The organism is Sulfitobacter sp. D7, assembly GCF_003611275.1.
Lineage (GTDB): Bacteria > Pseudomonadota > Alphaproteobacteria > Rhodobacterales > Rhodobacteraceae > Sulfitobacter > Sulfitobacter profundi.
The window spans coordinates 1,634,133-1,691,131 of the sequence record NZ_CP020694.1 but is presented as its reverse complement, the minus strand read 5'-3'; the positions used below and the strand labels follow the sequence as shown (position 1 = coordinate 1,691,131).

Genomic DNA, 56,999 nt, shown 5'->3' with positions numbered 1-56,999 from the left:
CGGCGCGTCGGATCCAGCCGCCCTTGCCGCCAGCCCGGCTGCGCGCGTATTTGCGGCTGGCGGGGCGACGGTCGGCGAGACGGAAGTAGTAGTTGCGCCGCGCGATACCGTAGGCGTCGACCAGATGATCGGGTGCGGCCTGCCATGCGGCTTGGGCGGCTCGGATCGTCTGCGGCCCGATGGCCCCGTCAACACCGATCTCCTCCCCCATCTCGCGCAGCAAGCTTTGCAGGATCTTCACCGCATTGCTGCCCGCATTGACATACATGTCAAAAACGCTCGGCTGCAACGGCGCGGGCAATTCCGCGATGCGCGGGGCGTTGAAGTAATGTCTGACAAAGATATCCACCGCCTGCGCGCGACTTAGGCGGCGCACGTCGGCCACATCGACCGCCCCATCCCCCGTCAGGTCCAGTCCCAATCGGCGCATGGTATGGATCGTCACCCCGAATTTCGTCGCCCCGCCGGGGTCATCGGGGTCATTCACAAAGCCGCCCTCCCGGGCGACGATGGCGCTGGCGATCTCTCGGACGGTCTGCATCGCGGGCTCTCCTGTCTTGGGTGCAAACAGGCTCGGCCGGATGGGTTAACGGGGCCTCAGCCCCGCGTGCGTTGCGCGCAGATCACCCTTCGGGCTCGCGGTAGACGCCCTGCTCTTTCAGCGCATCCGTTACTTCCTTGGGCATGTAAGTCTCGTCATGTTTGGCAAGGATTTCAGAGGCTTCGAAAGTCCCATCGATATAACGTCCGGTGCCGACCATGCCTTGGTTCTCTTCGAACAGATCAGGCAACACCCCGGTAAAGACGACCGGCACGGAGGCCCCACCATCGGTCACGGCAAAGCGAATCTGTTCGCCCTGGCCGCGTTTGAGTGACCCTTCTTCGACCAGACCGCCAATGCGGAACACCTCTGCCGGGCCGGGCGGCTCGGCGATGACTTGGCTCGGCGCGCGGAAATAGTTGATCCCGTCGCGCAGCGCATAGCCGATCAGAGTAGTCGACAGCACCAAGGCCACCGCCGCAACGGCAATGATCTGGATCCGGCGCTGTTTCTTGAGGCTCTTCATGGGAACAGCGGGGCCATCATCAGCCCCTCGGTTTCCGGCAAGCCGAGCATCAGGTTCGCGTTTTGCAACGCCTGACCGCTGGAGCCTTTGGTCAGATTATCGAGCGCCGCGACCACGGTCGCCCGCCCGGTCTGACGGTCGGCGACCACGCCGATATGGCAGAAGTTCGAGCCGCGCACATGCCGGGTGCTGGGCGCTTCGCCGAAGGGCAGCACCTCGATAAAGGGCTCATCTGCATAGGCGTTCTGCAGCGTCTCATAAATCGTCTGCGCGTCGCCTTTGACATAGCAGGTGGCCAAGATGCCGCGGTTTGCGGGCACCAAATGCGGGGTGAATTGCACCTGCACGGGCCGCCCGGCAATGGCCGAGAATTCCTGATCGAATTCACCCAGATGCCGGTGCGTGCTGCCAAGCGCATAGGCGTGATAGCCCTCGCTCAACTCCGCATGAAGCAGGTTTTCCTTGAGCGAGCGCCCCGCGCCCGAGACCGCGCATTTCAGGTCGAGAATGATGTCATCCAGATCAATCACACCCGCGGCGATCAGCGGGCGCAGGGCAAACTGCCCCGTCGCCGCGTTGCAGCCCGTGCCTGCCACCAACCGCGCGGCTGAAATCTCTTTGCGGTAGAATTCGGTGAGGCCGTAAACCGCCTCTTTCTGCTGCTCTAGGGCGGCGTGTTCATTGCCGTACCACTTGGCGTAATCCTCTGGGTCGCGCAGGCGGAAATCGGCAGAGAGGTCGACGATCTTCAGGTCTTTGGGCAGCGCCGCGATCACCTCTTGGCTGGTCTTATGCGGCAACGCGCAAAAGCACAGATCAATCTGCGAAAAGTCGATTTCTTCAATCGTGACCAATGTGGGCAGATCAAGATGGCGCAGATGCGGAAACACCTCGGCCATAGATTGCCCCGCCTTGGAGTTCGCCCCCAAAGCTTTGATTTTCATTGAGGAATGGCCAGCGATCAGCCGGATGAGTTCTGCCCCGGTATAGCCGGAGGCGCCAAGAATGGCGATGTTCTGGGTCATGGTCTGTCCCCTTGTTCGGAACGAAATATAATTGGAGTTCAGGCGGCGGTGAATGTGATCTGTCGTCGCAGGAACTGCGTCGCACGGTCGCTCACCCGGGCGGGATCGCCGGTGGTGAGAAACGCCGCCTCGCCACTGCCCATCATATTGGGATGCCGCTCAAGATAATCCGCCAATGAATCCGCCACCAACTCGGCTTGGCTAAACACTTTGACTTGCCCGCCCAAGGCCGCCTGAAACGCCTCCTGCATCAGCGGGTAATGGGTGCAGCCCAAGATCGCCGCGTCGGGGTCGGGCATTTTACGTTTCAACGCATCGACATGGCTGCGCACCAGCGCTTCGGCGAGGATCATATCGCCCTCTTCGATGGCATCGACCACCCCACCGCAGGCCTGCGCTTCGACATCCACCCCGATGGCGCGGAAGGACAGTTCACGCTGAAAGGCGCGGCTTGCCACCGTCGCGGGCGTGGCGAAAAGCGCCACATGGTTCACCGCCACTTCGCGCGGCGGGGAGTTATCGCCCCATTGGCGTTCGGTCATCGCCTCGATCAGCGGCACAAAGACGCCCAACACCCGTTTCTCGCGCGGGATCCAGCCCTCTTGCATCCGGCGCAGCGCAGCGGCCGAGGCGGTGTTACAGGCAAGGATCACCAGATCGCAGCCCGCATCGAACAGCCGCTGCACGGCGGCGCAGGTCAGCGCATAGATATCATCGGCATTGCGCACGCCGTAGGGCGCATGGGCGCTGTCAGCGAGATAGACAAAATCCACCTCCGGCAGCCGTTCTTGCACCTTGTTCCAGACGGTCAGCCCGCCCAGCCCCGAATCGAAAATACCAACTGCCATGGTCTGTTGTCACCTGTCGGCTCTATGCCGTTCCTCAAACTCGTAGCCAAGACCCTGATACTGGCCCGGCTTTGGTGACAACTCATAAGTGGCTTTGCGCAGGAAATCCATCATCGCTTTTGCGTCCCCCGCCAGCGGGTCAAGCATGGTGCGCGGAATCGGGTCGCCGATGGCCACGCGCACGGGGCTATCGACACGGGCGCGAAACTCTTTGATCAGCAGCCCCATTCGCAGATTGGCATGCAGGTGGCTGGCGATTTGGAACAGCCGGCTGGTGTGGCCGTCGAAATAGATCGGCACCACCGTGGCGTCAGACTTGGCGATCATCCGCGCGGTGAAACTGCGCCATCCGGGATCCATCGGTTGCGAAAAGGGCCGCGCGGCGGTGCTGACCGTGCCGCCCGGGAAGATGCCAATCGCACCGCCTTGGTCTAGATAGGTCAACGCGGTCCGGCGCGTGGCGAGGTTCAGCGCCAGCGCGGCGCGATCTTCGGCAAAGCTGATCGGCAAAAGATGGTGTGCCAGATCCGGCGCTTGGCTGAACACCGCATTGGCCATGATCCGAAAGTCACCGCGCGTCCGGCTGAGGATATGGCCTAGCATCAGCCCGTCCAGAATGCCGTAGGGATGATTGGCGATCAGAATGACAGGGCCACGCTTTGGAATATCGGCCAAAGACCCGCGCATCACATCCAATGTCAAACCACAGCGCCGCACCATGGCATCAAAGAACCCCAGCCCCGCGGCCAGATCGTCTTCGTAGCCCTCGGCCCGTTTCAGTAAGGACACCCGCCCGGTGGTGTTTTCCATCAATCGGATGAGCGCCCTCCCGCCCCGAGTTCGGGCGGAATGGGCATAGCTTATGTCACGGGCGTAGGTCACATCTGGGCCTCAGGATCGCACTGATGCTCTCCCTAGCCCAGAAATGTAACAGCCGTATTACTCCGCGGCCTTGGCCGTGGAGGTGCCGCCCGCGCGGATCACCGCCAGCAGTTCCTCGCGGCGCTTCTCGGCCTTGGCTTCATTGGCCTGTTTCACCGGACCGAAACCGCGGATTTGCAAGGGCAGTTCGGCCAGTGCCACGATGGCGCCGCGGGTCTGATCGGTCAGTTTGGGCAGCACTTCGGCCATGTCGGCCTCATACTGTTTGATCAACGCACGTTCCATCTTGCGCTCGGCGGTATAGCCAAAGGGGTCGAAAGGCGTGCCGCGCAGACCCTTGAACTTCGCCATAACCCGCAGCGGCCCTTCGAGCCATTGGCCGAATTCGCGCTTCTGGGGCCGACCGTTGGGCCCCATCTTGGACAAGAGCGGCGGCGCCATGTGGAAGGTCATGTTGAAATCGCCGTCGAACTGCGCCCGCGCCTTGTCACGGCTGGTGATCAACAGGCGGGCGACCTCGTATTCGTCCTTGTAGCTCAGGAGCTTATGATAGCCCATCGCCATCGCCGCCTTGACGTCACGGTCCTCAATACCGTCGAGCATCTTCGTGTAGCGCTTGGCCAGTCCCTTACCCTGATACTCGGTCAGGTGGTTCTCACGGAAGGCGATCTTCTCCCCCAGCGATTTGGGCAATTCCACCACGTTATCAGGCTGACTTACCGCTTTGGCGTCTTCGGGATAGAGCACGGCCCAGCGGCCAATCTCAAACGCGCGCTTGTTGCGCTCTACCGCCGCGCCGTTCATCTCAATCGCCTGCATCAGGCTTTCGAACGAGAGGGGCAGAAGGCCGCGCTGCCATGCGGCGCCGAAGATCATCATGTTGGAAAAGATCGAATCTCCCAAACTCGCCTTGGCCAGATCCGAGGCATCAAACATCGCGACATCATCCTTCAGACGCGCTTCGAGCGCGAGGCTCAGCCGGTCATAGGGCATCTGAAACTCGGTATCGCGGGTGAAATCGCCGGTGATGATCTGGTGCGAGTTCACCACCGCACCGGTGCGCCCGGCGCGGGTCAGACCCAGTGTCTTATGGCCCGCCGAGACCACCAGATCGCCGCCAATGAGCGCATGCGCCTCGCCGGTGGCCACACGGATTGCGCTGATGTCTTCGGGACGCTCGGCCAGACGGCAGTGGATATGCACCGCACCGCCCTTCTGGGCGAGGCCCGCCATCTCCATCATGCCAGCCCCCTTGCCATCAAGTTGAGCCGCCTGCGCCAGCAGCGCGCCGATGGTGACGACCCCGGTGCCGCCCACGCCGGTGATGACGACGTTATGGGTGCCGTCGATCTTGGGCAGGTTTGGCTGCGGCAGGTCGGGGATGGTCAGTTCGGTGGTCGGATCCTTGCGGATCTTGGCGCCTTCCAACGTCACGAAGGAGGGGCAGAAACCGTCAAGACAAGAGAAGTCTTTGTTGCACTGCGACTGGTCAATGGCGCGTTTGCGGCCCAGCTCGGTCTCGTTCGGGACCACGGCCACGCAGTTCGACTGCACACCGCAATCGCCGCAGCCTTCGCAAACGTCCTCGTTGATGAAGACACGCTTGTCGGGGTCCGGGAACAGCCCGCGCTTGCGGCGGCGGCGCTTCTCGGCGGCGCAGGTCTGGATATAGACGATGGCCGACACGCCCTTGTGCTTGCGGTAGGCCTTTTGCACATTCGGCATCTCGGCGCGCTCGTGTATTTCGACGCCCTTGAAGCGGCTGAGGTCCACGTCTTCCTTCTGGTCATAGACCACGGCGAGGTTCTTCACGCCCATGGCCTTCAACTCTTCGACGATGCGGTAGGCGTCAAGGTCGCCTTCGTTGTGCTGACCGCCGGTCATTGCAACCGCGTCGTTATAGAGGATCTTATAGGTGATGTTCGTTCCCGCCGCGATGGCGGCCCGAATGGCCAGCACACCGGAGTGGTTGTAGGTGCCGTCGCCAAGGTTCTGGAACACATGCTCTGTATTGGAGAACGGCGCTTCGCCGATCCAGTTCGCGCCCTCGCCGCCCATATGGGTGAAGCCCGTGGTCTCACGGTCCATCCATTGCACCATATAGTGACAGCCGATCCCCGCATAGGCGCGGGAGCCCTCTGGCACTTTGGTCGAGGAGTTATGCGGGCAGCCCGCGCAGTAATACGGCAGTCGCGCGGCGATATCTTCGGCATTGTCCGACCGGCGTGCCTCGTTCAGCGCCTCAAGCCCCGCGCGGATCCCATCGGTCTCGCGGCCCTCTTCCAACAGAATGCCGCCGATCTTTTCGGCGATCAGAATAGGGTCGAGCGCGCCACGGGTCGGGAACAACTCTTCGCCATGCTCCATGCCCGCGCCACCTTTGTGCCACCCATAGACGCGGCGGTGGGTATCGTTGAACAGCGCTTCCTTGATCTGCACTTCGATCAGCTTGCGCTTTTCTTCGACCACGACCACCAGATCAAGCCCGTCGGCCCATTCGTGGAACCCCTGCATGTCGAGCGGGAAGGTCTGACCGATCTTATAAGTGGTGATGCCTAGCCGCTCGGCTTCGTTCTCATCGATGTTCAGCAGGCTCAGCGCGTGTACCAGATCGAGCCAGTTCTTGCCCGCGGCGGCAAAGCCGATCTTGGCCCCGCGCTTGCCCCAGACGCGCTTGTCCATCTTGTTGGCATGAGAGAACGCCTCGGCGGCGAAGCGCTTGTAGTCAATCATCCGCGCTTCTTGCAGATGCGGGGTGTCGCCCAGACGGATACTCAGCCCGCCATCGGGCATGTCGAACTCAGGGATCACCAGCTTCATCCGGTTCGGATCGCCGTTGACGACGCTCGTCGCCTCCACGGTGTCCTTCATCGTCTTCAGGCCCACCCAAAGGCCCGAAAACCGGCTGAGCGCCCAGCCGTAGATGCCGTAATCAAGAATTTCCTGCACACCGGCGGGCGAGACCACCGGCATATAGGCATCCACCATCGCCCATTCCGACTGGTGCAACACGGTGGAGGATTCGCCGGTATGGTCATCCCCCATCGCCATCAACACACCACCATGAGGCGAAGTGCCCGCCATATTCGCATGGCGCATCACATCGCCGGTGCGGTCCACACCCGGGCCTTTGCCGTACCATAGGCCATAGACGCCATCATATTTCCCCTCGCCGCGCAGTTCCGCCTGCTGGCTGCCCCAAAGCATCGTCGCCGCGAGGTCTTCGTTCAGCCCCGGCTCAAAGCGCACGTTATGCTCGGCGAGTTTCTTCTCTGAACGCTGCATTTGCAGGTCGACCCCGCCCAGCGGACTGCCCCGGTAGCCGGTCACATAGCCTGCGGTGTTCAGCCCCGCCGCGCGGTCGCGGGCGGACTGCATCATCATCAGCCGAACCAGCGCCTGCGTGCCGTTCAGCAGCACCGGGCTTTTCTCAAGGTCGAAACGGTCGTTCAGTGAAATCTTTTGCGTTGTCATGGCGGGCCCTCCCTAGCACGTCAGTCTTGCATGATTGCCTCCTATATAGGTCACAGCTGCTGACCTGTATAGCAGTTATTCCGCAACGGCAGCCCTGCAGGGGACGGTTTGTGCTGTTTTCTCCCGGCTATTAAGGTAGGAGAAAGGCTGGGCAAGGAAAGTACGGGCCATGGATTGGGACAAACTCAGAATTTTTCACGCCGTGGCCGATGCCGGGTCGCTGACCCATGCAGGCGACAAGCTTAACCTGTCGCAATCTGCCGTCAGTCGGCAGATTCGCGGGCTTGAGGAACAGCTTAATACCAACCTCTTTCACCGCCATGCGCGCGGGCTAATCCTGACCGAACAGGGCGAGCTTTTATTCGACGCGACCTCGGCCATGGCCAAGCGTCTTGACGCCGCCGCCGCACGCATTCGCGACAGTGAGGAAGAAGTCTTTGGCGAATTGCGCGTGACCACCACCACCGGTTTCGGCACCCTCTGGCTCGCCCCGCGGCTGCCCAAACTTTATGAGCAATATCCTGACCTTAAGGTCGACCTGATGCTTGAAGAGCGCGTGCTCGACCTGCCGATGCGCGAGGCCGACGTGGCGATCCGCATGAAAGAACCAAGTCAGGCCGATCTGGTCCGCAAACGGCTGATGACCGTGCGGATGGGGCTCTACGCCAGCCCCGAATATCTGGAAAAACACGGCACGCCAGAGCGGATGGAAGACATGACCAACCACCGGCTGATCTGTCAGAACACCGACAGCGATCAAGTCGGCGCCGGGCTGCAACTGGTCAAAGAGCTGATGATGTATGACCTGCGTTCGCTCTTGACGGTGAACAACTACTTCGGCGTGTTGCAAGGCGTGGTGCATCACCTTGGCCTCGGCGTGCTCCCCAACTACCTGATCCAAGACTTCCCGCATATCGTGCAGGTGATGCCCGATATCGAATCCGCCGAAGTGCCGGTCTACCTCGCCTATCCCGAAGAGCTTCGCCAATCCAAACGCGTCGCGGCCTTCAAGGATTTTGTGCAGGAAGAGATCATAACCTACCGCAAACAATGGCGCGAACGGGTCGAAGGCGACAACTGAACCGCAGCCCCGCCGCAAGCCATGCAATAAGCGCATATCGGCCATGATGACTTGCGATGTTAAATAGCCTTGATTTGAACAGCCCTGCCTCCTATTTCACCATTATGAAGATTGACAGCCTGAGGGCGCGTCGCTTCATACCTCCCTGTTGGACTTGGCCGAGCTTTTAGCTCGGCCTTTTTTTTGGCCTATCGCCTTCTTTCAGCCCACAGGCTGCCAAAGCCACTTCCCCCCCGGCATTTCCCCTTGTATGAGGGCGCAAACGCGCCAGCCGGGGAATTTCCATGCAAGATCCAGCCATCACGCCCGACCTCATCGCCAGCCACGGGTTCACGCCCGAGGAATACACCGAGGTCGTCAACATCCTCGGGCGCGAGCCGAACTACACCGAGATGGGCATTTTCTCAGCAATGTGGAACGAGCATTGCTCTTATAAGTCTTCCAAGAAATGGCTGCGCACCCTGCCCACCGACGGCCCCCAAGTCATCTGCGGCCCCGGCGAAAACGCAGGCGTGGTCGATATCGGCGATGGCCAAGCGCTGGTCTTCAAGATGGAAAGCCACAACCACCCCTCCTACATCGAGCCCTACCAAGGTGCCGCGACCGGCGTGGGCGGCATTCTGCGCGATGTCTTCACCATGGGCGCGCGCCCGATTGCTGCGATGAACGCGCTCAGCTTTGGCCGCCCTGATCACCCCAAGACCCGCCAACTTGTACATGGCGTCGTCGAAGGCGTCGGTGGCTATGGCAACTGTTTCGGCGTGCCGACCGTCGGCGGCGAAGTGCGGTTCGACACAGCCTATGATGGCAACTGCCTCGTCAACGCCTTTGCGGCGGGCCTCGCGGATGCCGACAAAATCTTCTATTCCGCCGCATCCGGCGTCGGCATGCCGGTGGTCTACCTCGGTGCAAAAACTGGCCGCGACGGCGTCGGCGGCGCGACCATGGCCTCCGCCGAATTCGACGACACCATCGAAGAGAAACGCCCCACCGTCCAGGTCGGCGACCCCTTCACAGAAAAGCGCCTGATGGAAGCCACGCTTGAGCTGATGGCAACCGGCGCCGTGATCTCGATCCAAGACATGGGCGCTGCGGGCCTGACCTGCTCTGCCGTGGAAATGGGGGACAAAGGCGGCCTTGGCGTGCGTCTCGACCTTGAAAAAGTGCCGACGCGCGAACCGCATATGACGGCCTATGAAATGATGCTCAGCGAAAGCCAAGAGCGGATGCTCATGGTCCTGCGCCCCGAACTTGAGGCCGAAGCCAAAGCCGTCTTCGACAAATGGGACCTCGATTTCGCCATCGTCGGTGAAACACTCCCCGAGGACCGCTTCCTCATCTGCCTCAATGGCGAGGTCAAAGCCGACCTGCCGCTGTCGAAACTCGCCTCCACCGCGCCGGAATATGACCGTCCTTGGGTCGAAACCCCTGCCGCCGCCGCTTTGTCCGACGCGCCAACCATCGACCCCATCGACGGTCTCCGCGCCCTCATAGGCTCCGTGAACCACGCCTCCAAAGCGTGGGTCTATGAGCAATACGACACGATGGTCATGGGCGACACCGTCCGTCTGCCCGGCCTTGGCGCTGGCATCGTGCGGGTCCATGGCACCGACAAGGCGCTGGCCTTCACCTCCGACGTGACCCCGCGCTACGTCAAAGCCAACCCAACCGAGGGCGGCAAACAGGCCGTGGCCGAAGCCTATCGCAACCTCTGTGCGGTCGGTGCCAAACCACTGGCGACAACCGACAACCTCAACTTCGGCAACCCCGAAAAGCCCGAAATCATGGGCCAGTTCGTCGGCGCGATCAAAGGCATCGGCGAAGCCGTGGGCGCGCTCGACATGCCGATCGTGTCGGGCAACGTATCGCTTTATAACGAGACTGACGGCAAAGGCATCCTGCCCACGCCCACCATCGGCGCGGTCGGCCTGATCGACAATGTCGAGCAGATCATCTGCAACCAGCTGTGCGAGGGGCATGTGGCCCTCTTGATCGGCAGCGCGGGCAGCCACCTCGGCCAATCCGCCCTGCTCGCCGAAGCCTTCGGCCGGGCCGAGGGCGATGCGCCCCATGTCGACCTCGTGGCCGAACGCCGCCACGGGGAATTCATCCGCGCCCAGTCAGGCCAAATCTCCGCCTGCACCGACCTCGGCGATGGCGGCCTCGCCCTCGCCGCCTTCGAGCTGGCCGAGACCGCAGGTATCGGCATCGAGATCGAGAGCGATGACACAGCCACCCTCTTTGGCGAAGATCAGGCCCGCTACCTTGTGGCCTGTACCGCCGAGGCCGCTGAGGCCCTGATCGCCGCAGGCAAAGAGGCCGGCGTGCCCGTGGCCCAAGTCGGCGCATTCGGCGGCGAGAAGATCAGCTTCGGCGCGGCCTCTGCACTGCTGGCAGATCTGCGCGCCACTTACCGCAGCACCTTTGCGCAAGCCTTCGCCTGAACCTCTGGTTTCGGAGCCGCCCTTGCTTGAGACCAAACGGTCGCGCGCAGGGCGGCGGGGCAAGCTAAATCGCCGAGGGGCCCCTTCAGGGGATACGGCTATTTAGCTTGAGCCGACGACAGGCGGGTGACAGGCCGGGATCAATCAAGGGGGGTTCCGAAACCTTCTGGTTTTGGAGAGACCCGCAGCCGGCTCCCTCGGCCTCGCGCCTAGCCTTCCGCGTTCAACCCCGCCAACATCCGCGCCTTTTCACCCGGATCATCGGGGCACGAGATCGCCTCGGCCAAGGCCTCCAACGACGCAATGGAATGCCCCGCGCGAAAACTATCGACATGGGGCAACATCGCGCGAATGCCCGCCGCTTTGGGCGCAAACCCGTCCCACCTCAAAAGCGGATTTAGCCAGATCACCCGCCGCGCGGTCAAATGCAGCCGCTGCATGTGCCGCGCCAGTTCCGCCGGATCGTCCCGGTCCAACCCGTCGGTGATCAGCAAGACCACCGCGCCTTGGCCCATGACCCGCCGAGACCAATCGCGATTGAACGCGGCCAGCGCGGCCCCGATGCGCGTCCCCCCCTCCCAGTCCTGCGCCTGCGCGCCCGCCGCTGCCAGCGCCGCATCCACATCGCGGGTCGCAAGATGCCGGGTGATATTGGTCAGCCGTGTACCAAAGGTGAACCCGTGCACCTGTGCCCAGCCCGCGCCCTTGCTGTTGGCCACCGCGTGCAGGAAATGCAGGATCACCCGACTGTATTGGCTCATTGAGCCTGAGATATCACAGAGCACCACAAGGTTGGGATAGCGCGCGCGCGGAGTCATCCGGTAGAGCCGTTCCATCTCTCCCCCGCGCCGCAGCGCCGCTTTCATCGTGCGTGCCACATCAATCCGCCCCTGTGCCGCTGCCACATTCCGGCGGCTCGGCATCGGCGGCACCGGGAGTTCCAGCTTGGCCAACATCCGCTTCGCCTGAGCCATCTCGGCGAGGGTCATCTGTTCGAAATCCAGCGTCCGGAGCCGCTCGCGCGCCGACATCGTGAGGCTCGCATCGACTTCAATGAGGGTCTCTTCCGGCTCGGGCTGCTCTTCTCGTTCCGGCGCTTCGGCCCCGTCCAGCAGGGCTTCTGCCGCGCGTTTCTCTGCCGGGGTTGCGGGGCGGTCCTCTTGCACACTGCGGATGGCGGGCAGCATCGCGGCCATCATATGTTCCAGATAGCGCGGATCGCGCCAATAAAGCCGGAATATCTGCGCAAAAACCCGCGCCTGTTCAGGGCGGTTCACGAAACAAGCGTGCAGCGTCCAATAGAAATCACGGCGGCTGGTGAACCCCACGGCGACGACAGCCTCCACCGCCTCCACCACGCGCCCCGGCCCGATGGACAGCCCCGCCCGCCGCAGGGCGCGGGCGAAATGAGTGATATTCCCCGCCAGCTTCGGGTCGTCCGGCAGGTCGAGGGGGGTCTGCTCAGCCATCCTGCTTAGGCGGGCACCAGCGACGCGCGGGCCTGTTCGAGAATGCGCGCGGCCTCGGACCCTTGCAGCTTGGCGATGTCGTCTTGGTATTTCAGCACCGCCCCCAACGTATCGGCGATGACCTCGGGGCTTAGGGTCGTTACATCCAAGGCCAGCAAACATTTCGCCCAATCGATGGTCTCTGCCACACCGGGTTTTTTGAACAGATCCTCCGTCCGCAATTGCTGAACAAAAGCCACCACCTCGCGGCTGAGCGCCTCTGCCGCCTCGGGCGCGCGGGCCGAAAGGATCGCCATCTCACGCGCCACATCCGGGTAATCGACCCAATGGTAAAGGCACCGCCGCTTCAGCGCGTCATGCACCTCCCGCGTGCGGTTGGAGGTCAGGATCACGATCGGCGGCTCCGGCGCACGGATCGTGCCAAGCTCGGGGATCGTCACCTGAAAATCACTCAGCGCTTCTAACAAAAACGCCTCAAAAGGCGCGTCGGTGCGGTCCAACTCGTCGATGAGCAGCACCGGCGCGCCGTTCTCATCGGGGCGCAGCGCCTGCAAAAGCGGGCGTTCGATCAGGTAGTCGTCGCTGAACAACTCTTGGGTCAGCGCGCGCCGATCCGCGCCACCGCCCGCCTCCGCCGTGCGGATCGCCACCATCTGGGCGGGGAAATTCCATTCATAAACCGCGCTCGACGCATCAAGCCCTTCGTAGCATTGCAACCGGATCAACCGCCGCCCCAACCCGGCGGCCAGCGCCTTGGCTATCTCGGTCTTGCCGACACCCGCCTCGCCTTCCAGAAACAAAGGCCGCCGCAGCGTAAGGCTGAGGAAAACCACAACCCCAAGCGCGCGGTCGCAAACATAGCCCTCAGCGCTCAGCATCTCTTGGACCGCGTCGATCGTATCAATGTTTTTCATGGCCCCAGTGGTGCATTCCCGCCCCGCCCCGTCAAGGGGCCTGACAGGGCGCGGGCAGATTGACGTGATTTCCCCGCGCTGGCATAGTCTCAAGCAATAATCGACGGTCACCGAGAACAACGGGGCCACAGGGGCGGATATGGGACAGAGCATTTTCATCGCGATCCGGCGCGGCGGGGTCTGACATGCGCATCACCGCTGTCACCTGCGTCAAGAACGAAGGCCCGTTTCTGCTGGAATGGATTGCCTTCAATCGGGTGATCGGGGTCACGGATTTCCTATTCTATTCAAATGATTGCACCGATGGAACCGACCGCCTGCTGGGCGCGCTTGACGGGCATGGTATCGTCACCCATCTGCCCAACCCGGCCAGCAATCGAAACTACCAAATGCAGGCGCTGAAGGATGCCCGGCGCCAACCCGTCGTCACGCAGGCCGATTGGGTCTGGGTCGCGGATGTGGACGAGTTTCTAAACATCCATGTGGGCGACCACCGCCTGCCCGCGCTGATCACAGCCTGCGGCGATCCGCAGGCAATCTCGCTGCATTTCCAGTTCTTCGCCAATGGCGGGATCGAGGAGTTCGTCGATGAACCGATCATCGCGCAATTCACCCGCAGCCATAACCCCGACATCTGGTGCGCCGATACGGCGATTGAGGTGAAGTCGCTGGTCCGCCAAGATTTCCCGCTAGGCTACTACGGCGCACACCGGCCTTTTCATGATGACGAAAAACACCAACCGCATTGGACCGATGGCGCAGGCCGACAGGTGCCCGCGCCCTTCCGCAGCGCTGCCAACAAGCGCCGCATCCGCGCCTTTCCCGCCCGCGGCGCGCGGCGTTTTGCGACGTTAAACCATTACGCGCTGCGCTCGCTCGACAGCTTTCTGGTCAAGAATGATCGGGGTGACGTGAACCGCGAACACCGCGCCTTTGACGACACCTATTGGCGCGACCGCAATGATGCAGCTTGGGAGGATCGCTCGATCCAGCGTTACCTGCCCGCCCTGCGCGCCGAGATGGACCGCCTCACAGCGCTGCCCGGCATCGCTGAACTTCATGCCAATGCCGTGGCCGCGCACCGCGCCCGCCGCGATGCCCTGCTGGCCGATCCGGCCTACCGCGCGATGCAGGCACAACTCCGCGAGGCCAGCCCCTACTCCGTCGCCGAAGCGCAGGTCCGTGCCCAGATTGGACTGAAATGACCGGCCCACGGATCATCAACCTTGGCCTGCCCAAGACCGGCACCACCACGCTCACCGATGCGCTGCGCCACGCGGGGCTTAGGGTCGCCGATTGGCGCATCCGCAAAGGGCAAAGCGCTCTGCCTGACATTACCGGAGAGCATGTCGGCCGGATCATCTATGCCGATTATTTTGCCAGCGGCGACCCGCTGGCGCGGCTGCAAGAATTCGACGCAATCAATGAGATGAGCGCCGTGCGCCATGACCGCAGCCTTTGGCCGCAGACCGATTGGGGGCTGCTGAGCACCATTCAGCAGCACCACCCCGACATCAAGTTTTTGCTGTCGCACCGCGATCCGGCAAAGACGGCGAACAGCATGATGCGCTGGAACAATCTGGGCCGCCGCCGCCTGCCACAGGCCGACGTGCCGGGCCTGCCCCGCGGCTTTGGCCGCAGCGAGGCCGAGCTTGCCAAATGGGTTGAGGGGCATTTCACCTTTTGCCGCCGAGTCTTTGCCGGCTATGCCAACTTTCTGGAATTCGACATCGAAGACCCCGGCGCCCGCGACAAGATCGCCGCCCACCTCGGCATCGACCTGCCATGGTGGGGCCAAAGCAACACCGGCAAAGAAGTGGCCGAGTGATGCGCCTCACCCTGTTCATCGGCCCGACTGAAAAAGCCGCCGCGCGACTGCGCAATATCTTGCAGCAGGAAAAGGGCGCGCTGTTGAAACAAGGGGTTTTGGCCCCCGATTGGAACCACGTCCGCCTCTATGCCGCCTGCGCCGCGCCTGATGCGGTTGGACTGCTGCGCTATCGACGCGGGCTCGACAGTGTTTTGATCGGCGCCACGCTGCGTGATGAATTTCACGCACTGATCCCTCGCGATTTGGCCGAGAGCTGCGCCGATCATGTGGTGCTGAGCGCGGCACAACTGGGCAACCTGCTGTCGCGCCCCGAGGAGCTTGCCCGCCTGCGCGATCTGCTCTGCCCCTATTTCGACGACATTCGCATTATCGCGCATCTAGATGAACAGGCCCGACTTCTCACCGCGCATTATACCTTTGCCGTGACCGAAGGCCGCCGCCATTCGCTGACACAGGAACTCACCTTGGCGGAGCGTGGCAGGTGGTGGCAAGGCGCGCTCGAACCTGCTGAGGATGCCCCCGACTTTGGCCTATTCTCAGATGTACAAAACCCGCCCTTCTGGCTGGATTATCAGGCCCTTCACAGTCATTGGGCAGACGCCTTTGGGGCCGAAAAGGTCCAATTCCGTCCGCTCGACCTGCCGCAGCTCCTGTCCAAAAACGGGGCGCGGGAAGTTTCCGATAGCCTTGACCTGACCACGCTCCTCGGTCCGGTTGATCCGGGCCGCGCGCTTGCCCCTCTGCCCGCGCCTTGGCTGGCCCGAATGCGCGCGTTTAACGATGTACTGATCCGCTATCTGCAAGCGCATGACCTCTCCTGCCCGCGCAGCACATGGAGCCAGATGTTGCAGGCGCTGCAGATCGGTGGCGCAGCGATTGCGCCCGGCAGTCTCGCCCCGATCTCCGACCATTTCGCCCGCGACAACGCAGCCCTCATCACCCGATATCCCGCGCTGGCTGCGGCGCTCACCCCCGACAGGCCAGAACCCCTTTGGACCGAAGCAGACCCCGAACGCGGCTTTCGCGCCACGCAGTACCTCGCCGCTTTCGCCCACCGCATCCGAACAACCGCGACCCCTCTGGCGCAGAAACACGCTGAGGCTGAGATGGCGCGCCAGTCGGCCGCGAAATTCGAGGCGATGCTATCGGACCCCGCCGCCTCAGAAGACGCCCGCGCGGCCAATGCCCAGCTTTTGAACCGGGTAAAGGTCAACCACGAAACGATCCTTCGCAGCCCCTTCCGCCCGCATAACGACGCGGCGCCCGAGGGCGCAGACCAGCCCGCGCCCGCCTATACCACCGTCCCGCCGCGCCAATTACCGCCCGGCAACAGCGGCAATGTCATCGTCGGCTGCATGAAGAACGAGGCCCCCTATATCCTTGAATGGGTCGCCTATCACCGCGCCGTGGGATTTGATAACTTCCTGATCTACACCAACGATTGCACCGATGGCACCCATGCCGTGCTCGGGCGGTTGCAAGACATGGGCATCCTGCAACACCGCAACAACGACGACTGGAAGGGCAATTCGCCCCAGCAGCATGCCCTGAACCAAGCGCTGAAAGAGCCGCTGATCCGGGACGCGGAATGGATCGCGCATATCGATGTTGACGAATTCGTCAACATCCGCCCCGGCAACGGCACGCTCAACGATTTTTTCGCCGCAGCGCCCGAGGCGACCAATATCGCGATGACTTGGCGGCTCTTTGGCCATAACGGCGTGACGGCCCTGTCGGGCGCGCCGGTGATCGGCCAGTTCGACCACTGCGCACCCAGCTTTTGCCCGAAACCCCATACCGCATGGGGGTTCAAGACAATGTTCCGCAACATCGGCGCCTATGAAAAACTCTCCTGCCACCGGCCCAACAAATTGGACGACGCGCAGGCGGAACGGGTCAAATGGGTCAACGGCTCGGGCCGCGACATGACGCGCGATGCGCTGCGCAACGGGTGGCGGTCTTCCAAAAGCAACATCGGCTATGACCTGCTGCAACTGAACCACTACGCTCTGCGCTCAGCCGACTCCTTTCTTGTCAAACGCCAGCGCGGGCGCGCGCTGCATGTCGACCGCTCCATCGGTATCAACTACTGGATCCGCATGGATTGGAACGACCACCAAGATGTCTCAATCCAGCGCAACCTGCCGCGTCTGCATGCCGAGATGGCCCGCCTGCTGGCCGACGACCCGCTTCGCGCGCATCACGAAGCGGGCCTTGCCTGGCACCGCGCCAAGGCGGAAGAGCTGCACCAAACGCCAGAGTTCCGCGATCTCTACCGCCAAGCGCTTAACGTCAAGTTAAGCGCGACCGAGCGTGTCGCCTATGCCCTCGCTCTCGACATGGAAAGCTGACCCGTGACAGACACCAAGCCTGAGCCGAATTTCATCCACTCGCGCGGCATGAAATTCCCCGACGATCCAACGATCCTGCGCGGGCGGGTCCGCAAACTGCTGCGCCAAAACGCCTATGAAGCAAAGGAAAGCGAGGCCGCGCTGCGCGTGGTCCGGGAGGGCGACCGGGTGATCGAACTGGGTGGCGGCGTGGGCTATATGTCGACGCTGGTGGCCAGCAAACGCAACGTGGCTTCGGTTCATTCATTTGAGGCGAACCCGAACCTTATCCCCTATATCCGCCGGGTCCATGCGGCCAACGGGCTGAGCAATGCCCATGTCACCAACGCCATCCTCGGCCCTGCGCCGGGCAAGGTTGATTTCCACGTACGCGAACAGATCCTGTCCTCCTCCATGACCCGTTTCGAAGGCGAAGCCCCGCCCGAGACCCATCAAATCGACGTGCTGGGCGCCGCTGAGGTTTTCGCCGACATCGCCCCCAGCGTTCTGATCTGCGACATTGAAGGCGCTGAGGTCGACCTGATCCCGTCGCTGCCGCTCGACACTCTGCGCGCCGCCATCATCGAGTTGCACCCACAATGGATCGGCCCCGAGGGGGTCAACAAGGTCTTTGCCGCTTTCATTCAGGGGGGCATGGCCTATTACCACCGGGGCTCGCATAACAAAGTCGTGGCCTTCCGCCGTGAATGGTAAAGTCTCCCACCTCGCGATCCTTTGTGTGCGCAACGAAGGCGCGTTCTTGCTGGAATGGCTTGCCCATCACCGCGCCATCGGCTTCGATCATGTGCTGGTTTTTTCCAACGATTGCGACGACGGCACCGATGACATACTTGACCGGCTGCAAGCGCTTGGCGGTGTCACCCACATCCGCAACGACGGCCCCTATGAGAAAGGCGGCATCCAGTTCACCGCGCTGAAGGCCGCTGCCGAACTAAAGATCGTGCAGCAGGCCGATTGGATCCTGCCGCTCGATGTCGATGAATTTGTAAACATCCATGTCGGCGATCACAGCCTCTCCGCGCTGCACGCCGCCCTGCCCGAAGCCACGGCGATCACCCTCACATGGCGGCTTTTCGGCAGTGGCGATCAGGTCCGCTACGAAGACCGCCCGGTGACCGAAGGCTTTACCCGCTGCGCCCCTGCGGTGATGCACTGGCCATGGCGGGCTGCCATGTTCAAAACCCTCTACCGCAACGATGGCACCTATGCGCAGCCGGGCGTGCACCGCCCCCGTGGCCCCAACCCCGCGCGGCTGGACCAATCCCGCTGGTTTGACGGCCATGGCCGCGCCCTGCCCGATCTCTTCAAAACGCGGCGCATTTTTTCAACCTACGGTCGGCAGAACTATGGGCTGGCCCAGATCAATCACTACCCCTTGGGCGCGATGGAATCCTATGTGCTCAAAGCCGACCGCGGCCGCGCGGTGCACCGCGCAGACATGCTGGGGCTGGACTATTGGGTTGAGCGGAATTTCAACACCGAAACCGACACAACCATCAACGCCAGCGCCCCGGCGCGGGCCCGCGAACTTGCCGCCCTCAAGGCCGACGCACCCCTCACCGCCCTGCACGAAACGGCCGTCGCTTGGCGTCGCACCCGGTTCGACGCGCTAATGGCCCAAGAGCAATTCCGCGCCCTATTCGGACGCCTGCTGATGGCCCCGCCAAGCCGCCCGGTCACCGTCAAAGCGGCGCGTATTATGCTGGACTATGCAAGGCGCGCCCAAGCCGCCGAGCCATCCCAATAGCGCACAGCCACCACACCGCCCCCGGAAAACCGTCACATTCTCTTCAATTTCTCACGGATTTTCCGCATTTTCGCCCTATTATCCGGCTATACCCTGCTGAAACGGCGGTTCTGCCCCGCCCTGACAAGCCCGAGGATGCCCGATGCCGCGCGAGACGCCCACGATCGAAAGCTCACTGGCCGATATGCCCAAACGCGACTGGCTGCGCGCAATAGAGGCCGTGGCCGAAGAGGATGGATATTTCCAATCCTTGGGCAAACGCCATTTCTCTGCCTTCATTGAGCGTGAGACCACCCTGCTGGTCACGTTTGAGACCTATCAAGGCATGCACGCCCTTTCCGACAAGGCGCAGCCCTTGGGCTGGGACATGGTCCGCAATCACGACTGGTCGCATCTTTGCCTTGCCAGCGATGGCGACACATGGTTCCGCGCCGAAGAGGTCTATGCCTATTTCGACAGGCTGATCGACGACGGGTTCTTTGATGAATTCGATCAGGTGCTGTTCTACGGCGCTGGCCCCTGCGCCTATGCCGCCGCCGCCTACTCCGTTGCCTCCCCTGGTGCAGCGGTTGTGGCGATCCAACCACAGGCCACGCTTAACCCGCGCATCACCGATTGGGACGACCGTTTCACCGATATGCGGATCCTCGATTTCACTTCCCGCTATGGCTATGCGCCCGATATGCTTGACGCCGCAGAACGGGTCTTTGTGCTCTACGACCCGCGAGAAAAACTCGACGCGATGCATGCCGCGCTATTTACCCGCGCCAATGTCACCAAACTGCGCATGCCCTTCATGGGCGATGCGCTGCAAACCGACCTGCTGGAGATCGACCAGCTTGACCCGCTGCTGCAAGCCGCCGCCGACGGCACGCTGGATGCGTCCCGTTTCGCCGCCCTCTTCCGCGCGCGACGCGACTACCTGCCCTACCTGCGCAACCTCAGCCAAGCGGTCAACGCCCAAGGCCGCGAGAGACTGCTCGAAGCGGTCTGCGCCAATGTCAGCGCGCGGATGAGCGCCCCACGCTTTGCCCGCCGCCTTGAACGCATTCGCGCCCGCCGAGAAGCCGCCGTGACAGAGGTGGCGACCGCCACCGGATAGGTTTTCAATCTGGCGCGCGCCCCCGCTCTGTGCTAGCTCCGCGGCCATGACACAAAGCTTCACGATCCGCCGTCCCGACGACTGGCACCTGCACCTGCGCGACGGCGACATGCTGCGCGCCGTGCTGCCCCATAGCGCCCGCGACTTTGCCCGCGCCATCATCATGCCAAATCTCGTGCCCCCGGTGGTCACCGGCACCCAAGCCGCCGCCTACCGCGACCGCATCATGGCCGCCCTGCCTGCGGGTGCCGATTTCACCCCGCTGATGACCCTCTACCTGACCGAGGACACGGACCCAGACGACGTGGCCCGCGCCCATGCCGATGGCCTCATCCACGCGGTCAAACTCTACCCCGCCGGCGCCACCACCAACTCCGCCAGCGGTGTGTCCAACTTCGACAAAGTCGCCCCGGTGCTCGACCGTATGGCCGAGATTGGCCTGCCCCTTTGCACCCACGGCGAAGTCACCGACAGCGAGATCGACATATTCGACCGCGAGGCCGTCTTCATCGACCGCGTGCTCGACCCAATTCGCCGCGCGCATCCTGCGCTGCGCGTGATCATGGAACATATCACCACCGCCGATGCCGCCGACTACGTGCGCAGCAACGACAGCGGCCTTGCGGCCACGATCACCACGCATCACCTCGTGATCAACCGCAACCACATCCTCGCTGGCGGCATCCGCCCGCATTACTACTGCCTGCCCGTGGCCAAACGCGAGACCCACCGCCGAGCCCTGCGCCAAGCGGCCACCTCCGGCGATCCGCGTTTCTTCCTTGGCACCGACAGCGCGCCCCATACCGATGGCGCCAAACTGCAACCCTGCGGCTGCGCCGGTTGCTTCACCGCGCCCAACACAATGTCGATCCTCGCACAGGTTTTCGAAGACGACGGTGCCCTCGACAAGCTCGAAGCCTTCACCTCGCTCAACGGCCCCGCCTTCTATGGCCTGCCGCCAAACGAAACGCAGATCACCCTGCAACGCGAAACACCGACACACCCCGCCAGCATCGACACCCCCGACGGCCCGGTCACGGTCTTCGACCCCGGCTTCGATCTGCACTGGACCACCTAATCTTCATCCTTTCTTAAATACCGATCCGACCTCTCCCCAGCCAAGGACGCCTGCCATGATCCCCACCAGCCACCCCAGCCCCGAAGAAATGGCCCGCCTAACCGCGCGCATGTTGCTGGAGATCGGCGCGGTGCATTTCAACGCGGATGACCCCTTCACGCTGGCCTCCGGCCTGCCCAGCCCGACTTACATCGACTGCCGCAAGCTGATCTCCCACCCGCGCATCCGTTCGACCCTGATGGATTTTCTCACTGTCACCGTGATGCGCAACGCCGGTTTCGAGGCTTTCGACAATATCGCCGGTGGCGAGACCGCAGGCATCCCCTTCGCCGCTATGGTGGCTGAGCGCATGGCGCTGCCGATGACCTATGTGCGCAAAAAGCCCAAAGGCTATGGCCGCAACGCGCGGATCGAAGGTGACATGACCGAAGGCCAACGCGTGCTGCTGGTCGAGGATCTGACCACCGATGGTGGCTCAAAGCTCAGCTTTGTCGACGCGATTCGGGAAACCGGCGCAAGCTGCGCCCATACCGCCGTGATCTTCCACTACGGCATTTTCCCACAAACCGAAAAGACCCTTGGTGACCATGGCGTTACGCTTCATGCGCTGTGCACATGGTGGGATGTCTTGGCCGAAGCGCGCGCACAAGGCGCCTTTGACGCGGCAACATTGACCGAAGTCGAAGCCTTCCTGAACGCCCCGCGCGAATGGCAGGAATCCCGCAAAAGTTAACCGAATTTCCGCAAGATGTTGACCCAAGGCCCCTCCACAAGGCAAAATGTGGTGGGGCCTTTTGTTGATAAAGATATCCACAAAAGATACAATTTGCGCCGGACGACCCCACTGGCTATGACGACCATCTGGGTAGAAATGGGTGAGGTCATGAACGAAATTACATCGCTGAACGCGAACCAATTGGCCGTGCAGGCACCGGAATCGATGCCGCATTCGATCGAGGCCGAGCAGCAGTTGCTGGGTGCGATCCTCACCAACAACGACGTTTATGACCGCGTGGCCTCTGTCATTGGCCCCAAGCATTTCTACGAGCCGGTCCACGCGCGCATCTTCGACATCGCCTCCCAACGGATCGCCAAGAACAACCTCGCCTCTCCGGTCACGCTCAAAGCCTTTATGGAGGACGACGAGGGGCTGAAGGAGCTGGGCGGCCCTGCCTATCTCGCCCGTCTCGCGGGTGCTGCGATCAGCGCCTTTGCGGTGCGCGACTACGCGCAGATGATCTATGACCTCGCCGTGCGCCGCGACCTGATCCAGCTGGGCCGCGACATTTCGGCCAAGGCCGCGCAGGTCGATGTCGCCTCCGAGCCGCGCGAGCAGATCGTCGAGGCCGAGCAAGAACTCTACAAGCTGGCCGAACAGGGTCAGGTCGAAAGCGGTTTCCAGTCTTTCCTCAAGGCCGTGACAGATGCGGTCAACGTGGCTAACGCCGCCTACCAGCGTGACGGCGGCCTCTCAGGCGTCTCCACCGGGCTGATCGACATGGACAAGAAACTGGGCGGTCTGCACCGCTCTGACCTTCTGATCCTTGCGGGCCGTCCATCGATGGGGAAAACCTCACTTGCGACCAACATCGCCTTCAACGTGGCCAAAGCCTACAAACGCGGGATGAAGCCCGACGGCACCGAAGGCGCGGTCGACGGCGGCGTGGTGGGTTTCTACAGCCTTGAGATGAGCGCCGAACAGCTTGCCGCGCGGATCCTGTCGGAAGCCGCCGAGATCCCCAGCCAACAGATCCGTTCGGGCGACATGACCGAGACAGAGTTCCGCCGCTTCGTCGATGCCGCCAAGGCATTGGAAGCCTGCCCGCTGTTCATCGACGACACGCCCGCCCTGCCGATCAGCCAGCTTGCCGCCCGTGCGCGGCGGCTCAAACGGACCCACGGGCTTGATGTGCTGATCATCGACTACCTGCAGCTGGTCCGCGGCACGGGCAAATCGGAAAACCGGGTGAACGAAATCTCGGAAATCACCATGGGTCTCAAGGCCATCGCCAAGGAACTCGACATTCCGGTGATCGCCTTGTCCCAGCTTTCGCGTCAGGTGGAAAGCCGCGACGATAAACGCCCGCAGCTGTCGGACCTGCGTGAATCGGGCTCGATCGAGCAGGACGCCGATGTGGTGATGTTCGTCTACCGCGAGGAATACTACAAAGAACGCGAAAAACCGGGCGATCATGAGCTCGACAAGATGGCGGTCTGGCAAGAAGAGATGGAGCGCTTGCACGGCCGCGCCGAGGTGGTCATCGGCAAGCAGCGTCACGGGCCGATCGGCACGGTGGACCTCAGCTTTGAGGGCCGGTTTACCCGCTTTGGCAACCTTGTGCAGCCTTGGCAGCAGGGTGGCGGCGACGAACAGGAATTTTGATCCCCCACGGCTGAAGGCCACCGCTCTTTGCGGGCAGTGACCCTCAGCCCATCGCCCCCATCCCCATCGAATTCAAAGTCCTGAATAAGTGATTTGGATTGCCCCAAACTGCCGTTAGGCTAGATGGGCGGTTCTGCGCCTCGCGCCAGTACCGTCACTCACCTTGGGAGGACCAAAATGACCAATATCATCCGCGCCATCTGTCTGATGCTCGCCACCAGCTTTGCCTTCGCGCTCCACGCCGAAGAGACCGAGCGTTACGGCAAGCAGAAAGTCGTCTATCACATCAACTATAACGGCGGCGAAGGCTCCAAAGCGCATCTGGGGGCCATGCGCAACATTCAGAACCACATCAATGCCGTCGGGGCCGAGAATATCGACGTGAAGGTCGTGCTGCATGGCAATGGGCTGAGCCTCTTGGCCGATGCCAAGGGCAACGACAAGATGCAGACAACCGTATCATCGCTCAAAGGGCAGAACGTCAGCTTTCACGTCTGCAACAACACCCTGCGCGGCCGCGAGATCAGCTATGAGGATGATCTCTATGATGTGTGGGAGGAAGACATCGTGCCCTCCGGGGTCGCGGAACTCTCGCGTCTGCAACAGATGGGCTACACCTACATCAAGCCTTAAAAATATAACGCCCGGGGGTCATGCGCCCCCGGGCGTCGATGCCTGTTACTCGCCCGCCGCGCGGGTCTCATACATCAGCCCCTTGGCGCTGCCTTCGGCGAAACCCTTCCAATAGCTGTGGTCGTCCTTTTCGGTCCCGTCTTCTTCGACAGACCAGACGCCAGCGTTGGAATCCTCTACCAGATCAAGGTAGCCCCCCTTCTCGGCATCATTCTTCAGATGGCTATCCATCCATGCGGTCACGAAATGCTGGGCGATATTGTTCATCCGCGCCGTGTCCCAAACCGCATCGGTGTAATGTTCTGAAATGTTGAACCCTTTGTCCTCGCTGAAGTAATAGGACTCCGTGGGCGCGGGCATCGGCGCGCCGGCGTTATGGCCTGCGTTCATATAGGTCAGCAGCGCACGGTCGACGTTTGAGGTGTTTTGCCAGATGGCGCGAATGCCGTCTTCGTAAAGCGATGTGTCATCCTGCGATCCGGCGATAAAGAGCATCGGGATCTGCACACCCGCCAGACCTTCGGCATCCCAAAAGCCCCGGTTCATGCCCCAAGGGCCAAAGGCCACGGCCGTCTTGATGCGCGGATCAGGCAGCGCGTCGTGGGTGTCTGACCCGGCCTGATGAATGCCCAATGTGCCATGCGGCCCACCCCATGTGTAGCCTACAGAAGCCTCGGTCACGCCGCCGCCTGCGGTGATAATCGCGCCGTAGCCGCCCATGGAGTAGCCGATCAACCCGGTGTTCTCGGCGTCATAAAGCCCTGCAAAATCGCCACCCTCCGCGGCCTTTTGCGCCATCTGCTCCAGCACAAAGAGTTGGTCCAGCGAGCGGTTCACCAGCGTCGAGCCAAAGGCCGCCTGCGTGCGGTAGGTGCTGTCGGTGTGGTCGATGGAGGCCACGACATAGCCCTTGGAGGCGAGGTTCTCGGCCAGATGCGACAGCAGATAGCGGTTGCCCGGATAGCCGTGGCTGATCAGGACCAGCGGAAAGGTCTCGCCCGAGGCCGGATCGACATCGCGCATCGCCTGCCCCTGCAACGTGACCTCGGTGGTGCCGTCGCGCAGATAGGCTTTGAAGGCGGTTTCGCCCTGCGCGCCCTCGGCGGCAGGGTAATACATCTCAACGGTCAAAGGTCGGTCATAGCGCGGCATCTCATCGGGCTTATCGGCGGCCGGGTCGATGGCGAGTATGTCGATCTGATCGGGGTTGACCATCTCAAGCGTGCGCACGCCCACCGCGTGGTCGCCATAGGCCGCGAGCTCGGGCGCGTTCGGCAGTTGTCGGTCGATCCGATTCTCCGCCTGCGCCGCCCCTGCGGTAAGGCTGGCGGCAAGCAGGGCCGTGGTGGTCATATGTCTATGCATGGTTCGTCCTCCCTTGGATAGGCCCGAGCCTACCTGCGTTGCGGAGGCAAGCAAGCGCCCTAGCCGTGACGTTACGGAAGTTTCACACTTACCCCCGCGCGGCGCGGGCCACTTCTGCCTCAGAGAGCCCATACCTCCCGGCGAATTTGGCGCGGGCGGCCAACAGCCTTGGGTCATCGGGTTTCATGCCCAAGGTGCGGATAAAGGCGATGCGCTGCTGCTGTTTCAAGGCTTCGGTGTCGATATCCGTGCCCATGGCGCGGTCGATAATCTCTCCGCCGGGGCTGACGTGGAACCACTTGTTGAAGTCGCGGAAGTGATGCTGGTTGTGCAGCCGCGTGACATGCCGCTCGACCGCCGTTTTGGGGACCGTCAGATGCGCCGTCATGTGGAACCACTCATAGCCCAGAAAGGTCAGCACCCCACCCAAGGGTACGATTGCCGTGGCAATCCAAAGACTTGCGTCAAACCCCAGCAGCGCCGCAATGCCCCAAACCAAAAGGAAATTACCCACAAGCATCGGCAAAGCGACCCAAAGCGGCACAAAGAACAGCCCGTGATTGGTGGGAAAATCATGGTGCCCGTAATGCGCGCGGTAGAGCAGATCAAAGGCCCATTGCCGTTTCGGCGGATCAAGGTGAAAGACATACCGGTGCAGGTTGTATTCATTGAGCATCTGCGCCGCGATCCCCAGCGGCACCAGCGCCCAGCACCACAGCGGCGCCCCCCAGAGCATCGCGCCAAAGGCAACCACACAGGCCAGCGCCATGAGCGATACCCCCGCGTGGCCAAACATGATCCTGATCCGTGACATCCGCCTGACCTCCCCATCCTGCGCATCCGGTAGGCAAAAGTGTAACAAATCCCCCTCGCCCCTGTCGCGCATGACGTTAGGTGCCCTTGGTCGCTTGACCTCCCCCCGCATTCTGGCCCACATCCGCCCATGAGCAAAGCGACCCTGACCATCGACCTGCAAGCCATCGCCGACAACTGGCGCGCCCTTGACCGCATGACGGGGGCCGAGACCGGCGCCGTGGTCAAAGCCGACAGCTATGGCCTTGGTGCGGCCCGTGTGGCGACAGCCTTGGCCGAGGCTGGCGCGCGACAGTTCTTTGTGGCCTTGACCGAAGAAGGCGTAGCACTGCGGCAGGCCTTGGGCGAAGGCCCGGTGATCAATGTCTTTTCCGGCCACATGGCAGGCGACGCCGAGGCGATTGCCGGTGCCGCCTTAACGCCGATGGTCAACTCGACCGAGCAGCTTTTGCGACAGCTTGAGACCCTGCCCGGCCATGGCTTTGGCATCCAACTCGACAGCGGCATGAACCGGCTGGGGATGGAGCCTGCGGAATGGGCGGCCCTGCGCGACATCGCACTCAGCCAGAACCCCTCGCTGATCATGTCGCATCTGGCCTGCTCAGACGAACCGGGACACGAGATGAACGACGCGCAGCTGCGCAGCTTTCACGAGATGACCCAAGGGATCGACGTCCCGCGCTCGCTCTCTGCCACGGGGGGCATCCTGCTGGGCTCTGATTATCACTTCGATGTCACGCGGCCCGGGATTGGCCTTTATGGCGGGCGGCCCTTCACCGATGCGCGGCCTGTGGTCACCCTTGATGTGCCGGTGATCCAAACCCGCAACGTCACCCCGGGAGAGACTGTGGGATATGGCAACACATGGACGGCAGAGAGCACGGTGAAGCTCGCCACCGTCGCTGCGGGCTACGCCGACGGGCTCCAGCGCGCCATGGGCAATGCAGTCGGCGCGGCCTCATTCCAACATGACGGCATTTCGCTGCCGATTGTCGGGCGCGTGTCGATGGATCTGATCACGGTGGATGTCTCTGCGTTGGATGAAGTCCCCGCGACTTTGCAATTGCTGGGGCCAAAGCAGGGTGTCGATGATCTGGCGGATTGGGCCGGGACGATCGGCTACGAAATGCTCACCTCACTCGGGGCGAGATACGCGCGGACCTACGCCGAATAGTTCGGCGACTTTCCCCCGTTTCGTATTGAGTGGACTGCAGATCGGCGGCGCTTTAGCGTGGCTATTTTCCCACAGGCCTGCCCCGCCCGTCTTCGGCAGTCGACAGGTAAATCACCCCAATCACTGCAAAAAGTTTACGAAAAACCTGAGGTTGTGCCATAATGTGGGCAAAACTGCGTTAAATCCTCAGCATAATTCCGCACTGAATGGGAACAAAGAAGGATAAAGAGGCGTTGGTCGGCAGAAACTTGCTTAGTAGCTCTTCCAGGGGGGAGAAAGTATGTCCCAGCTTCGTTCATTCGCCTACCTCATCCAATTCGCCTTTCAACGGCTGGCCGTTGTGGTCTTTGCCCTCGCGGCCCTTGCCCTCACCATGGCCAGCATCATGGCCGGGATCGGCCTTTGGGATTGGATCAGTCTTGACCTTCGATATGGCGGTGAGCCTGTTGAAAACGCTGGGATGTACGCCCAGCTAACCTTGACCGCTCTTGCCGTGGGCCTGTGTTTTTTCCTGCCCACCAACCGTCGCGTCATGCAGCTTGAAACCTCGCACCGCCAGTTCAATGTTGGCATGCAGGACGTGGCCCGCGCCTATGGCGCCGTGCACGCCGCCGACCGTGCGGAAACCTTTCAGATGAGTTCGGAATTTGATTCGGTGCGCGAACGTCTGGCCTATCTGCGCGATCACCCCGACCTCAGCACGCTGGAGCCCGCCGTTCTGGAAATGGCCGCACAAATGAGCCACGTGGCCCGCGATCTGGCCGAAGTTTACTCGGATGAGAAACTGGCCCGTGCACGCAGCTTCCTGAAACAGCGCCAAGAAGAGGTCGAGTTGTTCAACAGCCGTCTGGATCAGGCCAAAGCCATCTCGACAGAGATGAAACATTGGCTCCACGAAGTCGAACTCGAAGAGAGCGTCGCCGTAGCCCAGCTTGAGCGCCTGCGTGACGAGATGCGTGAGATCATGCCGGAGCTTGGCCTCGAGCGTGTGGTGCAAACCGAAGCCCCCGAGCGCCAGCCGGAGCCGACATCGCTCGACAATATCGTGATCGATCTGCCTCCCAAAGCTGCCGAGTAACACCGGCGGCAGCATCCGGCCCATTGGGTTCCCCCCCGGGATCATCACCCAAAGGCCGGATGCTTTTCCTTTGACGCCATCCGGCACCTGCGCGAAAAGGGCCCATGGCCAAATCCTCCTCCAGTTTTTCCTGCGCCGAATGCGGTGCGAAACATTCCAAATGGTCCGGGCGCTGTGACGCCTGTGGCGCTTGGAATTCGATCGTCGAAGACAAGGGCATCTCCGCAGGCCCGCCCAGCAAATCCTTGGGCGCACGGCGCGGCTCTGCCATTGAACTCACCGACCTTGCCACCCAAGAAACCCCGCCACCGCGCGCGCAATCCGGTATTGCCGAGTTGGACCGCGTTCTGGGCGGCGGCTTGGTGCCCGCCTCGGCGATCCTTGTGGGCGGCGATCCGGGCATCGGCAAATCAACCCTCCTGCTTCAAGCCGCCGCCCATTTTGCGAATTCGGGTCTAAAGACGATTTACGTCAGCGGAGAGGAAGCCAGCGCGCAGGTCCGCATGCGCGCCCAACGGCTGGGCCTTTCAGAAGCGCCCGTGAAACTAGCAGCGGAAACCAATCTGCGCGACATCCTCACCACGTTGGAAGCCGAGCGGCCGCAGCTTGCCATCATCGATTCCATTCAAACCATGTGGGCCGATAACGTCGAAAGCGCGCCGGGCTCGGTCAGTCAGGTGCGCGCCGCGGCGCATGAGTTGACCAGTTTCGCCAAACGGCGCGGGGTTGCCGTGATCCTTGTGGGCCACGTCACCAAAGAAGGTCAGATCGCAGGCCCGCGGGTGGTGGAGCATATGGTCGACACTGTGCTTTATTTCGAAGGCGAACGGGGCCACCAATTCCGCATCCTGCGCGCGGTCAAAAACCGTTTTGGCCCGGCGGATGAAATCGGCGTGTTCGAGATGACGGGCGGCGGTCTGTCTGAGGTCCTCAACCCCTCGGCGCTGTTTTTGTCGGAACGCGGCCAACCCTCCCCCGGGTCGGTGGTCTTTGCGGGCATCGAAGGCACGCGGCCCGTCTTGGTCGAGCTTCAGGCGCTTGTTGCCCCCTCGCCCCATTCCCAGGCGCGCCGCACCGTGGTGGGGTGGGATTCGGGCCGTCTGGCGATGATCCTCGCGGTGTTGGAGGCGCGCTGCGGGATTCCTTTTGCGGGGCTGGATGTCTACCTCAATGTGGCCGGCGGCATGAAAATCTCGGAGCCCGCCGCTGATCTGGCCGTGGCTGCCGCGATCCTTTCGGCCCGAGAAGACGCGGCCCTGCCCGCCGAAACCGTTGTTTTCGGGGAAATCAGCCTGTCCGGTGCGCTGCGCCCCGCCAGCCAGACGGAAAACAGGTTGAAAGAGGCGCAAAAACTTGGTTTTACGAGCGCTATTGCACCGCGCGGCGGGAAAGCCGTGGGTGCGACCGGAATTGCGCTGAATACGATGAGCGATCTGACCGGATTTGTTGGCGAAATTTTCGGGGCGGGCTGATCCCCCCTTAGACGAGGGCGAGAACGCGCATGGACGGTTTTACCATTATTGACGGGGTGGTCGCGGTGGTCATCGTGCTATCGGCACTGCTGGCCTATGGCCGCGGGCTGGTGCGCGAGCTGATGGCGATTGTCGGCTGGATTGCAGCGGCAGTGCTGGCCTTTCTCTTTGCGCCGCAGGTTGAGCCGCTGGTGCGTGAGCTGCCCTATGTTGGCGAATTCCTTGCCGACAGTTGCGAATTGTCGGTGATCGGTGCATTCGCATTGGTCTTTGCCGCCGCGTTGATCGTGGTCTCACTTTTCACCCCGCTGTTCTCTTCGTTGGTGCATCGTTCGATGCTGGGCGGCCTTGATCAAGGGCTTGGCTTTATTTTCGGCGTCGTGCGCGGCGTGCTTTTGGTGGCGATTGCCTTCTTCGTCTACGACACGGTCATCACGGGTGAGCGCACGACAATGGTCGAAAACAGCCGCTCCGCTGCTGTATTCTCGCGCTTTACCGGCCAGATCGAAGAAAAAGACCCGCAAGAGGCGCTTGGTTGGATCACCAACCGTTATGAGGCGCTCGTTGGGAAATGTAGCGCCTAAAGCGTTCACAAACTCTTAACACTATCGTTTTAGACAGGCGGCCAGAACAACGGGCCGCCTGTTTTGCGTTTGGGGCACATCCGGGACTGGCAGCGGTGCATCCGCTGCCCAGTTCTCGACCCCTCGGCACGCTTTATCGCGCCTGTCGCTCCTTGCGGGCGACATGCGGGGTGACAGTCGGGTGCGAAGCCCCTACATAGGCACCGACCCCACCCGGATTCGGAGTTGCCCCGTTGTCCAAGCTCATGCCACCCGCCCATCCCTTTGACACATCCTACCTGCGCGACAGCGGAGATGAGGATAAACTGAAGGAGGAATGCGGCGTTTTCGGCGTGGTTGGCGTTGCTGATGCCGCCACTTTCGTGGCCCTTGGCCTCCACGCCCTCCAGCACCGCGGACAAGAGGCAGGCGGCATCGTCAGCTACGATCCCGAAGCTGGTTTCCAATCGGCCCGCCGCTTTGGCTATGTCCGTGATAACTTCACCTCGCAGGATATCATGCAGACCCTGCCCGGCGAATTGTCCATCGGCCATGTGCGCTATTCCACCTCCGGCAACAAAGGCCCCACCGCGATCCGCGATGTGCAACCTTTCTTTGGCGAGTTTGCCATGGGCGGTGCCGCGATTGCGCATAACGGCAACATCACCAATGCCAACGCGCTGCGCCGCGAGTTGATCGAACGCGGTTCGATCTTTCAGTCTTCCTCGGACAGTGAGTGCATCATTCACCTGATGGCGCGGTCGTTGCAGCGCAACATTCCCGAACGGATGGAAGATGCGCTGCGGCGGGTCGAAGGGGCGTTTTCTGTCGTGGCAATGACCCGCACCAAGTTGATTGGCGTGCGCGATCCGCTAGGGGTTCGCCCGCTGGTTCTGGGCCGTGTCGGCGATGGATGGGCGCTGAGCTCTGAAACCTGCGCGCTTGACATCATCGGGGCCGAATTCGTGCGCGAGATCGAGCCGGGCGAGATGGTGGTAATCACTGAGAAAGGCGTCGAAAGCCACTTCCCCTTCCGGCGCGTCGCCTCGCGTTTCTGCATTTTTGAGCACGTGTATTTCAGCCGCCCCGACAGCATCCTCGGCGGTCGCTCGGTCTATGAAACACGCGAGAATATTGGCCGTGAACTGGCCAAGGAAAGCCCGGTTGACGCCGATCTCGTCTGCCCCGTGCCCGACAGTGGCACCCCGGCAGCGATTGGTTTCAGTCTTGAATCCGGCATTCCCTACGCGATGGGCATCATCCGCAACCAATATATGGGCCGGACCTTCATCGAGCCGACAGAGCAGATCCGCAACATGGGTGTGCGTCTCAAGCTCAACGTCAACCGTGCGCTTATCAAGGGCAAGCGGGTGATCTTGGTCGACGACTCGGTGGTGCGCGGCACGACCTCGCGCAAGATCAAAGAGATGATCCTCGACGCTGGCGCCGCCGAGGTTCACTTCCGCATCGCCTCCCCGCCCACGGCATGGCCTTGTTTCTACGGTGTCGACACCCCGCAGCGCGAAAAGCTGCTGGCGGCGACCATGTCCGAGGACGAGATGCGCGATCACCTACAGGTCGACAGCCTCAAGTTCATCTCGCTCGACGGTCTGTACCGCGCGGTGGGCGAAGCCGAAGGCCGCAAGGCCGAGTGCCCGCAGTATTGCGACGCCTGCTTCTCGGGCGACTACCCGGTCACCCCTGCCGATCAGGTCAAGGAAGGGTTCCAGATGAAGCCCGCCGCCGAATAACCTGCGAGACAGATTTTATCAAAGCAAAGGCCGCGCCCGGAACCCCGGACGCGGCCTTGTTTTTTACCACCCTCGCGGGGTCGCTTGCTTAGTTTTGCGCCGCAGGCTCGGCCGCATCATTGGCGCTGTCCGTCGCATCATCCACGGCGTCGCTGATCGCCTCTCCGGCGGCGTCGACCGTATCGGTGATCGCCTCTGCCGCGTCTTCGGCGGCATTGGTCACATCCTCGGCCACCTCTGGGGCATTGATCGCCTCAGAGGCTTCGATGGCCACTTCCTGCGGCCCTTTGCCGGTGAAAAGCATATAGCCCGCCAGCGCAATCAACGCCGCCACGACCAACCAGACCAGATTCTTCATTCCATTCCCCTTAATCTACGCCCCGCGACGTTAGAGATTACCCCCGGGGCCGCATAGCCGTCAATTGCGCCACATTCGCCCCAGATCAAGGGTAAATCGCCGCAAAGCCCACGCATAGCGCGATTTTGCGGCTTGAAGATGCCCCCCTGCGGGTTTACCTTGCATTCTCGAATTAGGTAACAATCAAAGGACCATCACCATCGCTCGCAGACCTCATAACGCGCCGCCCCAACGTGACACCGGCCCGCGCGTCAACGACAAGATCCGCTCCACTGAAATCCGCCTGATCGGGGCAGACGGCGAAAACGTCGGCGTTGTGACGCCTCAGCGTGCCATGGAAATGGCCGAAGAAGCTGGGCTTGACCTTGTCGAAATTTCGCCGAATGCCAAGCCGCCCGTGTGCAAGATCATGGATTTCGGCAAGTTCAAATATGAACAGCAAAAGCGCGAGAGCGAAGCCCGCAAGAAACAGAAGATCATCGAGATCAAAGAGGTCAAGTTCCGTCCCAATACGGATACGAACGACTACGATGTGAAGATGCGTAACGTCTTCAAGTTTCTTGAAGGTGGCGACAAGGTGAAGGTCACCCTACGGTTCCGTGGCCGTGAGATGGCGCACCAGAACCTGGGTCGTGAGCTTTTGGAGCGCGTTGCTGCGGATACCAAAGACATCGGCCGGGTTGAGAACTTCCCCAAGATGGAAGGCCGCCAGATGGTCATGGTGATCGGGCCCCTGCCCAACAAGTGATCCGCTCTATGTCGGGTCCGCACGGCGGGCCCGATTGATCATCTTACAGCCCATAACGCAAAACGCCCCCGGATCGCTCCGGGGGCGTTTTCATTTTAGGGGTAGGTCTGCTTAACGCAGCAGACCGGTAATGTTCCGCACGACCGCACGGCGGTTCGCAGGTTCCGCTGACGTCGTCGGCACGCGCAGCTGGCTTTCGCCGTAGCCCTGCGTGATCAGGTTGGCAGGCGGTACATCGAAGTACTCCGTCAGAGCCAGTGCAACGGTCTCTGCACGGCGGTCCGACAGGGCGAGGTTGTAGCTCGCATCGCCAACCGCATCCGTATGCCCTTCGACAAGGATCACGGTGCGCGGATCCTTTTGGATCAGGTCACGCAGTGTGGTGCCGATATTGGCAAGCGAACGGGCCTGCTCAGGCTGGATCGCAGCGGAGCCTGTGGGGAAGCGCACGGCGTCCAATTCCAACTGCGGCGCGAGAGAGCGCACCTCACGGATTTCGCGCACCTGACGCAGGGAGAATGTCCGCCCCTGATCGTTGCGCAATTCCGTCTGCAGTGCCTGACGCAGCGCCGCTTCGTCTTGCGTGCTGGCGCGCTGAGCTTGCTGGGTTTCCTGAACCTGCGGCAGGTCGTTCACCACAACTTCACGCTCTTCGACAAGGTCATCCACAAGTACGTACTCGCGGCCCTGTGCGTCAAAGTTGGTGCGGCGCAACACGGTACCATCGCGCGAACGAATGGTCTCAACCCGGCTGCCATCGCTCTTGGTCACGATGGTACGGGTGGAGCCGTCGTCGAAGGTCTGCGTTTGCACTTCATCGCCGGGGCGACGCAGCAGCGCATTGTCGTCCTTCAGAACACGCAGCTCACCAGTGTCGTCTTGAACAACCACACGGTCACCGGAACGGCTGACGATCTTTTCACCGTTGTTCAGCACCGACCCCACGGCCACGGCGCCAAGGCCAAGCAGCAAGGCTTTCTCGAAGTCCGACAGCCCGCTGTCGTCATCGTTTGAGGCCGCTGCTTCGGCTTCGCCGGCGGCGGTCACTTTGGTGTCGAAATCTTCGTCCGAGGTACGCACGTCCTCTTCGGTAACTTCTTCGGTCACTACTTCTGCTTCCGCATCGTTTTCGGCAGCAGCGGCAGCCGCAGCTGCGGCGGCCTCACGCTCGGCACGGCGTTCCTCACGACGCTCTTCGCGGCGCTCGGCACGGCGGGCTTCGCGGCGCTCTTCACGGGCTTGGATCTGCTCTTCGGTCAGACCAGCGTTGTCTTCTTCGCCCACCGCTTCGCCGCTCATTTCGGCGTCGGATTCCGCATCCTGAGCGGTTGTGGCAGCAGCTTCGTCATTCTGGACCGTTTCTGCTTCGGTCGCAGTTTCGGCCTCCAGCTCGCTTTCGACAGGCTCGGTGGTTTCTACCGGCTCGGTGGTCTCGACGGCTGTATCAGCAGTTTCTTCGGCTTCTGCAGTGGTTTCGACCTCGGCCTCAACTTCCGCGTCCTGCATGGTCTCGGCTTCAACTTCAGCCTCTTGCTCGACGACGGGTTCGGCTTCGACCTCTTGCTCAACCTCTGCTTCTGCTTCCGCTTCGGCCTCTACCTCTTCGTCAACTTCGGCTTCAGCAGTCGCCTCGGCCTCGGCTTCCGACGCAGCTTCGGCGGCAGCTTCAGCTTGCGCCTCTGCGGCATCAGCAGCTTCGTCGGCCTGTTCAACCGCGCTGTCTACAGCGGCAGCGGCGGCATCGCCAGTGGACTCAACCGCATCAGCGGCTTGACCCAAGACAGAACCGGGTTCCGCTTCGGCCTCGGTTTCAACTTCAGCTTCCGCTTCGGCTTCCACTTCCGCCGAAGCTTCCGCATCAGCGCTCAGCCCGGCGATGACGCGCAACTCTTCGGCGTTCTCTACCGTTTGATCGTCAAATGCGCAGGGAAACTCTGTCGCTTCGCCCACGGGGCCGCATTCGGCCAGATTCTGCTCCTGAGCGAAAGCGCCATGCGGGAAGGCCAATGCAAGGCTCAGACCCAGCGAAGTCGTAGATCTCAGTAGGTTTTTCATGTTCACGTCCTCATTATTACGGGAACGCCGTTCGGGCAGCGCTTGTCACCCAACGCATAATGGGGGCGCTGGTTCCGCTATCCAATATCAATACCTTATCCCATGAAAATACCGCGCCCCCATTCGGGGACGCGGCAAAGGTTTACAAAGTGTTATCGACTATCAGGCGATGGCTGCGACAGCGCGGCGGGTCATCACGCCGCAAAGATGCGCGCGGTAGGCGCCGCTGCCGTGCAGATCACTGATCATATCATCCGAACCGAGGGTGAGCCCCTCTAAGGCACCAGCCTCAAACCGGCCAGACAAAGCGGCTTCGGCCTCCGTCCAGCGGAAGACACCATCGTTCGACGCGCCGGTGATCGCCACGCGCACTCCATCACTGAACCGGGCCACATAGGCCGCGACCAGCGGAAAGCGTGAGGCGGGTTGGATGAACTTCTCGTAATGCGCGGCCTGCGGAATGGGAAAGCGCACGCCGGTCACGATCTCCCCTTCTTCCAAGGCGGTGGTGAACATGCCCTGAAAATAGTCATCAGCCGCAATTTCGCGCCGGTCGGTTTCAATCGTCGCTCCGCTGGCCAAGGCCCCGGCGGGATAGCAGGCAGAGGGGTCGTTATTGGCAAGCGATCCGCCGATCGTGCCGCGGTTGCGTACCGCCGGGTCACCGATCCGCGCGGCGAGGCTGGCCAAGGCGGGATAGCTTTCCGCGGCCTCGCGCATGACGGTCGCGTGGGTCGTGCCGCCGCCAATCCAAAGCGCGCCATCGCGCATTTCCACGCCTTTCAACGCATCAATCCCCGCCAGCGACACCAGAACCGAGGGCATCGCCAGCCGCGCCTTCAGCGTCGGGATCAGCGTCTGCCCCCCGCTCAGCGGTTGCGCGTCTTCCTGCCCCAAGGCCTTGACCGCATCCGCCACGCTGCTGGGGCACTCTACTTCGAATTCATACATCTTTCATCCTTCCCAGAGGCCGCCCGTGCGTCGCCTCTTTGTCCCATACACTTTTCAGTAGGCCAAGGCGCTCAGCCATTCATCGCCTCCCAAACCCGCGCGGGGCTGACCGGCATGTCGATATGGCCGATGTCCTTGCCGCCCGAGCGCATGGCGTCGAGCACCGCGTTTACCACAGCAGGCGGCGAGCCAATCGCCCCCGCCTCCCCGCAGCCTTTGACGCCCAAGGGGTTGTGGGTGCAGGGCGTCTGGCAGGAGTGATCCACGTCATAGAACGGCAGATCGCTGGCGCGCGGCATCGCGTAATCCATATAAGAGGCGCTTAGCAATTGGCCGTCCTCGTCATAGGCGCAGTTTTCCAGCAGTGCCTGGCCGATGCCTTGTGCCAAACCGCCATGCACTTGGCCTGTGACGATCATCGGGTTCACGACGTTGCCAAAGTCATCGGCTGCGGTGAACCGCTCGACCGTGACATGCCCGGTTTCGGGATCAAGCTCGACCTCGCAGGCATAGGCGCCTGCGGGATAGGTAAAGTTCGACGGATCGTAGAAGGCCGTCTCCTCCAGCCCCGGTTCGATCTCCTCCAGCGGGTAATTATGTGGCACGTAGGCCGCCAGCGTCACATCGCCCCAAGCCACGGATTTGTCGGTGCCTGCCACGCTGAAGGCCCCATCCTTCAACTCGATATCCCCTTCCGAGGCTTCGAGCAGGTGGCTGGCGATCTTTTTGGCCTTGGCGATGATCTTTTCCGTCGCCCGAACCATGGCGCTGCCGCCCACGGCCAGCGAGCGTGAGCCATAGGTGCCCATGCCCATGGGCGTGCGCGCCGTGTCGCCATGGACGATCTCGACCATATTCTCATCAATGCCAATCATATCGGCCACCACTTGCGCAAAAGAGGTCTCATGCCCCTGCCCGTGGCTGTGGCTGCCGGTCATGACAACCAGCCCGCCGGTCGCGTTGACCCGCACCGTGGCGCTTTCATACAGGCCCGCACGTGCACCAAGTTGGCCGACAAGGTTCGAAGGTGCGATGCCGCAAGCCTCGATATAACAGTTCACACCGAAGCCGCGCAGCTTGCCTTTGGATTCGCTTTCCTTGCGCCGCGCCTCAAAGCCCGCGTGGTCAGCGATCTCTTCGAGCTTGTCCATCGTGGCGTTGTAGTCGCCCGTGTCATATTCCACCGCCACCGGAGTGGCATAGGGAAACTCCGTCACGAAGTTCTGACGGCGCAGTTTGATCGGGTCGACCTTCAGCTCATGCGCGGCCTTGTCGATCAGACGCTCCAGCTGATAGGTCGCCTCGGGCCTCCCGGCACCGCGGTAGGCGTCTACTGGCACGGTATTGGTAAAGACCGCCTTAACATTCACGTAGATCAGCGGTGTTTTATAGTTTCCGGCCATCAGTGTGCCATGCAGCCACGTCGGCACCGAAGGCGCGAAGGTCGAAAGATAGGCGCCCATATTGGCGTAGGTATCGGTGCGCAGCGCGGTGAAATTGTTGTCGGCATCCAGCGCCAGTTCGATCTTGGTCACATGGTCGCGGCCATGGGCATCCGACATGAAAGCCTCCGACCGGCTGGAGGTCCATTTTACCGGACGCCCCACCGCCTTGGCGGCAAAGGTGCAAAAGGCTTCTTCTTGGTAGTGGAAAATCTTGGTGCCGAAACCGCCGCCCACATCCGGGGCCACAACGCGCAGCTTATGCTCGGGGATGCCCAGCACAAAGGCGCCCATCAGCAGGCGGATCACATGCGGGTTCTGGCTGGTGGTATAGAGCGTATAATCGCCAGCCGAGCGGTCGTACTCGCCGATGGCCACGCGCGGCTCCATCGGGTTGGCCACAAGGCGGTTGTTGACCAGTTCCAGCGTGGTGACATGGTGGGCCTCCTCAAAGGCCTTGTTCACCGCGTCTTTGTTTTCCTCAACGAAACCCCAGTCATAGCACAGGTTGCTGGTCAGATCGTCATGCACCTTGGGCGCATCGCCTTTGACTGCGTCTTTCATGTTCACCACGGCGGGCAACTCGTCAATGTCTACGACGATTGCCTCAGCAGCATCGCGCGCCTGTGCCAAAGTCTCCGCCACCACGGCGGCGATTGGTTCCCCCACATGGCGGACCTTTTCGTGGGCCAGCACCGGGTGCTTCGGCTCTTGCATGGGTTGGCCATGTTTATCGGTGATCTGCCAGCCACAGGGCATCCCGCCGATTTCGGCAAAATCCGCGCCGGTGAAAATCTTCAGCACGCCGGGCATGTCTTCGGCGGCAGAGGTATCGACCCCCGTCAGCCGCCCATGCGCCACGTCGGAGCGCAGGAAAAACACATGGGTCTGGCGGCGCAGGTTAATATCATCCGTGTAGCGCCCCGACCCGGTGAGAAAGCGAATGTCCTCCCGTCGTTTGCTGCTGGCGCCAATTCCGCGCGTCGGTTCAAGATCCTTAGGCATAACGTCCTCCCGTTTGGTGGCGGTGCGGATGCACCTGATCTGTCACGCGGCGCCCGGTTCTGGTGGTCCTCCCTCCGCCATCACCGGTCTGCTCTGCGTGACGCTGTTCTTGGATTTACTCTGCCGCCAGCGCGCTGACGTCCTGACCACTGGCGGCCATGATCGCTTTGACGATGTTATGATACCCGGTGCAGCGGCAGATGTTGCCGTCAAGGTAGTGGCGCACCTCGGCCTCGCTCGGCTTGGGGTTGTCCTTGAGCAGGGCTGCCGCCGACATCACCATGCCCGGCGTGCAAAATCCGCATTGCAGCCCGTGGTGATCCTGAAACGCCTGCTGGATGGTGTTGAGCGTGCCATCTGGGGCCGCCTGCCCTTCGATGGTGTCGACTTCGGCGCCGTCAGCCTCAATCGCGAACATGGTGCAGGCTTTGACCGCATTGCCATTCACATGAACCACACAGGCCCCGCATTGGCTGGTGTCACAGCCCACATGAGTCCCGGTAAGTTCCAGATCATCGCGTAGGAAATGCACCAGCAGCGTGCGGCCTTCGACCTCCCCTGACGCGGGTTTGCCGTTCACGGTCATATTGACCTGTGTCATGTTCTTCCTCCCAGTCTGACGCTTGTTAGAGGCAGTTAAGCACGACAAGCCCTAGTTGAGAACATATATTTTCCGAGGGCTTTTTCTCAGCTGCCGCCTGCGCTTTTGCCGGGGTTTCGCGGCTGCGGACGGGTTGGAATTTCCTTGAGCAATCCACCCACCCCCATGCCCGCGATATCCGCGCTGGTGACCGGAATGCCGCAAACCAGCCGCGACAGCACCCAATCCGCACCATTAAGCGCAGGCGAGCGGGCACATCCCGGCAGGCCAATCACAGCACGGGCGCCCAGATGGCCGAGAAAAAGCAGGTTGCCGGGGTCCACCGGCATGCCAAACCGTGTCACTTCGCCGCCTGCATGGCGCAAGGCCGACGGGGCGATGTCATTGATGTCTGAGGTGGCCGAGGCGGTGAGGATGAGGATCAGATCGGTCTGGGCTGCGGCAATGGCCTTGGCCAGCGGGGCGGTGCGATGAGGGACCGTTGTGGCATCTTTCAGCGTCACGTTCAGGGCTTTCAGCCGCCCCTCCACCGCCGCGCGGCCCTTCTCTCCGGCGCCGCCGGGGACATCGGTAATGATAAGTGTCGCATTGCGCAAGACGGGTGGCGCAAGGCGCAGCGCGCCCTCTCCCGCAGCCGCGCAGGCGGTCGCCACCGCCTCGGCAGGCACGGCGTAGGATATGATCTTGATTGTCGCCACCATGCCGTTCTCGCCCATCTGTTGATGGGGCGGTACCGTGGCCAGCGTGATCATCGGATGCACCGCGTTGACCGCCTCCAGCGCCGCGCGGTCCATCACCACCACACCCGGCCCATCGGAAAGCAGGTTTACCCGCCCGGTGAAGGGTTTCGACATCCGAAGACCCGGACCACAGAGCGCTTGGGCCAATTTGGCAGCACCGGCGTTTTCGTCAATGTCGCCGGGGTCGAGCCGGGCGACGATCACCTCTTCGATGCCTGCAGCCGAAAGCGCTTCGATATCGGGCTGCTCCAACACCCGCCCCTTGCGCAGACGCCCCTCTGCAACGGCCACGGAATGCGCCAGCGTCGCGTTAAGGGCATCGCTTAAAGGAACCGGGCCGAACCTCATGGCCGACGCAGGCTTTGGATCATTTGAGCGAGGATCGACACGGCGATCTCGGCAGGGCTGGCAGCACCAATGTCGAGACCGACCGGCCCGTGGATCCGTGCAGCCTGATCCGGGGCCATGCCCGCCTCTTCCAACCGCGCAAGGCGGCTGGCCTGTGTTCGGGTCGAGCCGAGCGCGCCGATATAGAAGGCCTCTGACCCAAGCGCCACATGCAGCGCCGGATCGTCGAGTTTGGGGTCATGGGTCAGCAAAACAACGGCGGAGCGGGTATCAAGGCCAATCTCGCGCAGCGCGGCATCGGGCCAATCGTTCATCACGCGGCAGTCGGGGAAGCGCACGGCTGAGCCAAAAGCTTCGCGCGGGTCGACGACAATCGGATCAAACCCAGCCTCCCCCGCCATATGCACCAGATGCTGCGCGATATGCACCGCGCCGACAATCACCAGCCGCAGCGGCGGGTTGTGGATGGCAATGAAACGCCTGCTGTCTTCCTCCACCCCCGAGCGGTCTCGCCGGAAGCGGTCTGAGTGCCCGTCGTGGGTCAGGTGCCGGGTGCTGCCGTCAAGCGCAACCTCATAGGCCACCGCTTTCCGGCTTGCGCGTTTCGCAACCAATTCGCGCAACATCTCAAGGGGCAACGCCTCAGGCCCGACTGGCTCCACCAGCACTTTGATTGTGCCGCCGCAGGCCAGACCAACGGCAAAGGCATCACCGTCGCTGACACCGTATTCCAGTAGCCGCGTGCGCCCGTCCTCCAGCGCTTCCAGCGCCTCAACCACCACCGCGCCTTCGACACAACCGCCCGAGACCGAGCCCATCATCGTGCCATCGCCCGCCACCACCAGCTGCGCCCCCGCGCGGCGCGGGGCAGAGCCCCATGTCTCCACCACCGTGGCCAACGCCACGGGCTGTCCGGCCTCGGCCCAATTCAGCGCTTGTTCGGGGATCCGGTCCATCTGGTTTCCTTTCCTATCGGGGGCAGAGTGTGTTGCTTAGCGGCCAAAGGTCAATGCGAGAACGGCACAAGCCTTCGCCTTGCACGCAGCGCAGTGCGGCACTACATCTAGGCCAAGATATCACAACACTCGGAGCCACCCCATGCCCATGCAAGCCAGCGAAATCGAAGACCTGATCCGCGCTTCCTTTCCGGACGCCAAGATCACCGTCGAAGGCAATGATGGTGTGCATATGGCGGCCATGGTCGTTGACGAAAGCTTCCGTGGTATGAACCGGGTGCAGCAACAGCGCGCCGTCTATGCGGCCCTTAAGGGCAAGATGGACGGATCGAACGGTGATCTACATGCGCTGGCGCTGACCACACGGACGCCGGATTAAGCGATGTGGGGCTGGGCCGCAGCGGTTGTACTGGGCGGGATCGCCGCCACCGCCTATGCCCAACACCGTGCGCGACGCGGGCGGCATGTGCCGCTGGCGCAACGCCAGCCTCCGCGCCCTGAGACCGGCAAAGTGCCGCTGGGGATGGAGGCACTGGATCTGGATGCCGTGGCCAGCACCGCCCGGCGCAATGAGAGCCTTGAGCGTGGGCAGACGAATTGGACGAAGAAACGGGGCGGTTTCTTTCTCGGCGGGGCCGAGTTGGATGTGAAGCCCTGGGCCGACGATGAAACCTATGCGCGGCGCTATCACGCTGCGTTCAAGAAATCAGATACGAAGGACAAATGACATGAGCGATGCCGCCAACCAGATCAAAGAACAAATCACCAAAAACGACGTGGTTCTGTTTATGAAAGGCACCAAGGAAATGCCGCAGTGCGGTTTCTCCAGCCGCGTGGCCGGGGTGCTGAACTACATGGGCGTTAACTTTGCCGATGTGAACGTTCTGGCCGACGAAGGCCTGCGTCAGGGCATCAAGGAATTTTCTGACTGGCCGACCATTCCCCAGCTTTACGTCAAGGGCGAGTTTGTCGGTGGCTGTGACATCATCACCGAGATGACGCTCTCGGGCGAGTTGGACACGCTCTTTGCCGAGAATGGCGTGACCTTTGATAAGGACGCTGCGGATAAGATCCGCGAAGCCAACGGTTAAAGCGACCACAGGTTAGACGAAAACACCCCGGAGCGGCTTGGCCCTCCGGGGTGTTTTTTTGTCCGGCACCTGCAGGCGCCCCGCGCAGCACCACCAGCGATAGCGCCCTGCAAAATCGGTGTCGAAAACCGCCCCGAACGCACCCCAAACGGGCGCGCCCCGGCAGCACCTTAACCTCAGTCTTCAATCGCCGTGATCATATCGACGCGGCGGCCATGACGCCCGCCTTCAAACTCGGTATCAAGAAAGGCATCCACGATCTCAAGCGCAAGCCCGCCCCCAATCACCCGCGCGCCCATCGACAGCATATTCGCGTCGTTATGCGCCCGGATCATCTTGGCCGAAAAGGTATCGGCACAGACGCCGCAGCGAATGCCCTTGACCTTATTGGCCGCCATCATGATGCCCTGCCCCGTGCCGCAGATCAGGATGCCAAGGTCGAACTCCCCTGCTGCGATGCGTCGTGCGGCGGCTTCGCCGTGTTTGGGGTAATCCGTGCTCTCTGCCGTTGCCGGGCCGATGTCTTCGACCTCAAAACCGAGCTCGGCCACATGGCGCGCGATGTCTTGGCGCAGGGCGATGTCGGCATGGTCGCTTGAGATGATGATGCGGGGTTTCACGGTCATGGGAGGGTGTCCTGATTGTTAGGTCGCAAAAGCCAGCGCCCAAGGGGCACTTTTCGCGCCCCCCAGAGCATATTGCCGCCCGCGCCGCAATCCCGCATGGGGTCAATCTTGCGGCACACAGTCCGTATAGATCGGCGTCATCGCGTCACTGGCCCCCTCGTGCCAGCCAAGGCGCGCACGGCCCTGATGTTCCCACCATTCATAGGACGACCCATCCGAAGGCCAGCCGTATCGCGCGCCAGAGCCGGAGGGCATGGTCTGCAAATGGATGAGCCGCCCTTCGATATAAAGCACCGCAACAGCGGGATCGGCATCGGGGACATAGACCACCGGCACCGATACCCCACGGTCACAGAGATAGGTCATGGCGGTGGTCTCGGCCCCCGCGGGCGCGGCCCAGAGCAGCAAGCAGAGGGCTGCCCTGATGCCAGTGCTCATTTGCCAGATTTCTCTTCGATCTCGGCGGCCAGCGCTTCGGCCCGTGCGGCGATCTCGGCCAGCGTGTCTTTGACACCCTGCGGCACGACGGGCACTTCGATACGCTCCGGCTCGATCTTGGTGTTGCGTAGGCTGGTCAACTCGGCCTCACGCTCGGCCAATTCGGCGCGCACTTCGGCGATGCGGTCTTCGACGCTGGCGGTTTTGTCGGCCAAAAGCAGACCGGCCATCAGCAACATCCGCGCCTCGGGCATGCGGCCCACTTGATCGCTCAGCACGCGGGCTTCATCGTCCAGCATCTTGGCGGCGGCGTGCAGATAGCTCTCTTCACCTTCCTGACAGGCGACCTCGAACTGGCGGCCGCCAATGGTGATCCGTATTTCGGGCATCAGTCGGCCCCTCCTGACTTGGGTTCTTCTTCGGCGCGGTCATCCTCGGCGGGTGCTTCGGGTTCGGGCTCACCGTCTTCGACCAGAGGTGCCAGCGCGGTCAACACGGCGTCAATCTCGGCCATCTCAATGGCGCGGGTGGCACGCAGGCTTTCCAGCTCGGCAATAACGGCGGTGTCGATCAACTTGGGGTCGGCCAGCCCTTCGGCATTGGCCAAGCGCAACTGTTCACAGGCCGCCGACAACTGCTCATTCGCCTGACGCAGACGCTGCACGTCCATATCCAGCTGGGTCACCCGGTCATTGTTGAATTCCATCTGATCGCGCAGGGCGGTCAATTCGTCCTGATGGCTTTCCTTCAGGGTTTTGACCCGGTCGGTCAGCTGAGCGTTGGCTTGCCGCTCGTCTTCCAGCGCCTGCACGATATCCTCATCCGGCTCGGCCGGGGCGGCGTTGAGCTGATCCAGCCCCTTCGCCATCCGGTCCATCGCGGCCGTGATGCGGCGTTGATATTCTTCAAGTTCACTCATCCGCATGAAGTCTCCTCGTTCGTCCTGCTCTATCGGCGGCGTTTTCGCCTGCCGTGCCCCGTGGCGGCGGCCCGTTATGGCTGCCATATTCGGCAGATAGCGCGCAGCCCACGCAATGTCACGCGCGCGAATCGCCCGGATCAGCCGGTTTCCGCAATCCTAGCCAAAGCGCAGGCAAATTGCGCCCCCCCCTTTCGTTTCAGCGACTTGAGGCGCAGAGTTCACCTCTGCCCGTACCGCACACCGCTGCTGGCGCCCGGTTGTGCTTGAACTTTGCCCGATCGCTGGTATGCACAGGCCCAATCTGCCACAGCCGCAAAGGAACGCCCCGTGGATCTGACAGCCCTCGCACGCGCAAACCCCGATCACTGGTCCAAGGCCACCGCCATTCGCGCGCTGACCCTCGATGCCGTCGCCGCCGCCAATTCGGGCCACTCCGGCATGCCGATGGGCATGGCCGATGTGGCAACCGTGCTTTTCGAAAAGCACCTCAAGTTTGACGCGGCGAACCCGCTTTGGCCTGATCGTGACCGCTTCATCCTGTCTGCGGGCCACGGCTCCATGCTGATCTATTCACTGCTGCACCTGACGGGCTACGAGCAGTTCCCCATCGAAGAGCTGAAGAATTTCCGCCAGATGGGCGCGCGCACAGCCGGGCACCCGGAGAACTTTCTCGCCGACGCGATTGAAACCACCACCGGCCCGCTCGGCCAAGGTATCGCCAATTCGGTCGGTTTCGCCATGGCCGAAGAGATGCTACGCGCGCAGTACGGGGCAAAGGTCGTGGATCACCACACCTATGTCATCGCGGGCGACGGCTGCTTGATGGAAGGCGTGAGCCAAGAGGCGATCACCCTCGCCGGCCGCCACAAACTGAGCAAGCTCATCGTGATGTGGGACAACAACAACATCACCATCGACGGCCCGGTGACCCTGTCGGACAACACCGATCAGGTCGCGCGTTTCAAAGCCGCGCAGTGGCATGTGATCGAGATCGACGGCCACAACCCCGATGAGATTGACGCGGCCCTGACCGAGGCGAAAGCCACTGACCTGCCGACGATGATCGCCTGCAAGACCCATATTGCTCTGGGCCACGCGGCGCAGGACACCTCAAAAGGCCACGGCGCTTTGACAGACGCCGACCAGATGGCCGAGGCCAAAAAGGCCTACGGCTGGACAACCGGCCCCTTCGAAGTGCCCGCTGACGTGAAATCCGCATGGGAAGAGATCGGCAAACGCGGTGCCGACGCGCGCCGCGAATGGGAAGAGCGTTTCGACCAGATGCCCCGCGCCAAGCGCGAGACATTTAACCGCGCCTTGGCTTTGGACGCGCCCAAAAAGATGAGCGCGACCGTCAAAGCCTTCAAAAAGCAGATCACCGAGAGCGCGCCCAAAATGGCGACCCGCGCGGCGAGCGAAAAAGCCCTCGAAGTGCTGAACCCGATCCTGCCCGAAACGGTTGGCGGCTCGGCGGACCTGACCGGCTCCAACAACACCAAGACCTCCGATCTGGGCGTCTTTGATGTGGACAACCGCGGCGGGCGCTATGTCTACTGGGGCATCCGCGAGCACGGCATGGCGGCGGCGATGAACGGCATGGCGCTGCACGGCGGCATCCGTCCCTATGGCGGCACCTTCATGTGCTTCACCGACTACGCGCGTCCTTCGATGCGTCTGGCGGCGCTGATGCAAATTCCCACGGCCTTTGTCATGACCCATGACAGCATCGGCCTTGGCGAAGATGGCCCGACCCACCAGCCGGTCGAGCATCTGGCGATCAGCCGCGCGACACCCAACACCTATGTCTTCCGCCCCGCCGACGCGGTGGAAACGGCAGAAGCTTGGGAGATTGCCTTCACCTCGAAAACCACGCCGTCGGTTCTGTCGCTGACCCGTCAGGGCCTGCCGACCGTGCGTCTTGAGCACAAGAACAACAACCTCACCGAAAAAGGCGCCTATGTCTTGGCCGATGCCGAGGGCAAGCGTCAGGTGATCTTGATCGCCACCGGTTCGGAAGTGCATGTGGCACTGGCTGCGCGTGATCTGCTGCAGGCCGAAGGCATCGGCACCCGCGTCGTCTCCATGCCTTGTATGGAACTCTTCGCCGCGCAGGATGAAGCCTATCGCAAGCGCGTGCTACCCGGTGGTGCCGTGCGTGTTGGCGTTGAGGCAGGCATGCGTCAGGGCTGGGACCAGTGGCTCTTTGGCGAGCGCGGCAAATACGGCAAGGCCGATTTCGTCGGCATGGACCGTTTCGGTGCCTCTGCCCCGGCCGAAGAACTGTTCGAGCGGTTCGGCTTTACTGCTGAGAATGTCGCTCAGAAAGCCAAAGCACTGCTCTGAGCCACGGATCATATGGTACAAAAAAGGGGGCGACGGACTATCCGTCGCCCCCTTTTCGTTGTTCTACCCTCTGGCCTGCGGTTTACACAGCGGCCTTGTGAAAGACCTTGCGCCATATCGGCGTGACGATCTTTTCCCCGATCGGGATCAGCACCAGACCAAGCGCCAGACCAAAGAGCCCATCAATCCCCGCCGTGGTGATCCATTCGACCGCCCCCTCGAACTGGGCCGGGACCGCGTGACCGACGGCGACCGCGATGTCGTGGATCCAGTTGTAGGGCGCGGCAAAGCCCATCTGCTCCAACCCGTGAGTGATGATCGACCCGCCGACCCACAGCATGGCCGCCGTGCCAACAACAGTGAGCAGTTTCAGGAACCCCGGCATCCCGCGCACCAGCCCGCGGCCCACGCTACGCGTCAGGCCAAAACGCCCCCGGTTCGCCATCACCAGCCCCAGATCATCCATTTTGACGATCAAAGCGACGGAGCCATAGACCGCGATAGTGATCATCACCGCCACCGCCGCCAGCGTGGCCGCTTCCATCCAAAAGTTACTTTCGGGGATCGCGGACAGGGCGATTGTCATGATCTCCGCCGAGAGGATAAAGTCAGTCTTGATCGCGCCTGCTGCCTTCTTCTCTTCCAGCTGTGCGGGGTCTTCGACGACCTTCTCCTTATCGGGATAATCCGCGTGCCCGTGCCCCCAGCCAAGCGCATGGGCAACCTTCTCGGCCCCCTCAAAACACAGGTAAGCCCCGCCCAGCATCAACAAAGGCGGAATCGCCCATGGCGCGAAATTCGCCAACAGCAGCCCCACTGGGAGCAGATACACCAATTTGTTGCGCAAAGACCCTTTGGTGATCCGCCAGATCACCGGCAGCTCACGTTCGGCCTTGAACCCATGCAGATACTTCGGCGTCACGGCCGCGTCGTCGATCACCGCGCCCGCCGCCTTAGAGCCCGCCTTGGCCGCCTGCCCGATCACATCATCCACGCTTGCCGCCGCAACCTTGGCGATGGCCGCCACATCATCCACAAGTGCCAGTAAACCGCTCATTCCATGCCCCTTTTTGCGTGTTGCAACCGAAGTAGCATGTGCAGCCCATCTGGCAAGTCCGAAGCCGGAGCGACCTTTACCGCTAACATGCAGGTTTAACGCTAACATCCGGAAATCATTTAGCTTTGCCCCTTTCCCCTGACTGCCTACCCCAGATATAGAGCCCGCAACCCCGACATACGGCCCCCGATCGCGCGGCCCATGACAAGGAATGCACCATGACCATCAAAGTTGGCATCAACGGATTTGGCCGCATCGGCCGCTGCACCCTCAGCCATATCGCAGCCTCGGGGCGCGATGACATCGAAGTGATCAAGGTGAACGCCACTGGCCCGCTCAGCACCGCCGCGCATCTCATCAAATACGATTCCGTCCATGGCCGTTTTCCCGGCGAAGTCTCTGTCGACGGCGGCTATATGAACCTCGGCCAAAACGACATCGAGATGATGTCGAGCTATAACCTCGAAGAACTGGACTGGTCCGGCTGTGACGTGGTTCTGGAATGCACCGGCAAGTTCAACGACGGCAACAAAGCCAACGTTCACCTTAAGAACGGCGCCAAACGCGTACTGCTCTCCGCGCCCGGCAAAAATGTCGATAAGACAATCGTCTACGGCGTGAATGACGACCAGTTGACCGCTTCCGACCGAATGATCTCAAACGGGTCTTGCACCACCAACTGTCTCGCGCCCCTGGCCAAAGTCATGCACGACGCCGTGGGCATCGAAAGCGGCCTGATGACGACGATCCACAGCTACACCGGCGACCAGCCGACGCTCGACCGACGCCACGATGACCTCTACCGCGCCCGCGCCGCTGCCATGGCCCTGATCCCCACCTCCACCGGGGCTGCCAAAGCTCTAGGCGAAGTGCTTCCCGCGCTCAAAGGTAAGCTCGACGGCACCGCCATGCGCGTGCCCACCCCCAACGTCAGCGCCGTTGACCTGACCTTCCAAGCCAGCCGCGACGTGACGGTGGAAGAGATCAACGCCGCCGCCCGCGCCGCTGCCGATGGCCCGATGAAACGTGTGCTGGCCTATGATCCCGAACAGAAAGTCAGCATCGACTTCAACCATACGGAGCAAAGCTGCATCTTCGCCCCCGACCAGACCATCGTCGTCGCAGGCCGCACCGTGCGCGTGCTCGGTTGGTATGACAACGAATGGGCCTTCTCGGTCCGCATGGCCGATGTGGCCGTTGCCATGGGCCAGTTGGGCTAAGGCTTGCACGGCGGGGGCGTGGCTGTAATATCAGGCCAACCCCCGCCCGGAGCCGCGCCATGACCAATTCCATCGCCATCGTGCTGGCCCTCGTCATCGCCGGGGCGATGCTGGTCGACCTCTATGCCTATGGCGCGGACCATATGATCTATCTCGGCAAAAAACTCTTTGAATTGATCGAATGGGTTGCCTTCTGGCGGTAAGGCAAGCCGCGGCGCAAATTCCTTCTTTTCTGTCCCATCGCTATCGGTCACGAACCGAAAACTGGTCTCAACCGATTTCCACCACGCCACCGATCAAACGGCGCTGCACCAAGGCAATCTACTGTAGGTTTTGCCAAGGTTTGACAACGAAGGGGGCGTCTCCCACGGCATGCTGGCCCCAGCCGTTATCATAGCCGCCCAACGCCGCTGACGACAAAAAGACGCGGCCGCCACTCACGCGCCACGCCCCTCCCCTTCATCCTTTTAAAAATACCGCGCAGAACCGCGCCGCACACGGCCCGCTCTCTACTCCGGAAGCTACTTCCGCGCAAAGCGCTCAATCAGCACTTCGTTCACCGCTGGGGTCACAAATTTGCTGACATCCCCATCAAGTCGCGCAATTTCTTTCACCAGTTTGCTGGCAATGGCCTGATGGGTGGCCTCGGCCATCAGAAAGACCGTCTCAATAGAATCGTCCAGCTGCCGGTTCATGCCAACCATCTGGAACTCATACTCAAAATCCGACACGGCCCGCAGACCGCGCACGATGGTCTGCGCCCCGACATCGCGCGCGCAGTCGATCAGCAGGTTCTCGAAAGGGTGCACCACGATCTCAACGCCGGTCTCTTCGGCCAATTGCACGCATTCCGCTTCAATCAGCGCGACACGTTCCTCAAGACTAAACAAGGGCCCCTTGTCGCGGTTGATTGCCACGCCGATCACCAGCCGATCGACCATACGGGCGGCGCGGCGGATGATATCGATATGCCCCAGCGTGATCGGGTCAAACGTACCGGGGTAAAGGGCTATGCGCATGTCATTGTCCTGCGTATCTGCTGCGTTGCGGCGCAGCCAAGCATTTCACCGCCGCAAGCGCAAGTCGGTTAGCGGTAGCACTGCCCCGCGGTCAGTCCGCAGAACCGCCCTGTCGTGGCTCCTGAAAACGCTTCAGTGGCCCATGATCATGCCTTCGAGGGCCTGCTTCTCCATCGACAGTTCCTGCAACTGCGCCTTAACCACGTCGCCGAGAGAGATCAGCCCCACGAGTTCCCCGTCTTCCAGAACGGGCATATGGCGAAACCGTCCGTCGGTCATCTGTTGCAACACCGCGTCAGAGCGATCGTCCCGGCTGCAGGTCACCAGCTTGCGGGTCATGATGCTCTCAGCCGCCTGCTGCAGGCAGCCCGCGCCCGAACGGCCCAGTTCGCGCACGATGTCCCGCTCAGACAGAATCCCATCCGGCGTCTTGCCATCGGCCGAGATCACCAGCGTCCCGATCCGCTTTTCAGCCAGCATCGCCGCCGCCTCAGAGATCGCCAATCCGGGTTTGGCCGTGACCACCTTGCCATCGGGCTTGGTCTTGAGAATCTGCGATACGAGCATCTGGCGCCTCCTTTGATGCAGGGCAAAGTCCCCTCCAGCGTCACCGCGAAATCCTTTCATGTCAAGCTTTTGGCGCAGTCTTCTGCGCGGCTTCGGCCTCCAGCCGGGCAGTCTCGGCCCGAAGCCCGGCGGCCAGCGCCTCGGCAAAAGCCGCCAGCCGGGCGTTGCGACGGTCGTCGGCATGGCGGATCAGGTAAAAGGCCCGCTTGAGGCTGACGGCCTGCGTCAGAATGCGCCGCACGCCTTGGGTTGCGGCAAGCGAAAAGTCATGTGCAATGCCTATCCCGCCGCCCTGCTGGATCATCCGCACCTGAACGGAGACGGAATTTGACGCCAAGGCCACGCGGCTGATGCCGAGGTCGGCGAGGTAGTCCAACTCCCGATCAAAGATCATATCCGGGATATAGCCAACCATCCGGTGCCCTTGCAGATCGCCGACCGAGTTCACCTCGGGGTGGCGTGCGAGATAGCTTTCCGCGGCCGCAAGATGGAGGTGGTAGTCCGTCACTTTCTGTACCACCAGCCGCCCTGCCGTGGGCGCGCTCACCCCGATCGCCATATCCGCCTCGCGCCGGGACAGGTTAAAGACGCGCGGCAATGCGATGATCTGCACGTCCAGATCGGGGTTTTTTGCCGCGATGGCCGCACAGACCTGCGGCAACAGATAGTTCGCCGCCCCATCGGGCGCGCCGACCCGGATCTGCCCCGAGAGTTGATCGCTTTGCACCGGCACGCCGGCGGTGGCGGCGCGCATCGCCTGCTCGGCCCGCTCTGCCCGCTGCATAAGGTCACTGCCCGCTTCGGTCAGCATATAGCCTTGGGGTGATTTGACGAAGAGCACGGTCTGCAGCGCCTTTTCCAACCGCGCCATGCGGCGGCCCAGCGTTGCCGGATCAAGCCGCAGCAGCTTGCCCGCGCCCGACAGACTCTCTTCGCGCGCCACGGCTAGAAACAACCGGAGGTCGTCCCAATTCTGATCCATTTCGCTGCCTCCCCGAGCTTTGCAAAAATGCAAGACGGTTTTGCCATCCTTCCTCTGTTCCATTGCTTTTTGCAAGGCTATCGTACCGCCAACCAAAGAGGAGACCGATCATGCAAGAGATGACCCACTACCTGAACGGCGAACATGTCAAAGGCACCTCCGGGCGCTTTGCCGATGTGATGAACCCCGCCACCGGCGAAGTGCAGGCCAAAGTGCCGCTCGCCAATGGTGACGAGTTGAACAAAGCCGTGGAATACGCCCAGGCTGCGCAGCCCAAATGGGCCGCCACCAACCCGCAGCGCCGCGCCCGCGTGCTGATGAAATTCGTGGCCCTTCTGAACCGCGACATGGACAAACTGGCCGAGGCGCTGAGCCGTGAGCACGGCAAGACCCTGCCCGACGCCGCTGGTGACGTGCAGCGTGGCCTTGAAGTGGTGGAATACTGCATCGGCGCGCCGGAACTGCTGAAAGGTGATTTCACCGACAGCGCCGGCCCCGGCATCGACATGTACTCCATGCGCCAAGCGCTTGGTGTGACCGCAGGCATCACGCCCTTCAACTTCCCTGCAATGATCCCGATGTGGATGTTCGCCCCCGCCATCGCTTGCGGCAACGCCTTCATCCTCAAGCCGTCCGAGCGTGACCCCTCCGTCCCTCTGATGCTGGCCGAACTGCTGGAAGAAGCCGGTCTGCCCAAGGGCATCATCCAAGTCGTCAATGGCGACAAAGAAGCGGTCGATGCGATCCTGCACCATGACGTGATCCAGTCGGTGGGCTTTGTGGGCTCGACCCCGATTGCCGAATACATCTATGCCACCGGCTGTGCCAACGGCAAGCGCGTGCAGTGTTTCGGCGGTGCCAAGAACCACATGATCATCATGCCCGACGCAGATATGGACCAAGCCGCAGACGCGCTGATCGGCGCGGGCTACGGTGCCGCTGGCGAACGCTGCATGGCGATTTCCGTGGCCGTGCCGGTGGGCGACGAAACTGCCGACCGTCTGATCGAGAAGTTGGTGCCGCGCATCGAAAAGCTGAAAGTCGGCCCCTACACCTCCGGCAATGACGTAGACTACGGCCCGGTTGTGACCGCTGCCGCCAAGGCCAATATCGAACGTTTGGTGCAGTCCGGTATCGACCAAGGTGCAGAACTGGTTGTCGATGGCCGCGACTTCAAACTGCAAGGCTATGAGAACGGCTATTTCGTCGGCCCGCATCTGTTTGACCGCGCGACCAAGGACATGGACATCTACCAGCAGGAAATCTTTGGCCCCGTGCTGACCTGCGTCCGCGCCAAGGACTACGAAGAGGCGATCGGCCTTGCCATGGACCACGAGTATGGCAACGGCACCGCGATCTTCACCCGTGACGGCGACGCGGCGCGTGACTTTGCCAACCGGATCAATGTCGGCATGGTCGGCGTCAACGTGCCGATCCCTGTGCCGCTGGCCTACCACACCTTTGGCGGCTGGAAGAAATCCGTCTTTGGCGATTTGAACCAGCACGGCCCGGATGCGTTTAAATTCTACACCCGCACCAAGACCGTGACGGCCCGCTGGCCGTCGGGCATTAAAGAGGGTGGCGAGTTCTCCATCCCCGTGATGGAGTGATCCATCCCGCCGGCCGCCTTCGGGCGGCCGGCCCCTGCCGGAGGCCAGAGCCATGCAGTCCACGTTCACCATCGGAATCGAAGAAGAATACCTGCTCGTTGATAAGGATTCATTGGCACTGGCCGATGTGCCCGACGCTCTGATGACCGCCTGCCGAGAGGCGCTGCAAGATCAGGTCAGCCCCGAGTTTCTTGCCTGCCAGATCGAGATCGGCACCAAACCCTGCGAGACTGTGGCCGAGGCCCGCGAAGATTTGCGCCACCTGCGCCGCACAATTGCCGAACTGTCAGACAAGCACAATCTCGCACCGATCGCCGCGGGTTGCCATCCGTTCTCAGATTGGAAGGCGCAGGAAACTACGGAAAAACAACGCTATACCCAGCTTGAAAGCGAATTGGAAAACATCGCTCGGCGGATGCTGATCTGTGGCATGCATGTCCATGTTGGCCTCGAAGGCGACGATCTGCGGATCGACCTGATGCCGCAGCTTTCCTATTTCCTGCCGCATCTGCTTGCGCTTTCCGCGTCCTCCCCCTTTTGGCAGGGCGAAGACAGCGGACTTGCCTCCTACCGCATGTCGGTGATGGACAACATGCCCCGCACCGGGCTGCCGCCGCAGTTTGACAGCTGGGCGGAATATCAGCGCACGACCGATACGCTCGTTGACTTGGATATTATCGAAGACGCTTCGAAAGTCTGGTGGGATCTGCGCCCGTCGGTTCATTACCCGACGCTGGAGACGCGTATTTTCGACGTGCAGCCGCGCATGGCCCATAGCTTGGGCTTGGCCGGACTGACCCAAGCGCTGTGCCGAATGCTCCTTAGGCTGCGCGACGCGAACCAGAGCTGGCGCAAATATGACCGTTTTCTGATCTCCGAAAACCGCTGGCGTGCCCAACGGTATGGCACGCGTGACAGCCTAATCGATTTTGGCGATCAAAAGATGAAGGGCTTTGACACCCTTTTCGAAGAGATCGTCGAACTGCTGGCCGAGGACGCCGAAGCGCTTCGCTGTCTCGATGAGGTCTGCGCCCTGCGCGATGTCGTCGCTAAGGGCACATCGGCTGAGCGGCAGCGCAAAGTCTGGGCCGAAGCGCCCGAGGGTAAGGGCGGCGAGGCCGTCGTGCGCCATCTGATCGAGGAATACCACGCCGATCTGTGACGCTTGTTGCGGCACCTTTCGGCTGATAGAATTAAACAAGTGTTCAGTTCCAAGGACACATGACTTCAGGGAGGAGCCGCGATGGATTTCGCATTGAACGAGGAACAGACCGCCATTTTCGACATGGCCCATGCATTCGGGCAGGAGAATATCGCGCCCCACGCCCACCAATGGGAGAAAGACGGCACCATCCCCAAAGAGCTTTGGCCAGAGGTCGGCGCATTGGGGTTCGGCGGGCTTTATGTCTCTGAAGAGACCGGCGGCGCGGGGCTCACACGTCTGGACGCCACGCTGGTCTTTGAGGCGCTGTCGATGGCCTGCCCCTCGGTCGCGGCGTTCCTGTCGATCCACAACATGTGCGCCAAGATGCTCGACACCTTTGCCAGTGACGAGATGAAAGAACGCGTGATGCCCAAGGTGCTCACGATGGAAACCGTGCTGAGCTATTGCCTGACCGAACCGGGCTCCGGCTCAGATGCGGCGGCGCTCAAGACCCGTTGCGCGCGCACAAACGACGGCTACACGCTGAACGGCACCAAGGCTTTCATCTCAGGCGGGGGCTATTCGGATGCCTATGTCACCATGGTGCGTACGTCGGATGACGGCGCTAAGGGTGTCTCGACAGTCTATGTCGAGGATGGCACGCCGGGTCTCAGCTTTGGCGGGCTAGAAGAAAAGATGGGCTGGCGCAGCCAACCGACGGCGCTGGTGCAGTTTGATGACTGCAAGGTCGGTGCGGAGAACCTTGTTGGCGAAGAGGGCAAAGGCTTTAAATACGCGATGGCGGGCCTCGACGGTGGGCGGCTGAACATCTCGGCCTGCTCGCTCGGGGCCGCGCAAACTGCGCTGACCAAGACGCTGGAGTACATGGGCGACCGCAAAGCCTTTGGCCAGAGCATCGACCAGTTCCAGGGGCTGCAATTCCGCCTTGCCGATATGGAGATCGAGTTGCAAGCTGCGCGCACCTTCCTGCGCCAAGCGGCGTGGAAGCTCGACACTGGCGCGCCGGATGCGACCAAGTTCTGCGCCATGGCCAAGAAATTCGTGACCGAGACCGGCAGCAAGGTCGTCGACCAATGTCTGCAGTTGCACGGCGGCTATGGCTACCTTGCCGACTACGGGATCGAGAAACTGGTCCGCGACCTACGGGTGCACCAGATCCTTGAGGGCACGAATGAGATCATGCGCGTGATCGTTGCCCGCGACATGCTCAAGAACCGCTGAGGCCCCCATGAGTGATATCCACATCCGCAAAGCGGGCCGCGCCGGACGCATCACGCTCACCCGGCCCAAAGCCCTGAACGCGCTGAGCTACGACATGTGCATCGCCATCGAAAAGGCGATCGACGACTGGCGCGATGACCCCGACGTGGCCGTGATCGTGCTGGATGCCGAGGGTGAAAAAGCCTTCTGCGCGGGCGGTGACGTGGCGCAGCTCTACCAAACGGGCAAGGATGGGGATTTCGACTTCGCCCGTCGTTTTTGGGCCGATGAATACCGGCTTAATAACAAACTGCACGGCTTTCCCAAGCCGGTGATCTCCTTCATGCAGGGCTTCACCATGGGCGGCGGGGTCGGCATCGGCTGCCACGGCTCGCACCGGGTGGTGAGCGAAAGCAGCAAGATCGCCATGCCCGAATGCGGCATCGGGCTGGTGCCCGACGTGGGCGGCACACTGCTGCTGGCACAGGCACCGGGACGGATGGGCGAATACCTTGGCCTCACCGGTGCGCGGATGGGCGCGGGCGACGTGCTCCACGCCGGTTTCGCGGATTATTTTATCGCGCAAGCCGAATGGCCCGATCTTATCGCGCAACTGGAAGAGAACGGTGATCCCTTCATTCTCGACCGCGCGGCAAGCACCCCGCCCCCGTCCACGCTCGCAGAGGTTCAAGAGGAGGTGGACCGCCTCTTTCATGCCGAAAGCCTCAGTGAAATCGACGCGGCGCTTGCGATGTCCGACAGCGGTTTCGCCGCAGAAACAGTGAAAACCCTGCGCCGCAACTCCCCCCTGTCGATGGCCTGCACGCTTGGGATGCTGCGCCGCCTGCGCGGCCCCGACATCGGCATGGTCCCGGCACTGGAACAGGAATACCGTTTTACCGCGCGGTCACTGGAAAAAGGCGATTTCATCGAAGGTGTGCGCGCCGCGATCATCGACAAGGACCGCAGCCCCAAATGGCAACACGCCGACTGGGACGTGCCGCAGGCCG

Annotated in this window: 54 protein-coding genes (3 of these 54 running past the window's edge); 29 read left to right on the top strand and 25 right to left on the bottom strand. The window is 61.9% G+C overall.

The window, feature by feature from the left end; translation table 11 throughout:
- From B5M07_RS08180 to B5M07_RS08155, 6 genes are all read right to left on the bottom strand, one after another.
- On the bottom strand, positions 1-541 hold the 5' portion of the coding sequence (locus B5M07_RS08180; protein WP_120350936.1) for a holin-associated N-acetylmuramidase. The gene continues 71 nt to the left of window position 1, outside the view; only the first 541 of its 612 coding nucleotides appear in the window; its start codon is at positions 539-541; its stop codon lies off the left edge, out of view.
- An 82-nt stretch (positions 542-623) separates the two neighbouring features.
- Positions 624-1,067 carry a cytochrome c maturation protein CcmE gene (ccmE, locus tag B5M07_RS08175; protein ID WP_067937768.1) on the bottom strand — a complete coding sequence of 148 codons (444 nt, stop codon included), beginning with the start codon at positions 1,065-1,067 and terminating at the stop codon, positions 624-626.
- Positions 1,064-2,092 (bottom strand): N-acetyl-gamma-glutamyl-phosphate reductase, encoded by a 1,029-nt coding sequence (gene argC / locus B5M07_RS08170; RefSeq protein WP_120350935.1) that lies wholly within the window; start codon positions 2,090-2,092, stop codon positions 1,064-1,066. The genes ccmE and argC overlap by 4 nt, the downstream gene beginning before the upstream one ends.
- Positions 2,093-2,130: 38 nt before the next feature.
- Positions 2,131-2,940 carry a glutamate racemase gene (locus tag B5M07_RS08165; protein WP_120350934.1) on the bottom strand — a complete coding sequence of 270 codons (810 nt, stop codon included), beginning with the start codon at positions 2,938-2,940 and terminating at the stop codon, positions 2,131-2,133.
- A gap of 9 nt (positions 2,941-2,949) precedes the next feature.
- Positions 2,950-3,822: a lysophospholipid acyltransferase family protein gene (locus B5M07_RS08160; protein WP_317389437.1), complete on the bottom strand. Its 873-nt coding sequence runs from the start codon at positions 3,820-3,822 to the stop codon at positions 2,950-2,952.
- 57 nt (positions 3,823-3,879) lie between these two features.
- Positions 3,880-7,296 carry an indolepyruvate ferredoxin oxidoreductase family protein gene (locus tag B5M07_RS08155; RefSeq protein WP_120350932.1) on the bottom strand — a complete coding sequence of 1,139 codons (3,417 nt, stop codon included), beginning with the start codon at positions 7,294-7,296 and terminating at the stop codon, positions 3,880-3,882.
- Positions 7,297-7,465: 169 nt separating this feature from the next.
- Between B5M07_RS08155 and B5M07_RS08150 the strand changes: the two genes are divergently transcribed.
- Positions 7,466-8,377: a LysR family transcriptional regulator gene (locus tag B5M07_RS08150; protein WP_120350931.1), complete on the top strand. Its 912-nt coding sequence runs from the start codon at positions 7,466-7,468 to the stop codon at positions 8,375-8,377.
- Between the two features lie 284 nt (positions 8,378-8,661).
- The gene (gene purL / locus B5M07_RS08145; RefSeq protein WP_120350930.1) at positions 8,662-10,821 is read left to right on the top strand and encodes a phosphoribosylformylglycinamidine synthase subunit PurL; all 2,160 of its coding nucleotides are present in this window, start codon (positions 8,662-8,664) and stop codon (positions 10,819-10,821) included.
- 209 nt (positions 10,822-11,030) lie between these two features.
- Here purL and B5M07_RS08140 read toward each other — a convergent pair whose 3' ends face one another.
- Positions 11,031-12,290, bottom strand: coding sequence for a vWA domain-containing protein (locus B5M07_RS08140; RefSeq protein ID WP_120350929.1), 1,260 nt, complete (start codon positions 12,288-12,290; stop codon positions 11,031-11,033).
- 5 nt (positions 12,291-12,295) lie between these two features.
- Positions 12,296-13,204 (bottom strand): AAA family ATPase, encoded by a 909-nt coding sequence (locus B5M07_RS08135; protein ID WP_120350928.1) that lies wholly within the window; start codon positions 13,202-13,204, stop codon positions 12,296-12,298.
- Positions 13,205-13,389: 185 nt separating this feature from the next.
- Between B5M07_RS08135 and B5M07_RS08130 the strand changes: the two genes are divergently transcribed.
- From B5M07_RS08130 to B5M07_RS08085, 10 genes are all read left to right on the top strand, one after another.
- Positions 13,390-14,409 (top strand): glycosyltransferase family 2 protein, encoded by a 1,020-nt coding sequence (locus tag B5M07_RS08130; protein ID WP_120350927.1) that lies wholly within the window; start codon positions 13,390-13,392, stop codon positions 14,407-14,409.
- A complete protein-coding gene (locus B5M07_RS08125; protein WP_120350926.1) occupies positions 14,406-15,032 on the top strand; it encodes a sulfotransferase in 627 nt (208 codons plus the stop codon). The genes B5M07_RS08130 and B5M07_RS08125 overlap by 4 nt, the downstream gene beginning before the upstream one ends.
- On the top strand, positions 15,032-17,386 hold the full coding sequence (locus tag B5M07_RS08120; protein WP_120350925.1) for a glycosyltransferase family 2 protein: 2,355 nt from the start codon (positions 15,032-15,034) through the stop codon (positions 17,384-17,386). The genes B5M07_RS08125 and B5M07_RS08120 overlap by 1 nt, the downstream gene beginning before the upstream one ends.
- A gap of 3 nt (positions 17,387-17,389) precedes the next feature.
- A complete protein-coding gene (locus B5M07_RS08115; RefSeq protein WP_120350924.1) occupies positions 17,390-18,079 on the top strand; it encodes an FkbM family methyltransferase in 690 nt (229 codons plus the stop codon).
- Entirely contained in the window at positions 18,069-19,133 is a 1,065-nt protein-coding gene (locus B5M07_RS08110; RefSeq protein WP_120350923.1) for a glycosyltransferase family 2 protein, read from the top strand. Before B5M07_RS08115 ends, B5M07_RS08110 begins: the two co-directional genes overlap by 11 nt.
- 142 nt (positions 19,134-19,275) lie before the next feature.
- Entirely contained in the window at positions 19,276-20,235 is a 960-nt protein-coding gene (locus tag B5M07_RS08105; protein ID WP_067939995.1) for a phosphoadenosine phosphosulfate reductase, read from the top strand.
- A gap of 46 nt (positions 20,236-20,281) precedes the next feature.
- Positions 20,282-21,313 (top strand): dihydroorotase, encoded by a 1,032-nt coding sequence (gene pyrC, locus B5M07_RS08100; RefSeq protein ID WP_120350922.1) that lies wholly within the window; start codon positions 20,282-20,284, stop codon positions 21,311-21,313.
- A gap of 55 nt (positions 21,314-21,368) precedes the next feature.
- On the top strand, positions 21,369-22,046 hold the full coding sequence (locus B5M07_RS08095) for an orotate phosphoribosyltransferase (protein ID WP_120350921.1): 678 nt from the start codon (positions 21,369-21,371) through the stop codon (positions 22,044-22,046).
- Between the two features lie 150 nt (positions 22,047-22,196).
- Positions 22,197-23,696: a replicative DNA helicase gene (locus tag B5M07_RS08090; RefSeq protein WP_067629172.1), complete on the top strand. Its 1,500-nt coding sequence runs from the start codon at positions 22,197-22,199 to the stop codon at positions 23,694-23,696.
- A gap of 177 nt (positions 23,697-23,873) precedes the next feature.
- A complete protein-coding gene (locus B5M07_RS08085; protein ID WP_067941853.1) occupies positions 23,874-24,329 on the top strand; it encodes a DsrE family protein in 456 nt (151 codons plus the stop codon).
- A gap of 45 nt (positions 24,330-24,374) precedes the next feature.
- On the opposite strand, the gene B5M07_RS08080 is transcribed toward B5M07_RS08085, so the two are convergent.
- Positions 24,375-25,682, bottom strand: coding sequence for an alpha/beta hydrolase family protein (locus B5M07_RS08080; RefSeq protein WP_120350920.1), 1,308 nt, complete (start codon positions 25,680-25,682; stop codon positions 24,375-24,377).
- Between the two features lie 100 nt (positions 25,683-25,782).
- Positions 25,783-26,490: a sterol desaturase family protein gene (locus B5M07_RS08075; protein ID WP_254693980.1), complete on the bottom strand. Its 708-nt coding sequence runs from the start codon at positions 26,488-26,490 to the stop codon at positions 25,783-25,785.
- Positions 26,491-26,637: 147 nt separating this feature from the next.
- Here B5M07_RS08075 and alr point away from each other — a divergent pair, with 147 nt between their 5' ends.
- The 5 genes from alr (at position 26,638) to purF (ending at position 32,545) form a co-directional block, all read left to right on the top strand.
- Positions 26,638-27,681 (top strand): alanine racemase, encoded by a 1,044-nt coding sequence (alr, locus tag B5M07_RS08070; RefSeq protein ID WP_120350918.1) that lies wholly within the window; start codon positions 26,638-26,640, stop codon positions 27,679-27,681.
- Positions 27,682-27,961: 280 nt separating this feature from the next.
- Positions 27,962-28,759, top strand: a complete 798-nt coding sequence (locus tag B5M07_RS08065; protein ID WP_120350917.1) for a DNA repair protein — start codon at positions 27,962-27,964, stop codon at positions 28,757-28,759.
- A 104-nt stretch (positions 28,760-28,863) separates the two neighbouring features.
- Positions 28,864-30,231: a DNA repair protein RadA gene (gene radA / locus B5M07_RS08060; RefSeq protein WP_120350916.1), complete on the top strand. Its 1,368-nt coding sequence runs from the start codon at positions 28,864-28,866 to the stop codon at positions 30,229-30,231.
- Between the two features lie 29 nt (positions 30,232-30,260).
- Positions 30,261-30,815 (top strand): CvpA family protein, encoded by a 555-nt coding sequence (locus B5M07_RS08055; protein WP_067629130.1) that lies wholly within the window; start codon positions 30,261-30,263, stop codon positions 30,813-30,815.
- 245 nt (positions 30,816-31,060) lie between these two features.
- Entirely contained in the window at positions 31,061-32,545 is a 1,485-nt protein-coding gene (purF, locus tag B5M07_RS08050; RefSeq protein WP_067629132.1) for an amidophosphoribosyltransferase, read from the top strand.
- A gap of 88 nt (positions 32,546-32,633) precedes the next feature.
- Here the strand turns inward: purF and B5M07_RS08045 are convergent, their stop codons facing one another.
- On the bottom strand, positions 32,634-32,903 hold the full coding sequence (locus B5M07_RS08045; protein ID WP_067629134.1) for a hypothetical protein: 270 nt from the start codon (positions 32,901-32,903) through the stop codon (positions 32,634-32,636).
- A gap of 163 nt (positions 32,904-33,066) precedes the next feature.
- On the opposite strand from B5M07_RS08045, the gene infC reads away from it, so the two are divergent.
- Entirely contained in the window at positions 33,067-33,651 is a 585-nt protein-coding gene (gene infC, locus B5M07_RS08040) for a translation initiation factor IF-3 (protein WP_441351409.1), read from the top strand.
- Between the two features lie 111 nt (positions 33,652-33,762).
- Here infC and B5M07_RS08035 read toward each other — a convergent pair whose 3' ends face one another.
- The 6 genes from B5M07_RS08035 to B5M07_RS08010 all read right to left on the bottom strand — a co-directional run bounded on the left by B5M07_RS08035 (position 33,763) and on the right by B5M07_RS08010 (position 41,749).
- A complete protein-coding gene (locus tag B5M07_RS08035) occupies positions 33,763-35,706 on the bottom strand; it encodes an OmpA family protein (RefSeq protein WP_120350914.1) in 1,944 nt (647 codons plus the stop codon).
- 162 nt (positions 35,707-35,868) lie between these two features.
- On the bottom strand, positions 35,869-36,657 hold the full coding sequence (locus tag B5M07_RS08030; protein ID WP_120350913.1) for an FAD binding domain-containing protein: 789 nt from the start codon (positions 36,655-36,657) through the stop codon (positions 35,869-35,871).
- A 71-nt stretch (positions 36,658-36,728) separates the two neighbouring features.
- On the bottom strand, positions 36,729-39,104 hold the full coding sequence (locus tag B5M07_RS08025; RefSeq protein ID WP_120350912.1) for a xanthine dehydrogenase family protein molybdopterin-binding subunit: 2,376 nt from the start codon (positions 39,102-39,104) through the stop codon (positions 36,729-36,731).
- Between the two features lie 115 nt (positions 39,105-39,219).
- Complete coding sequence (locus B5M07_RS08020; protein WP_120350911.1) at positions 39,220-39,705, bottom strand: (2Fe-2S)-binding protein; 486 nt, start codon at positions 39,703-39,705, stop codon at positions 39,220-39,222.
- Positions 39,706-39,791: 86 nt separating this feature from the next.
- Complete coding sequence (locus tag B5M07_RS08015; RefSeq protein ID WP_120350910.1) at positions 39,792-40,793, bottom strand: molybdopterin-binding protein; 1,002 nt, start codon at positions 40,791-40,793, stop codon at positions 39,792-39,794.
- A complete protein-coding gene (locus tag B5M07_RS08010) occupies positions 40,790-41,749 on the bottom strand; it encodes an XdhC family protein (RefSeq protein WP_120350909.1) in 960 nt (319 codons plus the stop codon). The genes B5M07_RS08015 and B5M07_RS08010 overlap by 4 nt, the downstream gene beginning before the upstream one ends.
- Before the next feature lie 142 nt (positions 41,750-41,891).
- Between B5M07_RS08010 and B5M07_RS08005 the strand changes: the two genes are divergently transcribed.
- From B5M07_RS08005 to grxD, 3 genes are read left to right on the top strand one after another with little or no spacing between them, the layout of a single operon-like run.
- Positions 41,892-42,128, top strand: coding sequence for a BolA family protein (locus tag B5M07_RS08005; RefSeq protein WP_067629149.1), 237 nt, complete (start codon positions 41,892-41,894; stop codon positions 42,126-42,128).
- Between the two features lie 3 nt (positions 42,129-42,131).
- On the top strand, positions 42,132-42,476 hold the full coding sequence (locus B5M07_RS08000) for a hypothetical protein (protein ID WP_120350908.1): 345 nt from the start codon (positions 42,132-42,134) through the stop codon (positions 42,474-42,476).
- 1 nt (position 42,477) lies between these two features.
- Complete coding sequence (gene grxD / locus B5M07_RS07995) at positions 42,478-42,840, top strand: Grx4 family monothiol glutaredoxin (protein ID WP_120350907.1); 363 nt, start codon at positions 42,478-42,480, stop codon at positions 42,838-42,840.
- Between the two features lie 176 nt (positions 42,841-43,016).
- Here the strand turns inward: grxD and rpiB are convergent, their stop codons facing one another.
- From rpiB to B5M07_RS07975, 4 genes are all read right to left on the bottom strand, one after another.
- Positions 43,017-43,466, bottom strand: coding sequence for a ribose 5-phosphate isomerase B (gene rpiB / locus B5M07_RS07990; protein WP_120350906.1), 450 nt, complete (start codon positions 43,464-43,466; stop codon positions 43,017-43,019).
- 102 nt (positions 43,467-43,568) lie between these two features.
- Positions 43,569-43,904, bottom strand: a complete 336-nt coding sequence (locus tag B5M07_RS07985; protein ID WP_120350905.1) for an MliC family protein — start codon at positions 43,902-43,904, stop codon at positions 43,569-43,571.
- A complete protein-coding gene (locus B5M07_RS07980) occupies positions 43,901-44,293 on the bottom strand; it encodes a cell division protein ZapA (RefSeq protein WP_067629152.1) in 393 nt (130 codons plus the stop codon). The genes B5M07_RS07985 and B5M07_RS07980 overlap by 4 nt, the downstream gene beginning before the upstream one ends.
- Positions 44,293-44,823 (bottom strand): hypothetical protein, encoded by a 531-nt coding sequence (locus B5M07_RS07975; protein WP_067629153.1) that lies wholly within the window; start codon positions 44,821-44,823, stop codon positions 44,293-44,295. Before B5M07_RS07975 ends, B5M07_RS07980 begins: the two co-directional genes overlap by 1 nt.
- Before the next feature lie 330 nt (positions 44,824-45,153).
- Between B5M07_RS07975 and tkt the strand changes: the two genes are divergently transcribed.
- Positions 45,154-47,169 carry a transketolase gene (gene tkt / locus B5M07_RS07970; RefSeq protein WP_120350904.1) on the top strand — a complete coding sequence of 672 codons (2,016 nt, stop codon included), beginning with the start codon at positions 45,154-45,156 and terminating at the stop codon, positions 47,167-47,169.
- 82 nt (positions 47,170-47,251) lie between these two features.
- Here tkt and B5M07_RS07965 read toward each other — a convergent pair whose 3' ends face one another.
- Complete coding sequence (locus tag B5M07_RS07965; protein ID WP_120350903.1) at positions 47,252-48,226, bottom strand: DUF808 domain-containing protein; 975 nt, start codon at positions 48,224-48,226, stop codon at positions 47,252-47,254.
- A gap of 218 nt (positions 48,227-48,444) precedes the next feature.
- Between B5M07_RS07965 and gap the strand changes: the two genes are divergently transcribed.
- Together gap and B5M07_RS19425 are read left to right on the top strand one after the other, a co-directional pair.
- Positions 48,445-49,446 carry a type I glyceraldehyde-3-phosphate dehydrogenase gene (gene gap / locus B5M07_RS07960; protein ID WP_120350902.1) on the top strand — a complete coding sequence of 334 codons (1,002 nt, stop codon included), beginning with the start codon at positions 48,445-48,447 and terminating at the stop codon, positions 49,444-49,446.
- A 59-nt stretch (positions 49,447-49,505) separates the two neighbouring features.
- A complete protein-coding gene (locus B5M07_RS19425; protein ID WP_162931831.1) occupies positions 49,506-49,649 on the top strand; it encodes a hypothetical protein in 144 nt (47 codons plus the stop codon).
- 318 nt (positions 49,650-49,967) lie between these two features.
- Here B5M07_RS19425 and coaD read toward each other — a convergent pair whose 3' ends face one another.
- The 3 genes from coaD to B5M07_RS07945 all read right to left on the bottom strand — a co-directional run bounded on the left by coaD (position 49,968) and on the right by B5M07_RS07945 (position 52,014).
- A complete protein-coding gene (coaD, locus tag B5M07_RS07955) occupies positions 49,968-50,465 on the bottom strand; it encodes a pantetheine-phosphate adenylyltransferase (RefSeq protein WP_067629160.1) in 498 nt (165 codons plus the stop codon).
- A gap of 132 nt (positions 50,466-50,597) precedes the next feature.
- The gene (locus B5M07_RS07950; RefSeq protein ID WP_067941819.1) at positions 50,598-51,032 is read right to left on the bottom strand and encodes a CBS domain-containing protein; all 435 of its coding nucleotides are present in this window, start codon (positions 51,030-51,032) and stop codon (positions 50,598-50,600) included.
- Between the two features lie 61 nt (positions 51,033-51,093).
- A complete protein-coding gene (locus B5M07_RS07945; protein WP_120352193.1) occupies positions 51,094-52,014 on the bottom strand; it encodes a LysR family transcriptional regulator in 921 nt (306 codons plus the stop codon).
- 110 nt (positions 52,015-52,124) lie between these two features.
- Between B5M07_RS07945 and B5M07_RS07940 the strand changes: the two genes are divergently transcribed.
- On the top strand, positions 52,125-53,624 hold the full coding sequence (locus tag B5M07_RS07940; RefSeq protein ID WP_120350901.1) for a CoA-acylating methylmalonate-semialdehyde dehydrogenase: 1,500 nt from the start codon (positions 52,125-52,127) through the stop codon (positions 53,622-53,624).
- A 52-nt stretch (positions 53,625-53,676) separates the two neighbouring features.
- Positions 53,677-54,786, top strand: a complete 1,110-nt coding sequence (locus B5M07_RS07935; RefSeq protein WP_120350900.1) for a carboxylate-amine ligase — start codon at positions 53,677-53,679, stop codon at positions 54,784-54,786.
- Positions 54,787-54,867: 81 nt separating this feature from the next.
- The gene (locus B5M07_RS07930; protein ID WP_120350899.1) at positions 54,868-56,010 is read left to right on the top strand and encodes an acyl-CoA dehydrogenase family protein; all 1,143 of its coding nucleotides are present in this window, start codon (positions 54,868-54,870) and stop codon (positions 56,008-56,010) included.
- A 7-nt stretch (positions 56,011-56,017) separates the two neighbouring features.
- Positions 56,018-56,999, top strand: partial view of an enoyl-CoA hydratase/isomerase family protein gene (locus B5M07_RS07925; protein WP_120350898.1) — the 5' portion only. Its footprint extends 62 nt past the window's final position; only the first 982 of its 1,044 coding nucleotides appear in the window; it begins with the start codon at positions 56,018-56,020; the stop codon falls past the right edge of the window.
- A protein-coding gene (gene mmsB, locus B5M07_RS07920; protein WP_236627378.1) for a 3-hydroxyisobutyrate dehydrogenase crosses the window boundary here: on the top strand, positions 56,965-56,999 show its start. It continues 943 nt past the right edge of the window; 35 of the gene's 978 nt are visible here — the first part of the coding sequence; it begins with the start codon at positions 56,965-56,967; its stop codon lies beyond the right edge, outside the window. Before B5M07_RS07925 ends, mmsB begins: the two co-directional genes overlap by 97 nt.

Excerpts from the sequence above, each read along its gene's own strand:
- ccmE (WP_067937768.1), bottom strand. The coding sequence starts at position 1,067 with ATGAAGAGCCTCAAGAAACAGCGCCGGATCCAGATCATTGCCGTTGCG.
- argC (WP_120350935.1), bottom strand. The coding sequence starts at position 2,092 with ATGACCCAGAACATCGCCATTCTTGGCGCCTCCGGCTATACCGGGGCA.
- B5M07_RS08165 (WP_120350934.1), bottom strand. The coding sequence starts at position 2,940 with ATGGCAGTTGGTATTTTCGATTCGGGGCTGGGCGGGCTGACCGTCTGG.
- B5M07_RS08155 (WP_120350932.1), bottom strand. The coding sequence starts at position 7,296 with ATGACAACGCAAAAGATTTCACTGAACGACCGTTTCGACCTTGAGAAA.
- B5M07_RS08150 (WP_120350931.1), top strand. The coding sequence starts at position 7,466 with ATGGATTGGGACAAACTCAGAATTTTTCACGCCGTGGCCGATGCCGGG.
- purL (WP_120350930.1), top strand. The coding sequence starts at position 8,662 with ATGCAAGATCCAGCCATCACGCCCGACCTCATCGCCAGCCACGGGTTC.
- B5M07_RS08140 (WP_120350929.1), bottom strand. The coding sequence starts at position 12,290 with ATGGCTGAGCAGACCCCCCTCGACCTGCCGGACGACCCGAAGCTGGCG.
- B5M07_RS08135 (WP_120350928.1), bottom strand. The coding sequence starts at position 13,204 with ATGAAAAACATTGATACGATCGACGCGGTCCAAGAGATGCTGAGCGCT.
- B5M07_RS08130 (WP_120350927.1), top strand. The coding sequence starts at position 13,390 with ATGCGCATCACCGCTGTCACCTGCGTCAAGAACGAAGGCCCGTTTCTG.
- B5M07_RS08125 (WP_120350926.1), top strand. The coding sequence starts at position 14,406 with ATGACCGGCCCACGGATCATCAACCTTGGCCTGCCCAAGACCGGCACC.
- B5M07_RS08120 (WP_120350925.1), top strand. The coding sequence starts at position 15,032 with ATGCGCCTCACCCTGTTCATCGGCCCGACTGAAAAAGCCGCCGCGCGA.
- B5M07_RS08105 (WP_067939995.1), top strand. The coding sequence starts at position 19,276 with ATGCCGCGCGAGACGCCCACGATCGAAAGCTCACTGGCCGATATGCCC.
- pyrC (WP_120350922.1), top strand. The coding sequence starts at position 20,282 with ATGACACAAAGCTTCACGATCCGCCGTCCCGACGACTGGCACCTGCAC.
- B5M07_RS08095 (WP_120350921.1), top strand. The coding sequence starts at position 21,369 with ATGATCCCCACCAGCCACCCCAGCCCCGAAGAAATGGCCCGCCTAACC.
- B5M07_RS08090 (WP_067629172.1), top strand. The coding sequence starts at position 22,197 with ATGAACGAAATTACATCGCTGAACGCGAACCAATTGGCCGTGCAGGCA.
- B5M07_RS08085 (WP_067941853.1), top strand. The coding sequence starts at position 23,874 with ATGACCAATATCATCCGCGCCATCTGTCTGATGCTCGCCACCAGCTTT.
- B5M07_RS08080 (WP_120350920.1), bottom strand. The coding sequence starts at position 25,682 with ATGACCACCACGGCCCTGCTTGCCGCCAGCCTTACCGCAGGGGCGGCG.
- B5M07_RS08075 (WP_254693980.1), bottom strand. The coding sequence starts at position 26,490 with ATGTTTGGCCACGCGGGGGTATCGCTCATGGCGCTGGCCTGTGTGGTT.
- alr (WP_120350918.1), top strand. The coding sequence starts at position 26,638 with ATGAGCAAAGCGACCCTGACCATCGACCTGCAAGCCATCGCCGACAAC.
- B5M07_RS08065 (WP_120350917.1), top strand. The coding sequence starts at position 27,962 with ATGTCCCAGCTTCGTTCATTCGCCTACCTCATCCAATTCGCCTTTCAA.
- radA (WP_120350916.1), top strand. The coding sequence starts at position 28,864 with ATGGCCAAATCCTCCTCCAGTTTTTCCTGCGCCGAATGCGGTGCGAAA.
- B5M07_RS08055 (WP_067629130.1), top strand. The coding sequence starts at position 30,261 with ATGGACGGTTTTACCATTATTGACGGGGTGGTCGCGGTGGTCATCGTG.
- purF (WP_067629132.1), top strand. The coding sequence starts at position 31,061 with ATGCCACCCGCCCATCCCTTTGACACATCCTACCTGCGCGACAGCGGA.
- B5M07_RS08045 (WP_067629134.1), bottom strand. The coding sequence starts at position 32,903 with ATGAAGAATCTGGTCTGGTTGGTCGTGGCGGCGTTGATTGCGCTGGCG.
- B5M07_RS08035 (WP_120350914.1), bottom strand. The coding sequence starts at position 35,706 with ATGAAAAACCTACTGAGATCTACGACTTCGCTGGGTCTGAGCCTTGCA.
- B5M07_RS08030 (WP_120350913.1), bottom strand. The coding sequence starts at position 36,657 with ATGTATGAATTCGAAGTAGAGTGCCCCAGCAGCGTGGCGGATGCGGTC.
- B5M07_RS08025 (WP_120350912.1), bottom strand. The coding sequence starts at position 39,104 with ATGCCTAAGGATCTTGAACCGACGCGCGGAATTGGCGCCAGCAGCAAA.
- B5M07_RS08020 (WP_120350911.1), bottom strand. The coding sequence starts at position 39,705 with ATGACACAGGTCAATATGACCGTGAACGGCAAACCCGCGTCAGGGGAG.
- B5M07_RS08015 (WP_120350910.1), bottom strand. The coding sequence starts at position 40,793 with ATGAGGTTCGGCCCGGTTCCTTTAAGCGATGCCCTTAACGCGACGCTG.
- B5M07_RS08010 (WP_120350909.1), bottom strand. The coding sequence starts at position 41,749 with ATGGACCGGATCCCCGAACAAGCGCTGAATTGGGCCGAGGCCGGACAG.
- B5M07_RS08005 (WP_067629149.1), top strand. The coding sequence starts at position 41,892 with ATGCCCATGCAAGCCAGCGAAATCGAAGACCTGATCCGCGCTTCCTTT.
- B5M07_RS08000 (WP_120350908.1), top strand. The coding sequence starts at position 42,132 with ATGTGGGGCTGGGCCGCAGCGGTTGTACTGGGCGGGATCGCCGCCACC.
- grxD (WP_120350907.1), top strand. The coding sequence starts at position 42,478 with ATGAGCGATGCCGCCAACCAGATCAAAGAACAAATCACCAAAAACGAC.
- rpiB (WP_120350906.1), bottom strand. The coding sequence starts at position 43,466 with ATGACCGTGAAACCCCGCATCATCATCTCAAGCGACCATGCCGACATC.
- B5M07_RS07985 (WP_120350905.1), bottom strand. The coding sequence starts at position 43,904 with ATGAGCACTGGCATCAGGGCAGCCCTCTGCTTGCTGCTCTGGGCCGCG.
- B5M07_RS07980 (WP_067629152.1), bottom strand. The coding sequence starts at position 44,293 with ATGCCCGAAATACGGATCACCATTGGCGGCCGCCAGTTCGAGGTCGCC.
- B5M07_RS07975 (WP_067629153.1), bottom strand. The coding sequence starts at position 44,823 with ATGAGTGAACTTGAAGAATATCAACGCCGCATCACGGCCGCGATGGAC.
- B5M07_RS07965 (WP_120350903.1), bottom strand. The coding sequence starts at position 48,226 with ATGAGCGGTTTACTGGCACTTGTGGATGATGTGGCGGCCATCGCCAAG.
- gap (WP_120350902.1), top strand. The coding sequence starts at position 48,445 with ATGACCATCAAAGTTGGCATCAACGGATTTGGCCGCATCGGCCGCTGC.
- B5M07_RS19425 (WP_162931831.1), top strand. The coding sequence starts at position 49,506 with ATGACCAATTCCATCGCCATCGTGCTGGCCCTCGTCATCGCCGGGGCG.
- coaD (WP_067629160.1), bottom strand. The coding sequence starts at position 50,465 with ATGCGCATAGCCCTTTACCCCGGTACGTTTGACCCGATCACGCTGGGG.
- B5M07_RS07950 (WP_067941819.1), bottom strand. The coding sequence starts at position 51,032 with ATGCTCGTATCGCAGATTCTCAAGACCAAGCCCGATGGCAAGGTGGTC.
- B5M07_RS07945 (WP_120352193.1), bottom strand. The coding sequence starts at position 52,014 with ATGGATCAGAATTGGGACGACCTCCGGTTGTTTCTAGCCGTGGCGCGC.
- B5M07_RS07940 (WP_120350901.1), top strand. The coding sequence starts at position 52,125 with ATGCAAGAGATGACCCACTACCTGAACGGCGAACATGTCAAAGGCACC.
- B5M07_RS07935 (WP_120350900.1), top strand. The coding sequence starts at position 53,677 with ATGCAGTCCACGTTCACCATCGGAATCGAAGAAGAATACCTGCTCGTT.
- B5M07_RS07930 (WP_120350899.1), top strand. The coding sequence starts at position 54,868 with ATGGATTTCGCATTGAACGAGGAACAGACCGCCATTTTCGACATGGCC.